The following is a 57671-nucleotide window of genomic DNA, read 5'->3' as shown; positions in this document are numbered from 1 at the left end:
TCGACGAACGCGGCATATGCGACAGGCTGGAATCAATTCACGAACATCATTTACGTGAACCAACTGACGTTTTTCATATTGACCGTCAGTTGCATGGTCGTCGGCATCATGTTGACGTTCATCGCCTCCCCGAAACAAACAAACGAGGATCAGCCAGAGCGCTGATCCTCGTTTTCAATTAGCGGAGCTTCGCTTGATACAAGCGGGCGTAACGATCGGCCGCGATGATGGCGTCCGCCACGTCTTCTGGTGTAACGTCAAAACCGCTATGAATCGTTTCCCCATCGGCGGTTGCGGCTTGTCCGACTTTTAGGATGTCTTCTCGTGAGGCGTCTTTCAATTTCACGTCTTCGAGCGTGACCGGCAAATCAAGCGCCATATATAAGGCGACGTAACGCTCGAACTCTTCTTGGGTCCGTCCTTCGAGCGCGAGTTGCACGAGCGTGCCGAACGCGACTTTCTCACCGTGGGTCAAGTGATGGATGTCCCCATCGAGCGCCGTGAACCCGTTATGGATGGCATGGGCCGCGGCCAGACCGCCGCTCTCGAAACCGAGACCGCTGAGTAAGGTGTTCGCCTCGACGACCGCCTCGAGCGCCGGTGTGACGACTTTTGCCTGCACCGACTCGTACGCAGGGATTCCATAGTCAAACAGCACTTCCTCACAACGTTTCGCAATCGCTTCAGCGGCGATGGTCGGGACGCCGCCTGCCATCGTCTTCCCACCGAAGGCGAGGACGCTGCGCACCTCGACCCATGTCGCGAGGGCATCCGCAATGCCTGAGGCGAGGAAGCGGGCCGGCGCTTCGGCAATCAGCTTCGTGTCAACGAGCACGAGGTCCGGGTTTTTCTTATAGAAGCGATAGCTCTCAAAGTTTCCTTCATCGGTATAGATGACGGATAAAGCACTCGTCGGGGCATCCGTCGAGGCGATGGTCGGAACGATGACAATGCGGGCCTCAAGCTCGTCGGCAACCGCTTTGGCGGTATCGAGCGTCTTCCCGCCACCCATGCCGATTACGAACGAGACATGGTTCTCTTTCGCGGCAGCAACGATTCGCTCAATCTCGTGGCGAGATGCCTCGCCGACAAAATCTGCTTTCTCCGTTTCGACATCGCTTGAGGAAAGAGCGGCGGTCACTCGGTCCCCGATGATGCGCCAAACGATATCGTCGGCAATCAACAGGGCCTTCGAACCGAAATGACTCACATGTTTTCCGAGCTGGTCGATCGTATTCTTACCTTGCACATACTTGGCTGGACTGATGAAAACGCGTTCTGACATAATCAACATCCTTTCGAAGTGAAATGGCGATGGACAACAGTAAAGTTGTTCCCGGTTTCTGGTGTACGGTAAACGGATATTCGCGTGACAGCTCCGTGAACGAGTGTCACAACGGACATAGTGTACTTCCAATGACGATGAGCATCACAATCAAAGCGGCGACGGCGAGAAATCCCCATTCTAGTATCGATTTCGTCACGACAATCCCTCCTGCTGGCTAATGAGACCAGTATACTCGCGCAATGGACAACGTCCGTTTTCAAAAAAAGACCAGGTCAAAAAAAGTTTGTCGTTAAGGTCGGGGGAGCATTAAAGGGTTTGAAGGTGAGAAGAGCGGGAACAACTATGTCGTATGCTCATTTCAGAAGGAGGAATTGATGATGTCAAAACATGTATTGATCGTCTCGACGTCTGCCAATAAACTAGAGAATGGCCATGATACAGGACTTTGGCTCGAAGAGTTCGCGGCGCCGTATCTCCAATTCGAGAAGCAAGGATACAAAGTGACCGTCGCAAGTATCGAAGGCGGAGACGTGCCAATCGATGCGAACAGTCTCGAGGACGGCTTGTCACAAGACGTTCTGAACACACAAGATTTGTTAAAGAACACCGTTCGTCTCGACCAGGTTGCAGACGACACGTATGATGCCGTCTTCCTACCAGGTGGACATGGGACGGTCGTCGACTTCCCGAACAGCGAAACATTACAACGCGTCGTACGCGACGTCTATGAGAAGGGGAACGTTGTGGCAGCGGTTTGTCACGGACCGATCGGACTCGTCAATGTCACGTTGAGCAACGGCGAACCGCTCGTGAAAGATAAACAAGTGACGGGCTTCACGGATGCCGAAGAACGCGAGATGCAGCTCGACTCAGCTGTGCCATTCTTGCTTGAAACGGCGCTTCGCGAGAAAGGCGGCAACTTCGATAGGGCCGACAATTGGACGGTCAACGTCGCTGTTGACGAGCGTCTCGTCACAGGTCAAAATCCGCAATCGTCTGAGCGGGTCGCCGAAGAAATCGTCAAGTTACTCAAATAACGCCATGGACAATCTAGGCATCGTCTAGATTGTCTTTTTTTCGGACATATGTCCTTTTCAAACGATTCATTCTCCCGTACAGTCAGACGAAGAGACAGGGGGAGAAAGAATGGGAATCATCTTTGCGTTGCTCTCGGGCACGTTTATCGCCTTACAAGGCATCTTTAACGCCAAACTCGGCTATGCGATCGGGGCGTGGTTGTCGGTCACTGTCGTCCACCTCGTCGGATTGGTGTTGGCGCTATTCATCTACGCATTCAAGCGTGACGGGGATATCACCGCGTTCCGACGCGTCCCTTGGTATTACAGTCTTGGTGGACTGTTCGGTGTGTTCGTCGTCTTCGGTGAATTGACGGCGATTCAACAGCTCGGCGTGACGTGGGCGATTTGTGTATTGCTCGTCGCACAGTTGATTGGGGCATTTTTAATCGATTCGAACGGCTGGTTCGGTGTCGCAAAGAAACCAGTCACCGGAGGACAGGTCATCGGACTTAGCCTGATGGTGATCGGGATTGGCGTCTATACGTTCACATGAGGAGGACACGAAGATGAAAGTAGAGGCTGCGTTAATACGGCTTGGTTGGCGTCACTTGTTTTCGGAACAGACGCTCGCCCACTCCTCGATTGTGACATATCCATCCGGGGCGATGCTCTGTGCGAACGATCAAGTGATCGATGCGTTGTTCGTTGTCCTGGAGGGGCGTGTCAAAATCTATACGCTCAGTGAGGAAGGAAAGTTGCGCTTGCTCCGCTTGAAAGCTGCCCCGACATTGATCGGAGACATCGAATACGCGAGCGGACGCCACGTGCTCCATACGGTCGAGGCGGTCGGGCCGGTCGTTTGTTTACGAATCCCGTTCGAGGTGTTGCGAGCGCATAACCGGACCATCGAGTTCACGGAACATCTGTTGCGCGGTGTGTCGGAGAAATTGTTCATCGAGGCGAACGCGTCGTCGAATCATTTGATGTCAACGCTTGAAGAGCGTCTCGCCGGCTACCTCGTCTCGCTCAGTGAGTCCGGAAATGATTTGTTTCAGACAGAGATGAGTCAATTAAAACGAAAAGAAGTGGCCGAGTGGCTCGGGACGAGCTATCGTCACTTGAATCGGACGTTGCAGGCGTTCGCGGATGAGGGACTCGTCGAACGGACGCGGAAACAAGTCAAGATTTTAGATATGGAACGATTAAAGCAGCGTGCCAATGGCATGCTCTACGAGTAAGGAGAATCCTCATGATTATCGGAATCATCTGTTCGGCCGTCGCGGGTGCGTTCATCAGCGTCCAAGCGGCCGTTAATGCGAAAATGAACGTCCATCTCGGGGCGTGGGCGACGACGGTGCTCGTATTTGTCGTCGGTCTACTCGGTTCGCTCATCCCGCTCGCTTTGTTTGGCGGGAACATTCGAGGTGTATTTGACATCTCGCCAATTTATGCGCTCGGCGGGCTGCTCGGGGTGGGCGTCGTCTTTTGCGTCATGCGCAGCATCCAGTTGCTCGGTCCGACGTTGTCGGTGTCGGTCATCCTCGTGTCGCAGTTAGTTTGGGCACTCGGCGTCGACTTGTTCGGTGCGTTTGGCATGCCGCAACTCGCGTTGTCACCCGGGCAAGTCATCGGCTTGATGATATTGTTGCTCGGTGTCGTCATCTTCAAACAGTCACAAGCTGTGGCGCTACAACATGAATCCATGAAGGAAGCCGCTTGAAAGAGTGGCTTTTTTCGTGCATAAAACGGGTACAGAGACGTATGATGGATAAAGTGAACTGAAATGACTATAGAGGTGATGAATACGGTGGGCTCTTCCATATGGATTGACTTAATGATCGTCTTGTTTTTGATCGTGTTGAACGGGATTTTCGCGATGACGGAAATCGCGCTCATCTCATCGAAGCCATCGAAGCTCGAAGTCGAGGCGAATCGGGGGAAGCGGAGCGCGCAAATCGCATTGAAGTATTCAAAAGATCCGACCGACCTATTGTCGACCGTTCAAGTCGGGATCACGTTGATCGGTATCATCAACGGGGCCTACGGGGGCGCCAGGTTCTCGACACCGGTTGGGAATGTGTTCGAGCAGCTCGGTATGAGCGCGCAATCGGCGTCGACAGTCGGATATGTGCTCGTCGTCACCGTGATCACGTATCTCTCCCTTATCATCGGCGAGCTCGTCCCGAAGCGAATCGCGCTCGTCGCGCCGGAACGGGTGACGATGGCAATCATCCCGGCGCTCGACCTATTCAGTAAAGTGATGCGGCCGTTCATTTGGATCTTATCGAAGTCGACGCTGTTCTTGTTCAAACTGCTCGGATTGAAGGCAGAGCGAACGGACGGGGAGACGGAACTTGAAATCAAACAACTGCTGTTCGAAGGGGCACAGCAAGGACAGTTTGCCCATGAAGAGGTGCAACAAGTCGAGCGCGTGTTTGCGTTTCACGATCAATTGATTTACGAGTTGATGCAGCCGCGGACGACGCTCGAATGGGTCGATTTAGAAGATTCGATGGAAGACATCGAAGCCGCTGTTTATGAGAGCAAGCATAGTAAACTGCCAGTCGGACGGGGGACGCTCGATGAGTTCGTCGGCTACGTCGATGTTCGTGACGTGTTGATGCTGCCCGAGTTATCAACCCCTTCGGACATCCTCAAAAAAATTAAACAGCCGCTCATCGTGCCAAAACAACGAGAGGCGAGCCAAGTGCTCCAAATGATGCAACAGACCGGGTCACCGATTGCGTTCGTCTTAGACGAGTACGGCGGTTTTCTCGGACTCGTCACGCTATTTGACATCCTTGAAGAGATTGTCGGCGAGGTGATGATTGAAGAAGAACCGCCGGACGTCGTGCGCCGAGAAGACGGTACGTATTTAGCCGATGGGCTGCTCAGCATCGAAGACTTGAAACGGACGCTCGGTATTCGGGACGCCCGATTCGATGAGGGACGGAACGCTTATCATACACTCGCCGGTCTCGTCATCTACACGCTTGGTGACTTCCCGAAACGCGGGGACGTCGTCGAGGCGTATGGCCTACGTTTTGAAGTCGTTGATATGGACGGGAAGCGAGTCGACCAAGTGCTTATTTCTGTGTTACCGGAAGAAACAAAAGAGGCGTGACGCGATTTGCGTCACGCCTCTTTTGTACTTGTCCACGTCTCGACTGCGGCATTCATCAAGATGCGCGCCATGTGGAGCATCGCCCGTTCATCGACGTCAAAGCGAGGGTGATGGTGTGGGAAGATGGCGCCTCGTTCCGGGTTGCCGGCACCGGCAAAGAAGAAGCTACCCGGGACGTGCTGCAAGTAATAGGCGAAATCCTCACCGACCATGAGCGGGGACATCTCGACAATCCCGGCATCTCCGATTACGTTCGCGGCCGAGCGACGCACGTGCTCCGTTTCGATTGGATGATTGATGACCGCGGGATAGCCTTGGATGTAGGTCAAATCATAGTCCGCGCCAGCACCGGCACATGTCGAAGCGATGATGCGCTCCATATCCTCCATGATTCGTGTTTGCGTGTCTGGATTAAACGTCCGGACGGTTCCGGACAAACGGGCTTCGTCTGCGATGACGTTGAACGCCTGTCCCGACTCGAACGTTCCAATCGTCAAGACAGCCGGTTCGAGCGGATCGACGCGGCGACTCAAAATTTGTTGCAGTTGGCTCGCGACGTTCACCCCGACCATGAGCGAATCGATTGTATGGTGCGGGATGGCGCCGTGTCCCCCTTTTCCTTTGATCGTCAGTTCGAAACGGTCAGCTGCCGCCATGATGGGACCGGTTTTCACGCCGATGGTCCCGAACGGAAGCGGTGTCCAAATATGAACGCCATATATATAGTCGACCCCGTCGAGACAGCCATCTTCAATCATCGGTTTGGCGCCACCGGGTGCGAGTTCTTCGGCGAACTGGTGAATCAAGACGACGTCTCCAGGCAAATCGGCCTCGGCGAGCACTTTGGCGAGCACGAGCAGCGACGCCGTATGGGCGTCATGCCCGCACGCATGCATCGCCCCGTTCACTTTCGATCGATACGGGACGTCTTTCAAATCTTGAATCGGCAACGCGTCGAAGTCGGCCCGGAACGCAATCGTCGGCCCGTTCCCGCCTTTGATGCGCCCGACGACACCGTTGCCGCCGACGTCTTCGCGGACATCAAGGCCGAGGTCGCGTAAATAATGCGCGATGAAACGAGGTGTCTCTTGTTCCTCGAACGAGAGTTCAGGATGTTGGTGGAAGTGACGGCGTAGCGTCACCATCTCTTCATATAAATCAGTCAGTCGGGCATCAAGCGTTGTGACAAACATCGAGAACACTCCAATCTTATATATAATGGTCGGTCAAATGTGCTGCCAAACAGCATGGGCGGTCAAATCATCCACGATCCGTGGGTGCAAGCGTTCCTTCGCCTCGAACGGTGTCACCCAAGCAGCATCACTATGTTCGAATGACAAGGCGACTGTCGTCGAAGCAGGACGACACAAGTACGTCAAAATCACCACTTGCCGGCTCGGGTCGGTCAAAAATGTCGTCGCATATAACAGTTGGGTGACAGTGACACGTAACCCGACTTCTTCCTCGACTTCACGTTCAAGCGCTATCTCGAGCCTCTCGCCGAAATCGACTTTGCCGCCGACGAGTTCCCACATGCCGGGATCGATATCGTCTTCGATCGAACGTTTTGCGATCAACAGCTTTCTTTCGTGGACGATGACCGCTTTCACGGCAACGACGATCGTTCCTGGCATATCATCTTTCCTTTCTGATGACGATTTGTTGACATGCTTCAGCCTAGACTGTGTCTTTTCCTTATTTTTGTAAAAGATAAGCTTATCGTATACGATGAAAGGGAATTAGAACAGCAGTGAATTCAAGAAACGAGGTGCAGGAATATGTTATGGATTGGATTAGGCGTCATCATCTTGCTGGCGGTCATCTATTTCTCGGCTTACAACGGTCTAGTGAAGTATCGAAATTGGGTCGATGAGGCGTGGGCCCAAATCGATGTACAGCTGAGACGTCGCTACGACTTGATTCCGAACTTGGTCGAGACGGTGAAAGGGTACGCGAAACATGAAGAAGAGACGCTTGCGAAAGTCGTCGAGCTTCGCAATCAGATGGGAGTAAGATCGACGCGGCAAGAACAGATAGACATAAACGATCAGTTGAGCGGCGCGCTGAAAAATCTGTTCGCGCTTCGCGAGGCGTATCCAGATCTGAAGGCGAACGAGAATTTTAAGATGCTCCAAGAAGAGTTGACGCAAACGGAAAATAAAGTCGCATACTCAAGACAGCTCTATAACAACACAGTCATGAAATATAATACAAAAATCGAATCGGTGCCGACGAACGTCATCGCCTCGCTCCATCATTTTGAGAAGCGTGACATGCTCGAGGCGCGAGAGGAAGAACGCGAGAACGTTCGCGTCTCTTTCTAATGCGAGGTGCCAGCGATGCTCCTTTATGAACAGATTCGTAAAAACAAAGTGAAGACAGTGTTCATTGTCGCCGGCTTCGTCTTGTTCGTCTTGCTCGTCGGGGCGGCGATTTCGTATATCAATTACGGGGACGCGTTGCCAGGTCTCATTTTCACACCGGTCTTTTCGTTGTTTTATGTCGGTATCGTCATCATGTCGAGCACGGGCATCGTTATGCGGATGAACCATGCGAAAGAGATCACCTCGGTCGAGCAGCATCGCTTCTTATGGCATACGGTCGAGAACATGGCGATGGTCGCCCGGGTGCCGATGCCGCGCGTCTTCATCATCAACGACCCGTCCCCGAACGCGTTCGCGACCGGACTCAAGCCGGAGAAGGCGGCCGTCGCGGTCACGACCGGGCTACTGGACCGCCTGACACGTGAAGAAGTCGAGGGGGTCATCGCCCACGAAGTCGCGCACATCAAAAACTATGACGTCCGATTGTCGACGGTCACGCTCGCCCTCGTCTCGGTCATCGCCATCATGAGTGACATCGGGTCGCGGATGCTGTTCTTTCGAAGTGTCGGGGGACGGCGTGACAACAATCAAAATCCGATTTTCTTAATCGTCGGACTCGTCCTGCTCATCCTCGCACCGATTATCGCGACGCTCATCAACTTGGCGATTTCAAGAAATCGTGAATTTTTAGCGGACGCGAGCGGGGCCGAGCTGACGCGTAACCCAGAAGCGCTCGCTTCGGCGCTCGAGAAAATCGCGAACGTCGAGACGCCGGTGAAAGAGGCGTCGAACGCGTCGGCACCGCTCTATTTCTCGGATCCGATGAAGAAAAAGATGAGCGGACTATTGTCCACACACCCGAATCCGGTCGAACGCATCAATCGGCTGCGTCAGATGTGAGGTGCAGGCTAACTTGACTGATTTACAGCGAGAAGATGCATATGCTAAAATGGATAAAAATGGTATGGGTGTGATTTAAAATTCGAATGCTGTTGAATGTGATCCTAATTGCTACAGTTTTGTTTATCGGGTTAATTATCCCTGGATTGCTTGGGTATAACTTCACGTGGTTACTGTTACATGGGTTTACGTGGTTGACGACGTATGTGTTGCCCTGGCTGTTTTTTTATCTTTTTGTACGCTTCTATCAACTATATCGTCAACGACAATGAAAGCCACCTCGCATGCGAGGTGGCTTTCGTCGTTTATCCGGCGCGGTGGCTCCGGAGTTTCTCAATCTCTTCGAGGACGAACTGTACGTTCGTGCCGACGATGACTTGAATGTGGTTCGGGCTGACGACTTTAATTCCTGGGATGCCCGCTTTCTTGATTTGCGTTTGGTCGACCGTGTCCATGTCTTTCACATCGACACGGAGACGTGTGACGCATGACTCGATTCCTGTGACGTTTTGGTCGCCACCGAGTCCGTCGTAAATCATCGCTGCCATGGCCGAGTATTGTCCGCCAGCTGCGACTGGAGCTGTTTTCGTTTCGCCTTCAGGCGCTGTCTCGGTTGCGACGGCATCGACCGCCTCATCCGATTCGCGACCTGGTGTCGCCAAGTTGAGCTTGACGATCATGAAGCGGAAGATTGTGTAATAGATGGCACCGAAGACGAGACCTTGGACGAGCAACATGTACGGTTGATTCGCGAGCGGCAACCGTGAGCTGAGCACGAAGTCGACGAGACCGGCACTGAAACCGAACCCGGCCGTCCATTGGAACGTCGCGGCGACAAAGAGGGAAATCCCTGTCAACACAGCATGCACGAGGTAAAGAACTGGCGCGAGGAACATGAACGAGAACTCGAGCGGTTCTGTGACACCTGTGAAGAATGAAGCGAACGCTGCGGCGAGAAGGAGCGAAGCCGCTTGCTTTTTACGTTTTGTTTTCGCTGTGTGGTACATGGCGAGTGCTGCCGCCGGGAGACCGAACATCATAATTGGGAAGAATCCGGCTTGGTAACGTCCCGTGATTCCTTTCTCCCCTTCACCCGACCAGAAGTTTCCGATGTCATTGATACCGGCCACATCGAACCAGAACACCGAGTTCAAGGCGTGGTGAAGACCGGTCGGAATCAACAGACGGTTAAAGAAGCCGTAAAGACCGGCACCGAACGCGCCCATTTTCGAAATCGTTTCACCGAATCCGACGAGTCCTGTGTAGACGACCGGCCAGATGAAGTAAAGAGCGACCGAGACGAGGATCATCGCGAACGCCGTCATGATCGGTACGAGACGCTTACCGCTGAAGAAGGCGAGGGCGTCAGGCAATTTCACGTGGCTGAAGCGGTTGTACATTTGAGCGGCAACGATACCTGAGAGGATACCGACGAACGCGTTAGCGATTCGTCCGAACGCTGGGTTGACGGCTTCGACGTCGACTCCTTGGAACAAGGCGACCGTTCCCGCAGAAAGAAGTGTCGTGACCGTGAGGAAAGCGACGAGACCACTGAGGGCGGCTGAGCCGTCACGGTTTTTCGCCATCCCGAGGGCGACCCCGACGGCGAATAGAATTGGAATGTTATCGATGATAGCACCACCGGCTTTAATCAAGAAAGCGGCGGCAATGTTCTCAGACCCCCAGCCGACTGGGTCAATCCAGTAACCGATCCCCATGAGGATGGCCGCTGCAGGAAGTACCGCAACCGGCAACATGAGGGAACGTCCGAGACGTTGTAAAAAGTTCATCATTGTGAATGTCCTCCTTTTTGATGGTGTTGATCTTGCAGGCGTTGAATGTGGAGCGTAATATAACCAAGCTCTGACTCGGGCAAGACGATACCGTATAAGTCTTCCATTTCGTTTGCGACATCAGACGCGCATGTGTATGCCGACGAGAATTTTGTTTGGATCATCTGTAACATATCCTCGTCAATCGTATGATGATCATAATGGTTGACCCGATCCATGACGAATCGTAAATGAGTTAATAAGCGTTGATAGGATAAGTCATCTTCTTCAATGGATAGGTCGAGCCGTCTCGAAATCGATTGAATCATGTCTCGTACGATCGTCGTCTGTTTGAGCGTCTTACGCAAATCACCCCCTTTCACTTTAAGTGTATGGATATGGAGCGCGATGAAGGCGGCTTCATCTTTCGGCATCTTCACCCCGAGCGTATTCTCGATATGCTGAATCGCCCATAGCCCGATTTCATATTCATTGCGATATAGAATTTTGATCTCGTTCAACAGTTTGTTCCGGAGCGAGATCCCTTCTTGCTCCCGTTCGATGGCAAACGAGATATGGTCGGTCAAGACGACGTGGATGTGTTCATTGAACGTCGTCTCGAGCCGCTTTTCCGCGTGACTAATGATTTCTTCTGAAATCGTGAAATGTTCGACCGGGATGCGGCTCAAGAGTTGTTGAAACTTGTCGCCTTCGGACATGACGAACAGCTTCTCAATTTTATGCGGATTGACGACGTCATTGCGCGCCTTCTTAAATGCGACGCCCGGCCCGATAGCAATTTTCTCTTCACCATCGTCCGAGACGATGACCGCATTGTTGTTCAAGATCTTTTTGATTTTTAACATGGTTCCTCCTATCGAGGAGTCATTGTTCCGCTTGAGCGACGACCGTCTTGCCGGGGAGAGCCGGGCCACCTGTGTGGAAAGCATATGGCTCTTTCAGCTCGCCACCGTTCGTGACGATCATCGGCGTGACCGTGTCTTTGCCGGCTTGATGGATCTGTTCGAGGTTCGCTGTGAGCAGCGGTTGTCCGGCGTCGACATGATCGCCTACTATGACATGTACCTTGAACGGTGCGCCTGCGAGCTCGACCGTGTCGAGCCCGACATGGATTAAAATTTCGGCGCCGTCCTCGGTGCGAATCCCGATCGCGTGCTTCGTCGGCGCGACTTGGACGATGGTCCCTTTGGCCGGTGCGACGACGGTCCCGTCCGTCGGCATGATGGCAATCCCGTCGCCCATCATCTTCTCGCTGAACACCGGGTCGCTCACTTCCTCAAGTGGAATGATGTCTCCTTCCATGGGTGCATAAAGTGTCAGTGTATGTCTCTTCATCCACTTATTCAATAACATCTTCGATTCATCCTTTCGTTCGAAAAATGATTGTGAAAAAACAAAACAGGCATGGAGTACAGACGGGTGGCGTGAGCCTTTCGTCTTACCCCATGCCTGATCGAATCAGTCACATGTGATCATTATTCGTTTCGTCATCATCAACATAGCACGCCACTGCAGAGAAGACAAGTCCTAATTTGAAAGCGCTCTCTAAAAAATTTACTTCTTCAGGAATCTGTTGTATAGTAAGGGCGAAACTGAATGAGAAAGGTGTTGCATGTTAATGAGTGAGGTCGTATCTGCCTAACGAACTGAAAAATGTTGGATGACACGCGTTTTTGTCATGCCTTCATGTTCTGTTACAGATACCGCCCTTCATAAACTGCCAGACACCGGTCTGTCTTTTTGCGTTGGTCGTCATCGGCCGACGCTTTTTGTTTGCGCGGTATCTCCATCACATTTAAGGAGAGATTCCCATGAACGAACAAACATTAGATAAATTGCAATACAACGAACTCATCCAACGCGTCGAACGCTACTGCATTAGCGGATTCGGGCGAAATCTGTTACGAAACCAACGACCGACGAACCATTTGCAAACAGTGAGAAAACGGCTGCAAGAGACGTCAGAGGCGCGCGCGATTCTCGATGCGACCTCTCACATCCCGTTCATCGGCGTATCCGACATGGAACCGCTCATCGGGAAAATCAGCCGGGGCATTCAACTCGAGGCGAGCGAACTTGAAGCTGTCGCCGAATTTTTCCGCGGTGCCCGGAAGCTGAAACGGTTCATGGCCGAGCAAACATTCTTTGCGCCACTTTTATCGGCGTATGCGGGGGAAATGAGCGAGTGGCGCCACATCGAGGAAGACATCACGGCGGCGATTCGAGCCGGACGTGTGCTCGATGAAGCATCAAAAGAACTAAAACGAATTCGCAAACAAATCGACATTCTCGAAGGTCGGATCGAGGAGCGATTGAACAAGTTTTTAAAAAGTGCCGCCAACCGGGAAGCGATTCAAGACGGATTCGTGACGAAGAAACAAGACCGATTCACCGTCCCGATCAAAGCATCATTTAAACATAAAATCGCCGGAACGATCGTTGATACGTCGAACCGGGGCACGACCGTTTTCATCGAGCCGGAAGCAATCAGTAAACTCAATGCGGAGCTCGTCGTCAAACGGACGGAAGAAGCGGTCGAAGTCTATCAAGTGCTCGCGACGCTCACTGGCATGGTGGCGGAAGCGTTGCCGACGATTGAAGCGACACTCGACGTCATCGCCCAATACGACATGGTGTTCGCGAAAGGGAAGTATAGCCAGGCCATTGACGGCATCGCCCCGCGTGTGAACGCTGTCGGGAAAATCCGTTTGAAACAAGTGCGTCATCCGTTGCTCGAAGGGGCGGTCCCGCTCGACTTCTCGCTCGGCGAGACGTATCGCGGACTCATCATCACCGGGCCGAACGCCGGCGGGAAAACAGTCGTCTTGAAGACGATCGGTCTGCTTAGTTTGATGACGATGAGCGGGCTCCATATCCCGGCCCATCCGGACACGGACATCTCGACGTTTGACGACGTGTTCGTCGACATCGGCGACAATCAAGACATGGGCTCGGCGCTCAGTACGTTCTCGGCCCATATGCACAACGTGGCGAACATCATGCAGAAAGCGGGGAAACGTTCGCTGCTCCTATTTGATGAGATCGGGAGCGGGACCGAGCCGAACGAAGGTGCGGCCCTCGCCATCGCGATTTTAGAAGAGGCGTACAAACGCGGCTGTCTCGTCGTCGCCTCGACCCATTACGGGGAAATCAAAGCGTACTCGGAGACGCATCCGGACTTCATGAATGCGGCGATGCAGTTCGACCCGGACACGCTCGAGCCGAAGTACCGGTTGTTGATCGGTCAGTCCGGCGACAGTAACGCTCTGTTCATCGCGCGGAAAATGAAACTGCCCGCGAGCATTTTGCAGCAGGCGGAACGCTATATGCATGACAAGACGTATGATCAGTCGCTCGTCGATTCGTCACGACTCACACAAGAAGTCATCCGACCGGTCGTCGAACCGGACGAACGCTTCGAGAAAGGCGACCGGGTCCGCCTGCTCGAGACGAATCAAGTCGGCCTCGTGTACGCGATGGATGAATCAAAGCGTCGCGTCACCGTATATGTCGACGGCATGTCCGGCGATTATCCGCTCCGCCGCGTCCGACTTGAGGCGAAGGCGATCGACCTTTACCCGGCAGGTTATGACCTTGAGACGTTATTTATCGACTATCGGGACCGCAAGGAAGCCCATGACTTTGCCCGCGGTTCGAAAAAAGCGCTCCGTCGCGTCGAGAAAGAGATTCGGGCACGGCAACGGGCTGAACGGGGCGAATGAGAGTATTAGACAAGGCACTCGGGTAAGGAACAAGGACCGGGAGTCGTCCAATCGTTCGGCTGACGGGTAAGTGTCGGAGGTGGATGGAATGTTTTGGTTAAGCTTGTTGTTTGCTATCGGATTTGCCTTGATTCATTATTTCTCAGGAAATTTGATTCACGTGCGCGAGACGCCACGCAGTCGTTTTTTGTCTCTCGCTGGCGGTGTCGCTGTGGCGTATGTCTTTTTGCACCTCTTACCAGAGTTGAATGAATATCAAGAACAGTTAGAAGGTCATTTAGGAGACGGACTTTTCGCGTCGATCGAGAATCATATTCTCGTCGTCAGCATGATCGGCTTGGCCGCATTTTACGGTCTCGAGCGATTGGCCACACAGATGAGCCGGCGCGGGAGCAACAACGTGTTCTGGATTCATATGGCGCTGTTCGTTTTCTATAACTTCAGCATCGGCTACGTGCTCGCCGAGAGTACGTTCGATAACGCGTGGACGATGACGCTTTACTTCTTTGCGCTAGGGATTCATTTCATCACAGTCGATCAAGGTCTGAGGCATCACCACAAAGCGATGTACGATCGGGAAGGACGGCTCTTATTGTCCTTTTCGGTGCTCGTCGGGTGGGGCGTCGGCGCGTTCTCGGCGCTCGATGAATTGACGTTGTCTATCATCGTCGCATTTTTGGCCGGGGGTATCATCTTGAACGTCATGAAAGAAGAGCTGCCCGAAGAACGGGACAGCAGTTTTCGAGCTTTTGCCGTCGGGCTCGTCGGTTATTCGCTCTTATTGTTGGCCATATGAAAAGGCAACCGCGCGCGGTTGCCTTTTTGCTTACAGTGAATTCGTGCTTTGGTCGTCTACGTTGTCGTCGCTTGAAGGTGTACCCTCATCTGTGTTCGACCCGCCGAATGGACCACCGTGATGTGGGCCGTGTCCGCCTCTATGACGTCCGCCGCCAAAGCTGCTCATCCCGTCTAGGTCGTCATAACTCGTGACGTCAGCGAACCGTTCCTCGTGATCGGTGAGAATCGCGTCCGCCTCATCTTGCGTCAAATCACCGGACTCGACCGCTGCGTCGAGTTTGGCTTCATGAGACGCGATCATCGCTTCGATGAACTGTTCGATGGTGATTCCTTTTGATTCGGCCAACTCAGGAAGTGACTGTCCTTCTTCGCGTGCTGCTGCCACTTCGTCCTCAGTCAAGCCGAGCGCCTCGAGTAAGGCGGCTTGTCCGGCTGCCCGGTCACCGAACATCTCGCGCTCCCCGCGTTCACCACGCTCACATTGGGTCGTCGTTTCCGTTCCATCAGTCGTTGTCGTATCGTTCGTGGCGGCATAGACGCCTGTGCCTGAGACGGCAAGCAGGCCGGCCAGTGCGATTGCTAATTTATTCATGTCAATCTCCTCCTTTACTACCTCAAGTGTAGGACGCGACCGTTCAAAAGTTGTGAGGGAGTTGCAAGGTTTTTGTAAATTGTCTTTGGGAAACGATGGGGTCTGTTTCCCGATACGATATAATGAAAGTGGAGGCGATAGAGATGAACGTACTCGTGGTCGAAGATGAACCGAAATTGGCGGACGGACTCGCCCGCTTTCTGACGTATGCTGGGTTTCACGTTCGTGTGGCCGGTACGCTCGCCGAGGCGAAGCGACAGCTTGAGCAACCGTTCGATGCGGTCCTTCTCGACGTGCGCCTGCCCGACGGGGAAGGGTGGACGCTCATCCCGAAACTGAAGGCGTTGAAGCCTGCTCCTGTCATCATCTTGGCGACGGCACGAGGAGAGGCGGATGACCGCGTGTTCGGACTCGAACTCGGAGCTGACGATTATTTGGTCAAACCGATCGTATTGAAAGAGCTCGAAATCCGCCTGAAGCGTCTCGTCAAACAGACGGACGAAATCTCGTTCGGCGACATGACGGTGGACGCTCGCTCCCGGACAGTGACCGATGACGGGCGTGCGATTCGCATGACGAATAAAGAGTACGAGTTGTTGCTCTACTTCTTGAATCATAGCGGAGAAGCGCTTGACCGGAATCGTCTGCTCGATGACGTGTGGGACTACACGTTCGCAGGGGACACGCGGACGGTCGACACACACGTCAAACAGTTGCGCGACAAGTTGCCGACGATGAAACGGCAATTAAAGACGGTGCACCGCGTCGGCTATCGATTGGAGGATATCCGATGAATCGATTGATGAAGAAGTTACTCGTCATGGCGATTTTGCCGCTTACGGTCATGGCCGTGCTCACGTTCGGGCTAACGTCGCTGCTGATTGGTCGCTTTGCCGAGACCGAAAGCTATACTCAACTCGGGCGGGAAGCTGATATTGTCTACGATGCGCTCATGGAAGGTCGGGGCATCCCTGGACAGTTCGATGTCGTCGTGTTTCGAGACGGGGAGCCGATCAACCTTGAGCGCGGAGGTAGGATGCGCCGACAGATGACGCCGATTTTGAACCCGGACGTATTAAGTGAACGAGACCAAATTCGTATGAACGGAACAAGCCTGCTCACGTTCAAACTTGAGGAAGGTGATTTGCAAATTGTGACGTATACGACCGCACCGCTGGCAAATCCGCAGTTTCGCCAAATTTACGTCATTCTTGGGAGCGGTTTTTTGTTCGCGCTTCTCGTTGCCATCGGCATGACGTATTGGATGAGCAAGCGTTTGACGATCCCGCTCGTCAAATTGAAACAAGCGACCGCCTCCATCATGTCGGGCCGGCACGATCTCACGCTACCGCCGGTGACCGACGACGAGATTGGTGATTTGACGGAAGCGGTCCGGCAGATGAACATGTCGCTCGAAGAAAAAGAGCGGCTACAGAACACGTTCATCTCCGGGGTCACCCACGATGTCCGCACCCCGCTCGCCATCGTGCGAAACGAGGCGGAGATGCTTGAACTCGGAGTCGTCAAACAAGAAGACGTGGCCGCGACTGGAAAAAGCATGACCGAGGAGGTCGACCGCATCGACCGGCTCGTCACCGAGATGCTCGAGTATTCAAAATTATCCGCGAACAAGTTGACGCTTACGATCGAGTCTATTTATATGGACGAATTGATGGAAGAGACCGTTTCACGGATGAAAGAATGGTTCAGTGAAAAGCAAGTGACGGTCGCGCTCGACCTTGAAAGGGTGGCTGTTCAAGTTGACCGAGTGGCGATGGAGCGGATTTTGTCGAACTTTCTTCAGAACGCCTATCACGCCAGCCCGGTCGGCGGCGTGATCACAGTCCGGCTCACAGAGCGACGGCTCGAAATCGAGGACGAGGGGCCGGGCATTCCAGAATCGATGCGCGAAAACATATGGGATATGTATGTGAAAGGTGACCTCTCGAATGGGCATGGGCTCGGTCTTGCTATCAACAAGCTGTTGCTCGAGACGCAAGGGTTGTCGTACGGGGTTGAATCGGGAGAGGGGGCGATGTTTTGGATCGAATGGAATTGAATCTGTTTTTACGAGGCGTAAGATTAGAACGGGACCGAGTCGAGTCCCCGGGCTATCCGTTCTCACTGCCGATCTTTCAAAGGTTCAACGAGTTGACGCTGACCCAGCCGGTCACGTTTCTCGTCGGAGAGAACGGGAGCGGAAAATCGACGTTGATTGAAGGGATAGCCATCGCCGCCGGGTTCAACCCGGAAGGCGGAGCGACCTCGTTTCGGTTTGAGACCGATTCGACACATAGTTCGTTGTTTGAAGCGCTTCGGCCAATCCGGGGCGCGTATCGGCCGGAAGACGGCTTTTTTCTTCGTGCCGAGACGGCGTATCAATTGTCGAGCTACGTCGATGAGATTGCGCGCTCGAGTCCGGACCCGGAACGGTTTTACGCATCGTACGGTGGTCGGTCGCTCCATGAACAGTCACATGGGGAAGCGTTCCTTTCGCTCATGTTGCATCGCTTCCGGGGGCGTGGTCTCTATATTTTAGATGAGCCCGAGGCCGCGCTGTCGCCGATGCGACAATTGACGATGCTCGCCCGGATGCATGAACTTGTGCAGTCGGGGAGCCAGTTCATCATCGCCACCCATTCGCCGATCCTCATGTCTTATCCTGACGCTGACATCCTTCAAGTCGAGACGGGACTCGAACCGACGTCGTTCGATGAGCTCGAACACGTTCGGGTCATGCGAGACTTTTTGGCGGCCCCGGAACGGATGCAACGTATCTTATTCGAATGAAAACGGTCATGGTGTAAGCGTTTTATTTTTCTGTTGACGTCAAGATATCAACGGAGTATGCTAAGGACGAGAAGAAGAAAATCCACTTTGGGATTGTTACTGGTCATGCAGGCAAAACCTAAATTGATGCCGATCATCCAAATTTGGGGACCGGTGTGAATTTAGGTTTTTTTCTTTTCAATCGACCCTGAGCGGAGGTGAATTGATTCCATGCACATTTCAAAAGTGTTCAACAACAACGTCGTGGCTATTCAAGCGAACGGTCAAGAACAAGTCGTCATGGGACGAGGGATTGCGTTTCAAAAGCGGCCAGGTGACGCGATCGATCAAGCACGAATCGAAAAAATCTTTACGCTCGAGAGTAAAGAGAGCCACGAACGGTTCGTCCATTTTTTAAATGAGATGCCGGCTACAGAGATGGATACGGTCAAAGAAATCGTCAAGCTGGCCGAGACGAGACTCGAAAAGACGGTGCACGACTCGCTTTACGTGACGCTCGCCGACCATATTCATTTCGCCCTCAGTCGTTATCGCGATGGAATCGTCATCCGAAACCCGCTCGTTTGGGAAGTGAAACGGTTTTATGGACCTGAATTTTCAATCGGGAAAGAAGCGGTCGCGCTCATCAACGAGCGGCACGACGTCGTCCTCGATGAAGATGAGGCCGTCGCCGTCGCCTTGCACCTCGTCAATGCGACGATGTCTGGCGCGAAGGGAGAGAACTTACACCTCGTCACCGAGATGACGAAAGCGACCCAAGCGATCCTTACAATCATCACGTATCATTTTCAAATCGACTTGGATGAAGAGTCACACGCGTACTCTCGGTTCTTGACCCATCTCAAATATTTCGTTCAACGGCTCGCCTCGAAAGAGACGTTTAAGACCGGAGGCGATGAGACACTGTTTGAGATGGTGAAACTGCGCTATCCGGACGCCTATGAATGTGTCGAGAAGATTGCGGGATTGATCGCCTCGAAATACAACTATGAGGTGTCGACCGACGAACGGCTCTACATGATGATCCACATCGAAAACTTGATGAAAGAACGACGATCCTAAGGATGGTTACTGATGATTCAGGCCAAACCTAAATGACGCTACGCGATGTAGACGTTCATTTAGGTTTTTCTTTTTACCTCAAACTGAAGGAGTGAGCAAGATGAGCCAATACAAGGCCCTCGCCGACGATATCATTCGTCACGTCGGCGGGAAAGACAACGTCAAGAGCGTGTTCCACTGTGCGACACGGTTACGTTTCAAATTGAAAGATGAAAAAAAGGCCGATCCAGAGACACTGAAACAACACGATGGCGTCATCACGGTCGTTCAAAGCGGCGGCCAGTTCCAAGTCGTCATCGGCAACAACGTGCCGTACGTCTATCAAGATGTCGTCGCAGCCGGAGGTTTTCAAACGTCTTCGAATGAGGAAGAAGAGAAGACGGGCGTGTTCAATCGCTTGATCGATGTCATCGCCGGCATCTTCACCCCGATTCTCGGCCCGATGGCCGGGAGCGGGTTGTTGAAAGGGTTGCTCGCCATTCTCGTCGCCCTCGGTCTCCTCACGCAAGACATGGGCACGTACATCGTCTTGAACGCAGCGGCCGACGCGCTCTTCTACTTCTTACCGGTCATCCTCGGACACTCGGCCGCGAAGAAGTTCGGTGGGAATCCATATATCGGGATGATCATCGGGGGCGCGCTCGTCTATCCGGCTATCGTCGCGATGCAAGGTGCCGGCGAGACGCTCACGTTCCTCAACTTGCCGGTCGTGTTGATGAGCTATGCGTCTTCGGTCATTCCGATTATCTTGGCGACGTACGTCTCGTCAAAAGTGGAGACGTTCTTCAACAAACGGACCCATGAAGCGGTCCGGAACTTCACGACGCCGATGATGGCGCTCTTAATCGTCGTCCCGCTCACGTTCCTCGCCATCGGACCGGTCGCGACATATGCGAGTCAAGGACTCGCGAACGGTTACTCGTTCCTTTACGGATTAAGTCCGATCGTCGCCATCGCGTTCATCGGCGCGTTCTGGCAAGTGCTCGTCATGTTCGGGCTCCATTGGGGACTCGTGCCGATCATCATCAACAACTTGGCGGTCGTCGGGATGGATACGATCGTCGTCGGTGTGCTCATGGCGACGTTCGGTCAAGTCGGGGCGACGCTCGCCATCACGCTGAAAGCCCGTGACCCGAAAACGAAAGGGCTCGGCACATCCTCTTCCATCGCGGGTGTGTTCGGAATCACGGAACCGGCGATTTACGGCTTGACGCTCCCACGGAAAAAGCCGTTCGTCTTCGGGATGATCGGTGGGGCGGCCGGCGGTGTCGTCGGCGGGATGCTCGGTACGGCAGCGTACGCGATGGGTGGACTCGGTGTCTTCAGCGTCCCGGTCATGATCCCAGCGACAGGTCTTGATATGACGTTCTATGGCGCTTTGATTGGTATGGTCGTCGCGACGGTCGTCTCGTTCGGCTTGACGTACGTGTTGCATAAAGAAGTGGCACCGACAGAAACGCCGCGCGTCGAATCGGCACCTGTCTTGACCGACCACATCGGCACGCCTGTCTCCTCACCGGTGAAAGGGGAGGTCGTCGCCCTCGACACGGTTCGGGATGAAGTGTTCTCGAGCGGGGCGATGGGCAAAGGGGTCGCCATCATGCCGAGTGAGGGCGTCGTCTACGCACCGTTTGATGGAGAAGTCATCACGATTTTCCAGTCGAAACATGCGATCGGCCTCCGCTCGGACAGCGGAGTGGAAGTACTCGTTCACGTGGGGCTCGACACCGTTCAGCTTGAAGGACAACATTTTGAGGCGCACGTCGAGAACGGGAAACGGGTGAAAGCGGGGGACGTGCTCGTCACGTTTGACTTAGAGGCAATCACGAAAGCCGGTTATGACACGATCACGCCGGTCATCGTCACGAACACAGGGAACTACTTGGACGTCTTACCGACACATGTCGGCGTGGTCGAACCGAATCATGACGTCTTGCGCGTCTTAGCCTAAAAGGAGGAAATGAACATGAAACAAGTAGCGAAGAACTTTTTATGGGGCGGCGCCACAGCGGCCAACCAATTCGAAGGCGGATATGAAGAAGGTGGCAAGGGGCTATCGATTGCGGATGTGATGCCAGGCGGGAAAGACCGGATGCGAATCATTCACGATCCGTCGTTCGATTTTGCTCTCCACGAAGACTATACTTACCCGAACCATGAGGGAATCGACTTTTATCATCGCTATAAAGAGGACATCTCCTTGTTCAAGGAGATGGGGTTCAAGACGTTCCGGATGTCGATCGCCTGGTCGCGCATCTTCCCGAACGGAGACGAGCTCGAGCCGAACGAGGAAGGTCTCCAATTTTACGATCGGGTCATCGATGAGCTCGTCGCACAAGGAATCGAACCGCTCGTCACCATCTCACACTATGAGATGCCGCTCCACTTGGCGACAGCATACGGAGGTTGGCGTGACCGTCGCCTCGTGACGTTCTTCGAGCGCTATAGCCGTGTCTTGTTCGAACGTTATCAAGGCAAGGTCAAGTATTGGCTCACGTTCAACGAAATCAACGGCGCCCAGTTCATGCCGATGCTCAGCCTAGGGATGGCGATCCGTGAAGGGGACGACCAGTTGCAGTTGACGTACCAAGGACTTCACCATCAGCTCGTGGCGAGCGCACTCGCGACGAAGGCGGCCCGCGAGATTGATCCCGCGGCGCAAGTCGGCTGCATGCTCATCGCGGCGCCGGTCTATCCGTACAGCTCGAACCCGGAAGACGTCTGGTACGCGCATGACGCCGAACGGATGATGAACTTCTTCTGTGGCGACGTGCACGTGCGCGGTGAATATCCGTCGTTCGCGAAACGCTTCTTCCGTGAGAACGGGATTGAGCTCGTCATCGAAGACGGGGACCTCGATATTTTAAAAGCGAACACGGTCGACTTCTTCTCGCTCAGCTACTATATGTCACGGACGGAGAAGGCGGAGAAGACGGAAGACGAGGCAGCCGGGAACATCATGAGCGGCGTCAAAAATCCGTATCTTCAAGCGAGCGACTGGGGTTGGGAAATCGATCCGATGGGACTTCGCGTCATCTTGAACAAACTGTATGAGCGCTATGAGCTCCCGCTCTTCATCGTCGAGAACGGTCTCGGGGCGTACGACAACGTCGAAGCGGACGGTTCGGTCCATGACGATTATCGCATCGAGTACTTGCGTGACCATTTGAAGGCGATGGTCGAGGCGATTGAGGACGGGGTCGACGTCATCGGCTACACGAGCTGGGGCTGTATCGATCTCGTCAGTGCATCGACGGGTGAATACAGCAAACGGTACGGATTCATCTACGTCGACAAGCATGACGACGGGTCGGGGACGCTCGAGCGTTCACGGAAAGATTCGTTCTTCTGGTATCAAGACGTCATTCGGACGAACGGGGCAAGCCTGTTCGAAGATGAGACGGTAAAATAAAAAGGAGCGGCCACGGCCGCTCTTTTGTTATGACTTGGTTATTTTGCGCAAGAAGATAATGGCGAGGCTGATGCCAAACGCAATCAACATGTACGTAGCGATTTCCGTCCATACATCCATCACACGTCCTCCTCGACGAAGACGGCGAGCTCGCCTTGTGGCATGGCGACGAGCAAGTATTGGTCTCCCCCGAGCGGGCGGGCGTCCCCAGCCTGCCAACTCTCGAACTGTTCATGGAAACCGTTGATGAATAATGTGTTGCCAGACTCGAACGTCAATTCGAGATGTGGGTGCTCATCGCCTAGGTGGACGTGATGGACGCGTTCGCGTCGCAACTGGATCAGACGCTCCAATTGTAAGCCTTCATCGAAAGGGGCATCGGCAGTGTGAACGTGCCACGGTCCTTCAATGGACAGCCATGCCTCGTGATTACTTCGTTTGAAGTAGAGTAGGTGGTGATTCGGGCCGGAGCCGAAGTCGATACCAACGAAAGATGCGGTATTGAACAGGTGCATTAATATCTTTGATGCTTCTTCATATTCGGTGCGGGTCACGCTTCCACCTCACTTAGTTGGGTTAGGTGTTTCTATCATTTCACGTTAGTGCGCTAAAGTATAGGGAAAGATTATGTAAAATATCGGAGTAGGTTTGTTGGAAAATCCTTCAAGGAACTTAAAAGTTTGGTCAGTGATTGGGCAAACATTGTCCCGGTCACATCAAATCGCACTATAATATAAGCAGAGATGATTTTAATGAAATGAGGGGGAGCGATGGTATACGGTATATGGATTGGTGGCATCGTCGTGATCACATTCGTCATCAATTTACTTCGGTTGATGACGACACCGTCGTTGAATCGTTGGCTGCTTGTCGGGGCAAGCAGTCTCGTCGTCATTTGGCACGGGATGTTGTTCGATTTCTACGATTTTCATTGGTCGGTGCTCCTCCTCATCGTGACGGGGCTTGTTTGCTTTCAAGTAAAAGGGATGTTGACGGCAATTGTTGTCAGTTGGCTTCTCGTGTACAGTCAATCCGGGACGCTGTCGTTCCCGTTACTGCTCAGTTATGTCTTTTTCGGTCTCGGAGCTGCGCTTTTATTCGGTTACATCCAGCAGTTAAAGCGAGAACGATCAGAACGGTTGCGTATGTTGACGGCGAGCTCACGGCAGTTGAACGTCTTCCGGGAAGTCAGCTTTACGATGCAGGACACGCTCGACTTGGACCGCTTGTTACAAACGATATTGACGTCGGTGACGGCCGGGCACGGGCTCGGTTTCAACCGCTCTATCATTTTCTTTGCCGATCCTGAAAAAGATAGTATTTACGGCGTCATGGGCACCGGACCGATGAATCCGGAAGAAGGATATCAAATTTGGGAAGAAATTACCCGCCAACATTATGACCTGCAAGATTTGATTGATGAAAAAGAGACGGATGCGACGCACGACGAGCAATTGAATGAACGGGTTCGAAAGATGACGATTCCGTTTAACGACGAGCACGCGTTCAGACGAACGCTCGATTCGGGACGGCCGCTCCACGTCTATGCGAGCATTACCGACGACCCGGTGCTTAGATTGCTACATATGGAATTACAGATGGACGAATGCACGATTTTCCCGCTCCATCATCAAGGCATCCCGTACGGTCTGCTCGTCATCGATAACGTCGTCAACAAGAAACCGATCACACCGCAAAAAATCGACGGGGTACGGCCGATTGCGGAGCAGGCTTCGTTGGCGTTACACCAGACGACGCTCTACCAACGGATTGAAACGCTCGCCCTTCGTGACGGTTTGACCCGTTTGAAAAATCACCGTTCGTTCGAGCAAGACTTGGACGTGTTGTTCCGTGAGTGCGAGGACGAGGAGTTATCGCTCATCGTCATGGATATCGACCATTTCAAACAGTACAACGATACGAACGGACACTTGGCAGGAAACGAGCTATTGACGCGGCTCGCGAGTGTCATCCGGCGCAGCGTACCGGACGAGCAAATGGCGTATCGGTTCGGGGGCGAGGAGTTCGTCGTCCTGTTGCCGCGCTTTGACGAAGTCGAGGCGTCGCATGTGGCCGAGAGGATTCGGACCGCCGTTCTGCAGACCCGTTTCACACATGGGGAGACACAACCGGGCGGGCAGTTGACGCTCAGTTTCGGTGTCGCCTCGAAACATACGCTCTTGCATCAAACCGGTGAACAGCTGATTGAATGCGCTGACCAAGCGCTTTATGCGGCCAAGTCACGCGGGAAAAATCAAGTGTGCCGCTGGGAAGGGGTACCGTTATGAGTGAGTTCAGTGTCATGATCATGGTTGTCGTCTTCGTCGGGACGTTGTTGTTCACGAGCCGTCCGTGTTACCGGCTGATTTTGCGTTCGATTGCCAAACGGGAGGCCGCGCGTTTGAACGTCTCGTTACAGGACGTGTCGTTCTCGTTCGATCAAATGGTTTACTTTATCGCCTTGCCGACGACAGTCCCGGAGGCTCGTGACGCCTCGAGAGACGAGCTCGTCATCGAGCCGTACTATGAATCGTATTTCTTTCCGGAAGTGAACGGGGTCCAAGTGTCTGTGAAGTCAGGGCAAGACACGATTGCGATCGCCTATTTGCCGCTAGGAGACTTCAGTTTGCCGATCCTTGATCGATATGTGGAGACGGGAGTGATCGACGAGCGGACGAACCGAATCATCCGGGCCCATATGATCATCCATGAACGGACGTCTCGTGCCATCCGCGACGAGGTGTATCATCAGCTTCACGAAGACCGAATGGCACAATAAAAGGGCTTTGTTCACTCGAGGTGAACGAAGCCCTTTTCATGCATTCAACATATGGAATCGGGCCGCCCCGATCAAATTCGCCTCGTTGAAATGCTGACACGTCTCGACATCGATTCGGAACGTTCCGAACGCGTCGCACAGTTCATCGAGATGGCGCTTGATCCCGTCCCGTACTTCAGGACGACGGCTAATGCCGCCGCCGATCAAAATACGTTCCGGGTCCAAGCTGAACTGGATGTTGTAAATACCGATCGCGTTCCAACGATAAAATCGCTCCAACTCCTCTTGAACGACCGGGTCGGTTTGGAGTTTGAAGATGTCTTTTCCAGTCAACGGCCGGCCGAGACGGTCGCTGCACCGCTTGACGAGGACGGCGGTGGCGCCGACTTTACTCCACGTGCCGTCCGGATGGGAAAGTGACGGGTCGAGAATCCAATAACCGAACTCGCCGCCATGGAAGTGGGAGCCGATCATCACCTCATTTTTGTCGATGAACGCTCCGCCGACACCCGTTCCGATGACGACGGTCGCATAGCGCGCTGTAGAAGCGGCTCCCCCGGTCCAGCCTTCGGCGAGTGCCGCCGCATTGGCGTCATTCAAGACGGTGACGGGCAAGCTGTAACGGTTTTTGAACGCCTGTAAGAACGGACGGTCGTGAATATAAGGCAACGCGCTGATTCCATGAATCACGCCGCTCGCCGAATCGACGGCTCCTGGTGCGCTGATGGCGATGCCGGCAATCGACGCTTCAGCAGGTGTCTCGTTAAATATCAAATCGACTTGTTCAAGCAAGCCGTCCCACGTCGCAGGGGTGGGGACGTGTTTGTTCGACAGCAAGGTTCCGTCGGATTGGACGATTCCGTATTTGATGCTCGTTCCGCCGATGTCGATGGTCAAGTAATGTTGCATATGGCTCTACTCCTTTATTCTTGGGGTGACAAGCGTTATTATGCCACATTTTTGAGAAGTGATATGATAGATACAGAAAAATACACAGAATCTCACGATATTGGGAGGAGTTCGATGGACGTTCATATACAGCGTGCCGGCTATGAGTCCGGAGAAGCCGTGATTGAAGAAATCGAGTTCGAGGTTCATCCTGGAGAGATCGTCGGGATGATCGGGTCGAACGGGGCCGGTAAGAGCACGACCATCGCCTGTCTCACCGGGACGATCCCGTGGATGCGCGGAACGGTGGATAGCAGACGTTACGCCTACATTCCTGAGCAACCGATTTACTATGACTATTTGACGCTCGCTGAACATATCGCGCTCGTCACGGAACTGACGGAAATCGAGACATCGACACGGACGAACAGGTTACTCCAATTGTTTCGGTTGGATTCGGTGCAGCACGACTACATCGCCTCGTTTTCGAAAGGGATGAAACAAAAAGCGATGATCCTCTTGGCGCTCATTCAAGAGGCGGAGTTTCTTCTCGTCGATGAGCCGTTCGTCGGCCTCGACGCGACGACGACGATCCAGTTGCTCCGCCTGCTCGAAGAAGAGCGGCGCCAAGGCACAGGCGTCCTCCTCGTCACCCATGTGCTCGATACGGCAGATAGGTTATGTGACCGTTTCGTCTGGATCGATAACGGGCGCATGCTCGCGAGCGGGACGAAACAAGAAATCCGGACCAGCCTACAAACTGCCGGTGAGTCGCTGTTCGATATGATGGAAGACGTGGCCATGCGATGACGGTCCGAGACGTATGGGTTCGACGTGTCCGGACACATCTCATAAATCAATGGAAGACGTGGCGGCTTGTTTTCGATTGGACGATCGTCCTGTATGGGGTCATCCCGTTCGCGCTCTTTCTCGGCTATCAATACGTATTGATTTGGCAAGGCGCGTACGCATGGCTTCTGGACGTCCCGATGCTCGCGTGGGCAGCCATCCTCCTCTTGATTCAGTTGCAAGACAACTTCTTCGCATGGGTCGAGCGAGCGGACGTCACGATTGTCGCGAATCGTGACTTGGTCTCGGCTTTGAAACGCTATTCGATCGGGTATCACCTTGTCGGCATGGGAATGAAGTACATGCTCGTCCTCGGACTGTTGGCACCGGTACTCAAGCTTCACGGATGGCCGATCGTCTCGCTCTTCGCATTCGGTTTCGCGCTCTTGCTCGTGGCGTGGCTTCACATGTGGTTGCGCTATCTTCTAGATATGAGCCGGACCCATTGGTCACTCCGGCTCCTCGTACCTGTCGTCGCGTTCTTCTTCACGTATGCGCTGCTCACGGATTTGCCGCTACTCGCGGTCGTCCTCGGCAGCGGAAGTGTTGCCTTTGCGCTTCTTGCGGGGGAGGGCTGGCTTTCGCGCCACCCGTATATTGGCCGCGAAGTCGAACATGCCGCCAACGTCCGCACGTCGTTTGACCGTTCACTGTTATCGACGTCAGGCGTGTTTGAAAAACCGAACTTGCGAAAGCGTCCCTATTATCGACCCGAAGCGAACCGGTTTGGCTCGGTTGAGCGTACGCTTGCGATCTTGCTGTACATGCGGACGCCGAGCCATCGCAACTTGTGGTTGCGGCTCATCCCGCTCGCGGTCACAGGGTTTCTACTCGTGCCGAGCTGGTTCAAGCTCGTGATCCCGTTGTATATCGGATATGTGATCTGGCAAGAGCGGAGCGCGTTTCTGACAGAGATGAAACGGCATCCGTTCTTTCGTACCATCGAAGGAAGGAAGAAATGATGAGATGACTGAACAACAATATGAACGACTGCTTCAAATCGAGACGGCGAAACCGCAACAAGGTTTTCCGGCCTCGGTCGAATATCATCGGTACGAGCCGACGCCGTATGAGGCGCTCGATTTACTGCGGGACGCATATCCGCTCGCTTCAACCGACACGGTCGTCGATTTCGGTTCCGGAAAAGGGCGTCTCCCGTTTTACCTTGCCTACACGTTCCGCGTCCGGGCGATCGGCGTCGAAATGGATGGCGGCTACCATGAGGCCGCACTTGAAAACTGGATGAATTATGCGAAAAAGCATCGGACGCGCGGGAGCGTTCAACTCGTCCGCGAGTACGCCGAACGATTTCTGATTCCGCCCGAGGCGAACCGATTTTATTTCTTCAATCCGTTCTCGGTGAACGTGTTCCGCGAGGTCGTCGGCAATATCATTGATTCGGTGGAACTTTCGCCACGTCCGGTCGACATCATCTTGTACTATCCAGCTGACGAATACTTGCACTTTCTAAACGACGAGACGCCGTTCCGCTACGTGCAGGACGTGCGATTGCCGCTCAAGAATCTTCATGAGCGGTTTCTAATTTATCGTTTTGATATGATGGAATCATCTTGGTGAATGAGGAGTGAAGTGGATGAAAAAGAAAGACATTTTGGAAGCGTACCGTTGGCGTCAAGCGACGAAAGAGTTCGATGCGGATCGCAAGATCGATGAGGACGATTTTGAATTCATCTTGGAGACGGGCCGATTGTCACCAAGCTCGTTCGGATTCGAGCCGTGGCAGTTCGTCGTCGTCCGTCGTGAAGATTTGCTCCACAAGATCAAACAGCAGGCTTGGGGGGCCCAAGGACAAGCGCTGACGGCGAGTCATTTCGTCTTGATTTTAGCGCGCACCCCTGAGGCGATGCGCTACGACTCGGACTATATCCGCCACATCGTCACGGACGTCCAAGGACGAACCGAGGAGGAATATGCGCAACGAATCAAGCGTGTGCAGGCGTTCCAAGAAACCGATTATCGTCTCCTTGACGATGAGCGTGCGTTCCAAGAGTGGATCAAGCGCCAAACATATATCCCGCTTGGTAACATGATGACGGCCGCAGCCCAAATCGGGATCGACTCGTGCCCGATCGAAGGGTTCAATCAAGCCGAAATCGACGAGTTGCTGATTTCAGAAGGGGTCATGGAACGAGGGGCGTGGTCCCTTTCGGTCATGGTCGCATTCGGGCATCGGGCCCGCGATTTCGCACCGAAGACGCGGCGTGACTTCAACGAGGTCGTCAAATATATCGGATGAAAAAAGGCTCAATCGCCTCGAAGCGATTGAGCCTTTGCTTATTTCCAGTCTGTGATGCGGTCGATTGGGAAACGGACCGATGGGTAACCTTCTTCTGCGGCCTTCCCGATTGAGAGGAGCATGACCGGGAGGTAGCGCTCTTTTTCAAGACCGAACGCCTCGGCGATGTTCTTCTTGTCGTAGCCACCGATCGGGTTCGTATCGTAGCCGTGGGCACGGGCGACGAGCATGAGCTGCATCGCAACGAGACCAGAATCGAGCAAGATGCTGTCCTTGATCGCTTCGTTCGGTGCGTCCTTAAAGATGCCTTTGATCATATCGACTTGACGGTCACGGACTTCTGGCGGCATGAGGCCACGCTCGACGGCCGTATCAAAGATCTCTTCCGTGTAATCGGCCATTTGATAGTCAGCGAAGATGGCGATGACGGCTGCAGACGTCTCGACTTGGCGCTTGTTGAAGCTCGCAAGCGGGAGAAGTGTTTCTTTCCCTTCGGCGCTGTCGATGACGACGAAGCGCCATGGCTGCAAATTGAGCGAGGACGGAGCGGTCGTCGCTTCCTCGAGGATTTGTGTCATCTCATCTTTTGAGATTTTGACGCTCTCATCGTAGACGCGGATTGAGCGGCGTCCTTTCACAATCTCCATAAAGTCTTTCTGTGTCGTCGTATTCATATTAAAGTCTTCCTTTCATGTTGAATGTTGTGTTGTAACGTGTTTAACAGGTCGAGCAATTGCTGTTGCTCCTCTACCTTCATGTTTACAAAAAGTCGGTCCGATAAGCACTTCTTTTGCTCGGTCCAATGTGCGATCTTGTCTCGACCGAGGTCGGTCAAGTCGACATAGATGACGCGATTGTCTTGGGGACAACGTTCACGAGCGATCAGCCCTTGTGCTTCAAGTTGTTTCAAGTGGCGTGTGATAGCGGCATGATCGACATCGACCCGTTGTTGCAGCTCGCGTTGACGAAGCGGACCGATATGATTCAAGTTGTTCAAAATGTCATATCGGCTCAGGCTCAGGCCATCCATTTCTGAATCGAACAGTTGACTGAGTTCTTTTTGTACAGTGATGATGTTGTAGAGAATTTGGTCGCTAGGCGAACAAGAGTCGCGCATCGATAATCCCCCTTAACTGATTGATAACTCAATCATTGATAGCTCATGTAACTCATCCTAACGTCTTTGTCGCCAGGTCGCAAATAAAAAGTTTTAAAAACGTGTTGCCAAACTGTTATATAATAGTCTATATTAAAGTCAACTGATATATAACAATGAATACGAGAGGATGTGAAGGCTTGGAACAGTATAAGCAAATAGGAACTTATCGCGTACATCGGCAGCTACTCGACTTCGTTTCAGCTCGTGTATTGCCGGAAGCAGCAGAACACCATCCATTTTGGCAAGGGGTCGAACGCATACTCGACGAGTTCATTCCTCGAAATGAGACGTTGCTCCAAGAACGTGAGTCGTTTGAGCGACTGTTACAGGAATGGTACAGCGACCACAAACACAATGTTGAAGTGAACGAGTACGAACGTTTCCTTCGATCGATCGGTTACATCGAGCCGGTCGTCCAGGACTTCCAAATCGACGTCTCGAACGTCGACTCGGAGATCGCACAACAAGCCGGACCGCAACTCGTCGTCCCGCTCGACAATGCGCGCTACGCCTTGAACGCGGCCAACGCGAGGTGGGGAAGTCTCTACGATGCCTTATACGGCACTGACGTGATCGATGAGTCGGACGGTGAAAAGACGAAAGGTTATAACCCGACCCGAGGTGCGGCCGTCATCGCCTACGCCAAACAGTTTCTCGACGACACGTTCCCGCTCCGTGAAGGGACGCATCGCGAGGCAGAAGGATACAGCATCGAGGGCGATGCCGCTTATGCCGTCCTAGACGGGAAACGTGTTCCGTTCCAACAGCACTGTTTCGTCGGCTACGCAGGTTCTCCTGAATCGCCTGACCGTCTGCTGCTCGTCCATAACGGCCTTCATGCCGAGCTGAAATTCGATCGTCATCATCCGGTCGGGAAGAGCGATTCGGCAGGGCTCGTCGACATTGAGCTCGAATCGGCATTATCGGCGATCGTCGACTGCGAGGACTCGGTCGCGGCCGTCCGGGCTGAAGACAAAGTTCACCTTTACGAAAACTGGCTCGGATTGATGGACGGCACGCTCGAGGCCACGTTCAAAAAAGGGGATCAGTCGCTCACGCGGACGTTGAATCCCGACCGTCATTACATCGGGACGGGAGGACGTGAAGTCGTGTTGCCGGGACGAGCCTTGCTCTTCATCCGAAACGTCGGTCATTTGATGACGACAGATTTGATTCTGGACGGGGAAGGGCGTGAAGTGCCCGAGGGGATCGTGGACGGCATATTCACCGCCTTGATCGCAAGCCGTCACTTGGATGCGAACCGAAATTCTCGTGAACGCTCCATCTATATCGTCAAACCGAAGATGCACGGTTCAAAAGAAGTCGCCTTCACGAACGATTTGTTCGACACCATCGAGGACTTGATCGACGTGCCGCGCCATACGATCAAGGTCGGGGTGATGGATGAAGAGCGGCGGACGTCGCTCAACTTGAAGAATTGCATCCATCAGGTGAAAGGGCGTGTCGTCTTCATCAACACTGGCTTCCTCGATCGAACCGGGGACGAGATTCACACGTCGCTCACGCTTGGGCCGATGCGCCGAAAGGGCGAGATGAAGACGTCAGAGTGGCTTGACGCCTACGAACGTTTGAACGTTCGCGTCGGACTCGGGGCAGGTTTTCATCGCCGCGGCCAAATCGGCAAAGGGATGTGGGCGATGCCGGACCGGATGAATGACATGATGCGGGACAAGGTCAATCACGTCCGATCAGGTGCCACGACAGCATGGGTGCCATCACCGACAGCGGCGACACTCCATGCGCTGCATTACCATCAAGTCGACGCATCCGGTGTCCAACGTGAGCTATTGGACGAACCGTTCGACACAGAGCGCGAACAGCGACGTCTCCTCGAGATCCCGTTGGCGACGAACGAGTATACGGCAGAAGAAGTGAACGAGGAGCTCGAGAACAACTTGCAAGGGTTGCTCGGTTACGTCGTCCGCTGGGTCGAGCAAGGGGTCGGCTGCTCCAAAGTGCCGGACATTCACCACATCGGGTTGATGGAAGACCGGGCGACGCTCCGCATCTCGAGCCAACACGTGGCCAATTGGCTGTACCACGGTGTCTGTACGAAAGAACAAGTGGAAGCGACGCTCCGGCGTATGGCCGAGGTCGTCGACGCGCAAAACGCGGGAGATCCGCATTATCGGCCGATGACGCCTGACGTGGAACGCTCGCTTGCCTATCAAGCTGCGAGAGACTTGGTGTTCCAAGGAACGGATTCGCCGAGCGGGTATACGGAACCGATCTTACATCGGCGCCGTCGTGAATTCATCGAACAGTCGACACGGGAAAATGTAAAAGGAGGAGCATCATCATGACAACGAAAAAACTTGAAAGTGAACAATTGATTGAACGCTGGGTCGTCCGCCGCATCGTTTCGGGAGAATCGACAGCGACGCTCGCCAACACGGCGTTCGTCTACGGGAACGACTTGATGCGTCTCGTCCTCGATCGGACAGACGGTTCACTTCAAATCACGAGAGAACCGGTCGAAGAAGTCGTCGTCTTCCGCAAGCCGGAAGAGCGCGATGAAGAGAACGTCTGCCGCTGTTGCGGGATGGAGCACTCGACGTTCAAGTCGGCGCTTGAGTGCTGTGCTTACTTGGACTAAGTGTGCATCATCTGTTATATAACAAAAGTTAATGAAAATCACTAATATAATACAGGAGGAATGGAAATGAACGAACAGCGCAAACAACTTGAGGAAATACTTCAATCAGAACGGTTTGACGGGGTCGAGCGTCCGTATGGGATCGACGACGTGATGAAACTTCGCGGATCAATTTTGATCGAACACACGCTCGCGGTGAGAGGGGCGGAACGGCTATGGGAACTGCTCCATGAGCGCGATTACGTGCATGCCCTCGGTGCCCTCACGGGGAACCAAGCGATCCAACAAGTGAAAGCGGGGTTAGAGGCCATTTACTTAAGCGGCTGGCAAGTCGCTGCCGATGCGAACCTTTCCGGGCATATGTATCCGGATCAAAGCCTGTATCCGGCCAACTCCGTGCCGAGTGTCGTGAAACGGATCAATCAGGCGCTACAACGGGCCGACCAAATTCAGACGGCGGAAGGGAAAGGCGACACGCATTGGTTCGCCCCGATCGTCGCTGATATGGAAGCCGGGTTCGGCGGAGTGTTGAACGTCTTTGAACTGACGAAAGCGATGATTGAAGCGGGAGCGGCCGGTGTCCACCTCGAAGACCAACTGTCTTCGGAGAAGAAGTGCGGACACCTGGGCGGAAAAGTGTTGCTGCCGACACAGACGGCCGTGAAGAACTTGATTGCGGCCCGCCTCGCGGCGGACGTCATGGGCGTGTCGACGATCATTGTCGCCCGGACGGACGCGCATGCGGCGAACTTGATCACGAGCGATATCGATCCGGTCGACCACCCGTTCATCGTCGGTGACCGGACGCCGGAAGGGTTTTACCGGACCGAAGCGGGCATCGAACAAGCTATCGCCCGCGGTCTCGCCTACGCCCCGTACGCCGACCTCGTCTGGTGCGAGACGTCGGAGCCAGATTTGGACGAAGCGCGCCAATTCGCGGACGCGATTCACGCCAAGTATCCGGGAAAACTGCTCGCCTACAACTGCTCGCCTTCGTTCAACTGGAAGAAGAAGCTGTCGGATGACGAGATCGCCACGTTCCAACAAGAAATCGGGGCGATGGGCTACAAGTTCCAGTTCGTCACGCTCGCCGGTTTCCACTCGCTCAACTTCGGCATGTTCGAGCTCGCGCGCGGATATAAGGACCGCGGTATGGCTGCCTACTCCGAGTTGCAACAAGCCGAGTTCAGTGCTGAACAGCATGGCTACACGGCGACACGTCACCAACGGGAAGTCGGGACCGGGTACTTCGATGAGGTGTCGCTCGTCATCTCCGGAGGTCAGTCGTCAACGACGGCACTTGCCGGATCGACCGAGGCAGAGCAGTTTGAAGTAAAATGACATCAAAAAAGATGGTGCCGCGACGGGCGCCATCTTTTTGATTGCTTTAAAGTTGTGACTCCAAGAGATATACGCGCTGTGCCAAGCGAAGTTATGCAGCTGTTTTTGAATGCCGATTTTTTCGAAGGGAACGATACGTCTCAGCCAACGCGATACAAGTACCCGTGATTACCATTCCAATCCAAGTCATGTTTTCGTTGTTCGCAAGTTCATTCCCATTCTGCACGCTAAAGATTTCAATCGTTAGAAATGTGATCGGATCTCCTGTCGTTTGCGCATCGGAATAACCTAACCAAATCAACATAAAGAACAAAAAGGTAGATATGCCGATTCCGATTCCCGTTTCGATTCCAAGACGTAGCATCATGCGTCCCATTTCAAATCCCCCTTCAGTTAATGGATAAATCTTTCTTCATTTCCATTTACGAGGAGTTCACTGAAAAGTTTCATACATGACACGTGTTCAGCGTGGAATCGTGAGCATTTGACCGACGCTGATCAAATTCACGTTCGTGATATTGTTGGCGGCAGCAATTTTGGCGACGGTCGTATTATATGCCGTCGCAATCTTATAGAGGGTGTCGCCCGACTTGACCGTGTATTTGACGGTCGTCGCAGGCGGCGGTGTGACGGTCGTGCCCGGGATGATCAACACTTGTCCGACGTAAATCGAGTTGACGTTCGTAATATTGTTGGCGGCGGCAATTTTCGCGACGGTCGTCTTATACAGCGTCGCGATCTTATAGAGGGTGTCGCCTGACTTGACCGTGTATTTGACGGTCGTCGTAGGCGGCGGTGTGACGGTCGTACCTGGAATGACGAGCACTTGTCCGACGGAAATCAAGTTGTAGTTGGTGATTTTGTTCGCGGCAGCGAGGGCGGCGACGGTGACGTTGTAAGCACGGGCGATGCTGTAGAGCGTATCCCCTGATTTGACAGTGTACGTTTTACCGGTCGGTGCTTGTTGATACGCGAGCAGTTGTGAGACGGTGACGAACTTGTACCCTTTCGCTTTTAGTTGTGAAATCATCGTAGGCAAGGCGAGCGGTGTGCCCGGTGCGCCTGCACCTGTGTGCATCAAGACGATTGAGCCAGGTTTGATGTTCGATTGGACTTTCGTATTGATTTGACTGGCGGTAAGCCCTTTCCAGTCGATTGTGTCGATGTTCCATTGAATCGTGTAACCGTAGCCGGCCGCACCGACTCCGTTCAAGACGGCACTATTCACAGCGCCGAACGGTGCCCGGAAAATCGGTTTTGTCGTCTTGCCTGTTAGTGACTTGACGATCGCTTCCGTCCGATCGAGCTCTGTTTTCATTTGAGTGGCGGTTAATTTGGTAAAGTCTGGATGGCTGAAGGAGTGGTTACCGAGTTGGTGACCTTTGGCTGCGATGTTTTTAATGTATTGGGGGTGATGGTTGGCGCCCGATCCAGTTAAAAAGAAAGTGGCTTTGACGTTGTTTTTCGCGAGTATGTCCAAAATCTTATTCGTATTCGCACCATCCGCCCCATCATCGAACGTCAATGCCACGACTTTACTGGTCGTGTTCACGCTCGTTATGAATTTTGAAGCGGCGGCATCGGCTGATTTTGGATAAGTGACTAACGGTGCCAACATGATCAACAAGGCCATTAATACACGTACGAACCTGCTCTTCATTTTCCATTCGCCTCCATTCATGGTGTATGTATCTTGATGTTAAGGCTTTCCAAATATTGAGCTGTATATATATTTTATATACCCCATTTCAGATGATCTCATCAAAAAACCTAAAATTAGACAAAGGAATTTTTGGCGAACGTCTCTCAAATTATGTGTGCAATTTATGAGCGAGGGGCGTGGTAAATATCACACAATCCTCACACATTTCCTGAAAAAGGATGGTATCATGAACAAAGTGTGAAACATGTAAGCGATTAAATAGGGGGATGTATGATGAAACGAACAATGATGAATTTGGGAATGGCGACAAGTCTCGCTAGCGTACTGGTGCTTGGGGCTTGTGGATCCGAACAAACAGACAATGCGGCTCAAACCGTCCAATCGATGGAACCCGTCGAAGCCGAATTGAACGTGCCGGCGACAGCGGACAAAGGGGAAACCGTCACGCTCTCGGTACGTGTCACGCAAGAAGACAAGCCGGTCGACGATGCCGACGAAATCAAGTTCGAAGTATGGAAGAACGGGGCAAAAGAAGACAGCGAGATGATGAAGGCGTCACTGACTGAAGACGGGGTATATGAAGTCGACACGACGTTCGCCGATGAAGCGGTTTATACGGTGCAAGTCCATGTGACGGCTCGATCGATGCACACGATGCCGACGACGAACGTCACGGTCGGTCATCCGGAAACGGCGGCTGAGGCGGAAGAAGCGAGCGACCATCATCACCACGCCGGTGCTGACATTGTGCTTGAACCGAAACAAGCGACGGTGAACGAACCGCAACCGTTCAAGGTGAACGTGGAAATCGACCACGAGACGCTCACTGGGGCTGACGTCCAACTCGAAGTGTTCAAAGACGGGGCTGAAAAACATGAGTGGGTGAAACTTGAAGAGACGGACGGTGTGTACACAGGGGAGCACACGTTTACCGAGGCGGGACCATATAACGTTCAAGTCCATGTGACGAAAGGGCACGACATCCATGAACACGTCATGGAGACGGTCGAAGTCCAATAAAAAAATCGATCGGCCGCGGCCGATCGATTTTTCTTATGCGTTCTGATAGAGTGATTCGACTTGTTGTTGAAGCGATTCGTTCTCGAGGAACTCATCGTACGTCGCTTCTTTGTCGACGATACCGTTCGGCGTCACTTCGATGATGCGCGTGGCGATCGTCGAGATGAGCTGATGGTCATGCGAGCTGAAGAGGAGGACGCCTTTGAACGTCTCGAGACCGTTGTTGAGCGCTGTGATCGACTCGAGGTCCAAGTGGTTCGTTGGATCGTCGAGGACGAGGACGTTCGAGTTCGAGAGCATCATTTTCGAGAGCATGCAACGGACTTTCTCTCCCCCTGAGAGGACAGATGCTTTCTTCATGACTTCTTCGCCTGAGAAGAGCATGCGTCCGAGGAAGCCGCGGAGGAACGTGTCCGACTCGTCTGCTGGCGAGAACTGGCGTAACCAGTCCAAAATGCTCTTGTCCGAGCCTTCGAAGTATTCCGAGTTGTCCTTCGGGAAGTACGACTGTGTCGTCGTCACGCCCCATTTGACCGTACCCGTATCCGGTTCCATTTCGCCCATGATGATTTTGAAGAGCGTCGTGATGGCGACGTCTGAACGGCCGACGAATGCGACTTTGTCCGTCTTGTTCAGTGAGAACGTGACGTTGTCGAGCACTTTCACGCCATCAATCGTCTTCGAGACGTTGTCGACGTAAAGGACGTCGTTCCCGATTTCACGTTCCATCGAGAATCCGACGAACGGGTAACGGCGTGATGACGGACGAATGTCATCGAGTGTGATCTTATCGAGCAACTTCTTACGTGATGTCGCTTGACGCGCCTTCGAGGCGTTCGAGCTGAAACGGGCGATGAAGTTTTGGAGTTCTTTGATTTTCTCTTCTTTTTTCTTGTTCTGGTCGTTGGCCATACGCGAGGCGAGTTGGCTCGACTCGTACCAGAAGTCGTAGTTCCCGACGTACAATTGGATTTTCCCGAAGTCGAGGTCGGCCATGTGCGTACAAACTTTGTTCAAGAAGTGACGGTCGTGGGATACGACGATGACGGTGTTCTCGAAGTTGATCAAGAACTCTTCGAGCCATTGGATCGCCTTGAGGTCAAGTCCGTTCGTCGGCTCATCAAGAAGCAGGATGTCCGGCTTGCCGAATAGCGCCTGTGCGAGGAGGACTTTAACTTTCTCGCCGCCTGTGAGCTCGCTCATGAGTTTATGGTGCGAAGCGTCCGTGATGCCGAGTCCTTGAAGGACCATTGCGGCTTCCGATTCAGCTTCCCAACCGTTCATCTCGGCGAATTCGCCTTCGAGTTCCGCGGCACGCATGCCGTCCTCGTCAGAGAAGTCTTCTTTCATATAAATAGCGTCTTTTTCTTTCATGACTTGATACAAGCGTTCGTGACCCATGATGACGGTCTCGAGAACAGCTTGGTCTTCATACGCGTAATGGTCCTGTTTGAGGACGGCGAGGCGTTCGCCTGGTGAGAAGCTGACGTCACCTGTCGTCGTATCTTGCTCGCCGGCAAGAATTTTTAAGAATGTTGATTTTCCGGCACCGTTCGCGCCGATCAATCCGTAACAGTTGCCTGGTGTGAACTTGATGTTCACGTCTTCGAACAACTTGCGTCCACCGAATTGGAGACTTACGTTATTTACTGTAATCATGTATAGGATCCCTCGTTTTTCTGATTAGTTTACGACGTGTATTGTATCATGTTTTTTGAAAACGCGCAGTGATGGGTAAATATGAAACAAAAGTTGACAAGCTTCGTAGAAGGAAATTAGGGGGGGAAGACTATGAAAACATCATTATCGCTTCGTGAAGCGTGGAGCAACTATTATCGAAAAGACTTCTTTCGACTGCTCGTCATTTTCATCGTGACGAGCATTGCGTCTTATTTCATCTTTCGTTCATTCGTCACGAGTGAGCAAATCGAAGAAATCTTGACTCAGATTGGCGATATGTTCGAGTCGCGTGGACTGACGTTCGATACGAGTGCGTTTGATACGATGATCGCCCTCTTCGTGAACAACACGCGCGTCGCACTACTCGCCTTTTTACTTGGGATGATCCCATTGTTCATCCCGTATGTGTTCATCGTCGTCAACGCGGCCATCATCGGCCTCGTCGCCATGATCGTCGACTTTGCCGGCGAATCGGTCATGAAAGTGATCGCGCTCGGCATCTTGCCGCACGGCATCACGGAGATTTCGGCCATCCTGCTCGGTGCGGCGATGGGGTTGTCGCTCAACCGACATATTTGGCACAGGATGCGGGGGAAAGAGACGGACGTCACGTTAAAAGCGCTCTTTTTCGTCGGGTTGAAGATGTTTCTTTTCATCGTCGTCCCGCTACTCGCCATCTCGGCTGTCATCGAAGCGTACGTCACGCCGCTCTTATTACAGTGAAACAGCCATCGTGTGATGGCTGTTTTTATTGTGACGCCGTCGTCTCGAAACAGCGGAGCAGCGTGATGCCATCAGGAGAGACGCGACCGTTCACCTGCCACACTTCAAGCCCATTCCTAATCGCCTCACGTATCAACTGGCGAATCAAGGCATCGTGTCTCCGGTTCGGATTTCCCGTGAAGACGGGCGCGTCGTACAAGAAGACATAGAGCAAGACGGCCCGACCGGCTTCCGGTAACGTTGCGATCAGCGCCTCGAGATGACGAATCAACCGTTCGGTCTCGACCGGTCTCGTCACCGCACGTCGTTCAAAGCGGGGGAGCGGTGTCACGAATAGTTCGGTGAGCGGCATCTTTACTTCCATATAGAGACCGTCAACTTTGAAATCGAGTCGCGACCGTGCGACGAGGGGTTCTCGTTCGATGCGTTCCGAAGATGAAAAGACCGGTAAGGCGTTGAGGCTCAACAAGTGAGCGACCCAGTCGTTGACGCGACCTTGATGAATGCCGATCCATTGCGTATCGTCGATCGAGATGGCCTCGACCGTGAAGCGGGTCGCGCGGTTCGTCCCGTCTGCCGGTGAGACGAGGCAAGGTACCCCATGAAAGACGAGGTCGCCGATGCGTCCTGTGACCGGACAGTGACAGGCGACGACCTCATCATCGAGCAACACGTCCATGACGAACCGATTGCGTCGCTTGACGATTGTCCCTTCGCGTAACGGTTGTTCGAATTGGGACATCAGTCGACGCGCGTGATCGTCGTGTCGAGCTCGAACGCGACGTTGCCGGCCAAGGCGCGTGAAATCATGCAACCGTCTTTCGCTTTCTTGGCGATGCGTTCGACGAGCGAGATGTCGCGGTCTGTCGCGGTCTGTGGCATCAGGACGCGCGTCGCGTACCGAATCGTCTCATACGTGAACACGCCGTTCGTCACGTCGACGATGCCTTCGGCGTCAATCGTGATCCCTTGATGCGTCAAGTCGCTCCGACCGAGCATGGCCGCGAGGGTGATGATATAACACGTCGCCGCCGCCCCGAGAAGCATCTCATCCGGATTCGTCCCGATGCCAGGTCCGTCCATTTCTGGGGGGATGGAAATCTTTGTCTTTAATCGTTCCGCCTCGATCGTCCCGACGTCGTTGCGTCCGCCGGTCCAGTCGAGGTTCATGTGAAAGGTGTGCTTCATAAAAAAATCGCCTCCAATATCTCTAGTGTAGAAGAGAATGAGTGGAGGCGCATAAATTATGCTCGAGCCCGTTCGGCGAACGTGCGAAGCGTCTGGATGATGACGTGTGTCGCTTTTTCCATGTTGTTGACGGAGATATATTCGAACTTTCCATGATAGTTCTCGCCGCCGGTAAAGATGTTCGGCGTCGGAAGGCCCATGTAAGACAGTTGCGAACCGTCCGTTCCGCCGCGAATCGGTTCGATTTTCGGTTCAATGCCAAGGTCACGCATGACGTCCGCGACCGTGTCGACGATGTGTTTCACCGGGACGATCTTTTCGGCCATGTTGTAATATTGATCGTCCATCTTCAAGTCGATGCGCGCTTCACCGTATTTCTGCTTCCATTCCGCGACGAGCTTCTCAAGCAACACTTTGCGTGCCTCGAATTTCGCTTTGTCGTGGTCGCGGATGATGTACTGGAGCGTCGTCGTCTCGACATCGCCCGAGAAACCGTTCAAGTGGAAGAAGCCTTCATACTCGCTCGTGTGCTCCGGTGCTTCGTCGGCCGGGAGGCGGTTATGGAATGCCATCGCCAGCTTCATCGAGTTGACCATCTTGTTCTTCGCGCTGCCTGGGTGGACGTTCGTTCCGTGGAACGTCACGGTCGCACCGGCTGCGTTGAAACTCTCATACTGCAGTTCGCCGAGTGGACCGCCGTCCATCGTGTAGGCGAAGTCCGCATTGAAGTGCTCGACGTCGAATTTGTGTGGTCCGCGTCCGATTTCTTCATCCGGTGTGAAGGCGATCCGGACCGGTCCGTGTTCGATCTCCGGATGGGCGAGCAAGTACTCGACCGCGGTGACGATCTCGGCGATGCCCGCTTTGTCATCGGCCCCGAGGAGCGTCGTTCCGTCCGTCGTCATGAGTGTGTGACCGACGTATCCGTCAAGCTCAGGGAAGTCTTTCGGTGACATGATGACACCGAGTGCCTCGTTCAAGACGATATCGCCGCCCTCGTAATGTTCGACGAGTTGCGGATTGACGTTCGTCCCGGTGAAATCGGTCGCCGTGTCAACGTGAGCGAGGAGCCCGATCGTCGGCACATCAAAGTCAACGTTGCTTGGAAGTGTCGCGAACAAGTAGCCATACGCATCCGTCTCGACGTCTTCGAGACCGAGCGCTTTCAACTCGGTTTCGAGATGACGAATCAAATCCCATTGTTTTGCCGTCGACGGCGTCGTCTCACTCGTGAAGTCAGATTGCGTGTCAATCTTGGCGTACGTCATTAACCGTTCAATCAATTTTGATTGCATAAAAAATACCTCCCCAAATCGTTTCTCATCCGTTTTAGTGTAGCACGGGAACCGTTTGGAGAAGTATCAAAATTGTTTGAAAACTGGACGGGTGTCATTAAATGAGGAATGGCAGCAAATAAGGAAGCAAAAACGACGTGAAAATGGCTGAGAGTCCCATCGCAGCCCCACCTGTTGCACCCGATAGCGGATGTTCCGTCGCGGCTTGGGCCGTCCCGATGCCGTGACTGATTGTCCCGAGCGCGAGACCGCGCGTGAACGGATCACTCACGTTAAAGAGTGTTAAAATCATGGGTCCGATCATGGCACCGAGTATGCCGCAGGCGACCGTGATCGAAGCGGCAAGCGACGCATCTCCTTGAAGCTGTCTCGCGAGTTCGAGGGCGATTGGAGCCGTGACCGATTTGACCGAGAGTCCGATGAGTACTTTGTCTGTCAATGTAAGTGTTGTGCCAACTATGACGGCGACAAGTATGGTCGAGACGGTACCGGCAAGTATCGCGCCAAGGGCGCGTTTCGCCCGCGCGAGCAGTGTCGGCAAGTTGCGATAAAGCGGCAAGCCTAACGCGACCGTCGCCGGACCGAGCAGGATGGTGATGATGTCTTTCGCCGGTTCATATACGTCATACGATTGACCAGATAAAAGAAGCGTCACAATCAAAAACGTGGTGCTCAAGAAGACGACGTTCGTGAACGGGGACGCCCATTTAAAAGACAACTTCCGACTGATAAGATAGACGGCAATCGTGACGAGTACCCAAAAGATCGTCATGATGCTTCACCCCGTCTACCTGAGATGACTGCGGTCACGACAAGCCCGACAAGCAAACTAATAAGTAAGGAGACAAAGAGCGGGATGCCCTCTGCTTTTAACAGGTCGCTATAGGACATGAGACCGACCGCAATCGGAATAAAGAAAAAAGCGAGGTGTTTCGTCAAAAACCCGGCACTATCCTCAATCCACTCGACACGGATCACTTTCGTCATGAGCAAGGTCAACAGTAACACCATCCCTATGACGTTGCCTGGAACGTTCCAGGCGAGCGTCGCGACAATCCAATTGCCGAGCGCGCTTAACCCGAATAAGAGCGAAAGGCCGATTATCCATTTGATTAGAAGTTGCATGAGAGACATCCTTTCGCGTATAAGTTCAAAACGTATGCATTTTCTCAAGTTTTCACATCGTGGTCAAGATAAAGGCTAGTCAAAAAAAGATAATGGGTACATACGTTCGGTGTGTTACACTACTTTCATCATATACAAATGGGGTGCGAAAATGGAACCACAATCGGTAAAGCGGTTGATCGAATCACGTGAACTTGAGCATGGAGAAGAGATTGTGGCGGCGTTCAAGAAACGCGTCAATGTGAAGCTCGTCCCGCGCGCAACGCGAGAGGAAGTAGCGATCGGGTACTCCAAATTTGGCGGGTATCCTGATTTGGTAAGTGTAGCCGACCATCCAGGGGAGAATTTGACGTTTTTGGCTCAGTTCCGGTTGAGCGATTTCGCTAGATGCGAATCGGTCGAGGCGCTACCTAAGGAAGGTCTGTTATCATTCTTTTACGATTTGGATGAACAGCCGTGGGGGGATGCGGACGAACGGCATTTGTGGCGTGTCGTCTACACGAATGAAACGACACTCGAGCGCGTTCGAATCGGCGAGGCGCTCAACGAACGTGATGTTGCGTTCGAGGAAAGCTATGCCCCGATTGTCGATTCGTTGCTCGAACACATGACGGAGGATGATTTCACGGCGATGGAAGAACTGTTCGATGAAGGCGAAGTGCATGCGATCGGCGGACATCCGGATGCGGTCCAAAACGATGTGTTCGAAGAGATTGAAGACACGCATGGCGAACGCTTCTCCAATCCGTTCCTACTCTTTCAAATGGACTCGACGGAAGAGCTCGACGTCATGTTCGGGGATGCCGGCATCCTTTACTTCCTCATCCCGACCGAAGCGCTCCAAGCCAAACGTTTCGAAGAAGCGGAAATCATCATGCAATGTTATTGAACGCCAAAAGAGAGTCGACCGCAGATGGTCAACTCTCTTTTTGATTACGCTTGTTTCTGTTTACGGAACCGTGCGAAGAACTCATACACGATCGGAACGATGAGGAGCGTCAATAGCGTCGAACTTGTCAGTCCGCCGATGACGGTCACACCGAGTCCTTTCGAGATGAGGGCGCCGCCTTCAAGGCCGAGGGCGAGCGGTGACAAGGCACCGATCGTCGCGAGCGCCGTCATGAGGATCGGACGGAGTCGCGTACCGGCCGCTTCAAGTAGCGCCTCGCGTGTCGATAATCCTGCTGCTTCTTTATGGATGACGCGGTCGATCAAGACGATCGCGTTCGTGACGACGATCCCGATCAACATGAGCGCCCCGATGAGTGCCGAGACGGAAATCGTCTCACCCGTGATGAGAAGGGCGACGAGTCCCCCGATAATCGCATAAGGAAGCGAGAACAAGACGACGAACGGGGTGATGGCGCCGCCGAACGTAATGACGAGCACCAAGTAGACGATGGCAACGGCCGCTAGCATGGCGAGACCGAGTTGCGTGAACGACTCTTGAATCTGTTCTGTCACGCCGCCGATATCGTAGGACACACCGCTAGGCAGGTCGATCGCTGCCACGCGTTCTTCAATCGCGGCCGACGCTTCGGTCGCTTTGTCCGTGCTGAGCTCGACGTTGACACGGGCGAGGAGCTTGCCGTCGCGCTGTACGAGCGTGTCCGGTGTCGTCCCTTCCTCGACTTCAATGAAGTCCGAGATTGGACGTGGGCCGAACGGGGTCGTGATTTCTTGCGCTTGCAAGTCTTCGATGCTGTCATATGTGACTTGTTCGGTCGGGATGATGACATCGAGTTGTTTGTCATCGACCGTCACACTGGCGAGCGGGCTTTCCTGTGCCTGGAACTGGCCGATCGTTTGAGCGATTTGGAACGCCGAGACACCGGCTTCAGCTGCCGCTTGTTGGTCGACGTTGAACGTGTATTGCACGTACGACTCACGCAAGTCAGACGTGGCTTGACGGACGTAATCGGTCTCTTGTTCGATCGTCTCGACGAACGTCGGAACAATCGCCTCGAGATCCTCAAGCGAGTTGGCATAGACGTTGTACGTCACGCCGCTCGTTGCACCTCCACCCGTGAAATCTTGCTCTTTCCACTCACCGGCAGGGGCGAGTTCGTTCAAACGTTCGATATCTGAAAGTTTGACGTCGGCGAAATCATTCGTGGCCGGGTCGTATTGAACGATGAAGATTCCTTGCTTGTTGTTGCCCGGATTGAGCGGGTTTTCGCCGCCGACCGTGAACTGGACGTCGGTCGCGTTCGGCTGTTCGTCCATGAAATACGTTTCCGCGACTTCAGCCGCTGCGATCGAATCGTCGAGCGTCTGGCCTGGTTCTGGGTCGAACGTGACGAACAACGTCTTCTCAGAGTCTTGGTTCAAGAAGTTGACACCGATGGCCGGGACGAGCGCGAAGCTACCAACCAAGAGGAGCGTCGCGAGCCCGAAGACGACGAGCTTATGGTTGAGTGACCAGTCGAGGACACCACGGTACCATTCGGCGAGTTTGCCTGGACCTTCTTCTGGTTTCAACTTGTCGCGGTTCTTGAAGAACGAGTCGGCCATCATCGGCACGACCGTAATAGCGACAAGGAGCGAGGCGAGCAAGGCGAAGACGACGGTCAATGCGAACGGTAAGAACAACTCGCCGACAAAGCCGGTCACAAAGCCGAGCGGTAAGAAGACGGCGATTGTCACGATCGTCGAAGAAGCGATTGGAATGAACACTTCTTTCGTCGAGGCGATGATGAGTTCTTTGCCGCGCAGCGGTTCGTTCGGACGCGTGAGACGGCGATAGATGTTTTCGATGACGACGATGGAGTCATCGACGACACGACCGATGGCGACCGTCATCGCACCGAGCGTCATGATGTTGAGCGTAATGTCGAGTTGCTTCAAGACGATGAGCGCCATTAAGAGCGAAAGCGGGATCGAGATGACGGCGATAATCGTCGAGCGGACGTTACGAAGGAACACGAGAATGATCAAGATGGCGAATAACCCGCCGAGTAGCGCTTTCGATACCATCGTCTCGACCGATTCTTCAATCGGTTGTCCTTGGTCAAGCGTGATGGAGACGTTGGCCGTCTCATAGTCCGCTTCAAAATCATCAAGGATGTCTTTGACCGCGTTGACGACGTCGACCGTGTTCGCGTCTTGCGTCTTCGTCACTTGAATGCCGATTGACCGTTCCCCGTTCGAACGTGAAATCGACTCTTCGATACCACGGTCTTCGATGGTCGCGAGTTCGCTCAAGGCGACCGTCGGGACGGACGTCGGCACGTTGGCCGGGATATCACTCGGAATGTCTGTCGGCAGGTCGGTTGGCAGTTGCGGTGTCTCTCCGGTCGGGAGTTCACTCGGCACACCTGGCGCCTGTGGCGATTCGGCTGGTGAGTATGGGATTTGCAGGTCGCGGAACGCTTCAAGCGTCTCAGACTTGCCGTCGATGACGACCGCTTGCTCCGAGTCCCCGAGTTCATATAGGCCGAGGGCGATGCGGGCATCGTTCGCTTGAATCAACTGCTTGACCGTCTCTTCCGTCAAATTGTATTCGGCGAGGGCGGCGGCGTCGAACTCAAGTTCAACGCGACGGATCTCTTGTCCGGCGATTTGGACGAGCTGCGCCCCTTCCACTCCTTCGAGGGCGGGTTGCAACTCTTCCTCGACGAGCTTCGTCAATTCAGCCAAGTCGAGGCTCTCATCTGAGACCGCTGCCCCGATGACCGGGAACGCGTCAAAGCTGAGGCGCGACACTTGCGGGTCCTGGACGGCTTCTGGCAAGTCGACGTTACTGAGTGCGTCTTTCACTTGCTGCTCGGCCGATTCCATGTCGGTGCTGAAATCATAGTCGATTTGAATGTTCGACGCGTTTTGGAATGAGCTCGAGCGGACTTGTTCGACTCCGTTCAAGCTTTTCAGCCGGTCTTCGAGCACGGTGCTCACTTCGTCGAGCACTTGCTCAGGTGATGCTCCTGGGTAAATCGTTGTCACCGAAACGGTCGGTGTCGTGATGTCAGGAAGTGTTTCAAGTTTCATCGTGAGACCGGCGAAGATTCCGGCGGCCGTCAAGATGATCGTCATCAACCAGACTGCGAACTTGTTGTTGACGGAAAAGGACGTGATTTTTTGCATGGGGTTCCATTCTCCTCTGCGTGCGAATTAGTTTTCCGTATCGATACGGCGGGCTCGCTCGATTAACCGAGCGATGATTTGTTGCTTCAATTCTGTCGGAGGGACGCCGACGTGGAAATGTTCGGACATCATCATCCCTTCGAGCGCATAACGGATAATCATCGTCTCAACGGGATCGCTCGTCTGTTGAAACTGCGCGAAGAACGTGTCGATTTCGTGCTTCCATCGCTCGGCATAGTCTTGATCGACAGCGAACAATGTTAAAAAAGCGATCATCTTCTCGGCATCGATATGGAGTGAAGAACGTTCTGGGTACAACTTCGTCTCGTCGAACAGTCGCACGAACGCCTCGATCGGACCGTAGCCCTCTAGTTGAAGCGATTCGTACATGTCGTTTTGTTCGGTTTGCAACCGCTCGACGATGGCGGTCAATAACGCCTCTTTTGATGGATAGTGGTAGAGCAATCCACCTTTTGACACGCCAGCCGTCTTAGCGACTTCATCTAACGTGAGTTGATGGACTCCGTGCTCCATAATGATGTCGCTTGCCGCATCTAACAATTTTTGTTTCGTCACATTCGATCGGTTCGTCATCGTACCCCTCTTTTCTATACCGACCAGACGGTTTTTTCTTTCTCATCATAAATGTCAAATCATTTTGAAGTCAAGAAATGATGCCCTCAAAACTGTTAAGTTATAAATTTATAACTACTGTAAACGATTTCAAAAAAAGGTTGACGTGAGAATGATTATCAGTGATGATAGTAATTGAGAGTAATTATCATTACCAATAAACAGACTAAAACGTGGGGGACTTACACATGAACAAAAAGTATATGGCACTAGGACTTTCGGCAGCACTTACGACATCTTTGCTTGCCGCTTGCGCGAGCACAGAAGAGACAACGTCAACAGGAGACAATGAGACGGCGGAAGAGTCAAAAGTCGTCAACGTCTACTCAAGCCGTCATTACGACGTCGACAAAGAGCTTTACAAGCAGTTCGAAGAAGAGACGGGTGTGAAAGTCAACGTTGTCGAAGGGAAGGGCGACGAGCTACTCGAGCGTCTCAATACAGAAGGGTCGAACACAGAAGCAGATCTCTTCATCACGGCGGACGCCGGAAACTTGCACCAAGCGAAAGAATCAGGTCATCTTCAAGCGGTCGATAGCGACGTGCTTGAGTCGAACATCCCAGAAAAATACCGTGATACGGACAATGAGTGGTTCGGTCTCACAAAGCGTGCTCGTGTCATCGTCTATGCGAAAGACCGTGTGAATCCTGAAGACTTGTCGACGTATGAAGCACTCACAGAAGAACAGTGGAACGGGAAAGTGCTCGTTCGTCCATCTGAAAACATGTACAACATCTCGCTTCTCGCATCGTTCATTGAAGTGAACGGTGTCGACAAGGCGAAAGAATGGGCAGAAGGACTCGTGAACAACTTCGCGCGTGACCCGCAAGGAAACGACCGTGACCAAGCGAAAGCCGTTGTGGCCGGAGAAGGCGATGTCGCCATCATGAACACGTACTACATGGGTCTCATGTTGAACTCAGAAGACGCGGAAGAAAAGAAAGTCGCGGAACAAGTCGGTGTGTTCTTCCCGAACCAAGACACGACTGGCACGCACGTCAACATCTCTGGGATCGCGATGACGAAAGCGTCGAAAAACTCAGAGAATGCGAAGAAGCTCATGGAGTTCATGTCTAACCCGTCAGCCCAAGAGCAGTTCGCAAGTGCAAACTTCGAATACCCGGTCAATGAATCAGTCGAACCGAACGAGCTCCTCAAATCATGGGGTGAGTTCAAAGAGCAAGACATCAACTTGTCTGTGCTCGGTGAGAATCAGCAAGAAGCTATCCGTGTGTTGAACGAATCTGGTTGGAAATAAGACGACTTCGGCTTGAACAAACGTTCAGGCCGAAGATTTTTCGGTTTCTCGACAGTCTGACGGTACAACGTGAGGGCGGAAACTGATATGATGGGACAGGAAGTGATCGAAAGAAAGAATGGGAGCTGTACGGCATGAACTGGTATGCGATGAAACGACAACTGAATGGATGGGCCATCCTTAGCTTTATCGCGTTGTTGTTCATCGTCTTGCCCGGGATCATCGTTTTGATTGAATTGTTCGCACCGGTGAACGACAACTGGCAACATATCCGTGAGTATTTGTTGCCGCGTTACGTGAGGAACACGCTCGTGATCATGCTCGCGACCGGTGTCTTGACGACGATTATCGGGACAAGCCTTGCTTGGTTTATCACCGTGTATGATTTCCCGTTCCGTCGATTTTTCAAATGGGCGCTCATCTTACCGCTCGCCATCCCGCCGTATATCGGGGCGTATACGTACCATGGGATCTTGAATTACACAGGCGTCATCCAGACGACGCTCCGGAACGATTTTGGGATTTCCGTGAATCAGTCGTATTTCAACATCATGACGATTCAAGGAACGATCTTCATCTTCACGCTCTTTTTATATCCGTACATTTATACGATCACAAGGGCCTTTCTCCACAACCAGTCTTCCTCGATGATCGAGAACGCCCGCATCCTTGGGCGCGGGTCATGGGACATCTTCTTTACGGTCGTCATCCCGATTTCTCGCGTCGCCATCATCGGCGGCGTCAGCCTCGTCTTGATGGAAGTGTTAAACGACTATGGGGTCGTGAAGTATTTCGGGATTCAGACGTTCAGTACGGCTATCTTCAGCACATGGTTCGGGATGAAGGACACGTCTTCTGCGCTTAAACTCGCCGGGACGCTCATGATTCTCGTCATCGCGATTTTGACGATGGAACGGCTCGTCCGGGGGAGAAAGCAGTTCAGCTATGCGACGACGAAAGTGAAGCCGCTGAAGCCGAGACCGCTGAACGGATGGCATCGTTACGCGGTCCTCGGTTACGTGTCGACGGTGTTCGGGATTGCCTTCGTCATCCCGTTCGTCCAGCTCATCGCCTGGACGGTGCTGACGTTCGAGCAAGTGTTCACAGCGGAATTCTTCCGACTCGTCTGGAACACGGTGAGCGTCGCCTTCATCGCCACGGTGATCATTCTCGTGTTCGCCCTCATCATCGCCAACTATACGCGATTGTTCCCATCGAACATGACGCGTGTCATCTCGAAAGTGACGACGCTCGGCTATTCGATTCCGGGAGCGGCCATCGCCATCGCTGTCATCACATTGTTCTTACTATTAGATGAATGGGTGTTGAAAGTGGCGCTCGCGTTAGATTTAGGGCAGACGTTCGTATTCCGGACGACGCTCATCATGCTCATCTTCGCCTACGTCATTCGTTTCCTCGCCATCGGGTACAACTCGATCGAGAGCGGGTTCGAGAAAGTCGGAAAGTCGTTCACAGAGGCGTCGCGTATGCTCGGGTGGGGGACCGTGCAGACGTTCTTCCGGGTTGATATCCCGATGATCAAAGGGGCGATCATGAGTGCGTTCATCCTCGTCTTTATCGACATCATGAAAGAGTTGCCGCTGACGCTGTTTTTACAACCGTTCAACTTCTCAACGCTTGCGACGCAAGCGTTCAAATATGTCAGTGACGAGAAGATTCATGAGGCCGCGCTCGCCTCGATCGTCATCGTGCTCATGAGCGGATTGTTGATCTTTGTTTTCCATAAGGTGCTTGATAAGGAGGCCGACTAATGTTTGTTCAAATCAACGACTTACACTTCAGCTATAAAGGTGCGCATGAAGAGACGATCAAAGGGTTCTCGCTCTCGATCACAAAAGGTGAGATTGTCTCGCTTCTTGGTGACAGCGGCTCGGGGAAAAGTACGATTTTACGCCTCATCGCCGGTCTCGAGATGCCGAATCAAGGCGTCGTCGTCGTCAACGATTGCGTCTGTTGTGACGACTGCCAATTCATGCCGCCGGAACAACGCGGTGTTGGCATGGTGTTCCAAGACTATGCACTCTTCCCGCACATGACCGTTGAGAAGAACATCCGTTTTGGCCTTCATAAACTTGGACGGAAAGAACGGAACGAACGGGTCGAGGAGATGCTTGCGCTCGTGAACTTGTCGGAGTTCCGTCACCGGTTCCCGTACGAATTGAGCGGCGGTCAACAGCAACGTGTCGCGCTCGCGCGTGCGCTCGCACCGAAGCCGTCCCTCCTCATCTTGGATGAGCCGTTCAGTAACTTGGACACGTCACTCCAGCACCGGATCCGCGACGACTTGCGCCGTCTCTTGAAACAGACGGGTACGACGACGATCTTCGTCACCCACGACGAAGAGGACGCGGAAGCGCTCGCTGACCGCATCGTCTACCTCGGAGAAGGCAAAATTAAGAAGCAAATCATGACGGAGAACAACAAGACGTTCAACCCGCAGATTCCATGTTTCGTATAAGTACGGCGCACTCATTCATCAAAAATGGGTGCGTCTTTTTTGTGAAATTCATTACTCAAAGAAACGATTGTCTAAAGCAGACAGATGCTCTTGCCAATCCGACCAATGGGATTGAAGTGATGTGATCAATCCAGTCCCACCGAAGCTAATTGTACTTTCATGGGATGCATAAATAATCCAGTTCATTTTTTGGTCAAACCAATAACGTTCTAAATACCGACCGTCATAACAAGGATCTAATGAAGCGGTGTCGATTTGCCATAGCGTACGGTCCTCATGCAGTTCAAATATTTGTTCCGTCCCTTGGTCCCGTATCCATTGCTGGATTTCTTCGATTTTTTGATCGACATCTTCAATGTAATCGCTATCGAATGCAATCACATCGAATCGACGAGAGGTGGAGAGAGGGTACCAATAATATGTGTCGTTCACACCCCAAATGGTGCGAATTCTTCTCGTTAACTGATTTGCAAAAGGTTTTGAAAGTTGAATCCTCATGATTTGAAACTCCTTATCTTAACTCGATGTATTTTTTGCTACATTCACTATATATGGAAAATAGACAAAAGGCCCTTAGATTTTGTAGATGGCACTGAAATACTTCAACATCCGAGTGCTTCCGTCCGGCACGCCGCTATACATGTCCGACTTGCCGAATATGCTGCTGCAAACTAGTCGCGGTCAACCTGAAGCGAATCATCACCCTTCGAGATAAGACCAAAGGAAAAGGGGACTGTCCCGACGTGAGTCGGTTCAGTCCCCTTTTCAGTTCACGCTCAGATAACGCGAAGGTCTTTCAGTGCCCTAAAAGATGCGTGTTTCGAGTGTTATTTCGTTTGTTCGGAAGGACTCGATTCATTGCCGAGCCGGTCGATTGCCGTGACGTAATAGGTGGCCCCTTCGTCCGGCACTTCAATACTTTTTCGGGCATGGGACGGAACGCTCTCAAGATGCACGTTCTCCCCGTCAATGACTTGGTAAATCCGATATCCAATCACAGTGTCATTACGGACGGCATGCCACGTGAGGAACGTACCGCGAAGTTCGACGTTCGTCGGGACATCGAGCGCGATGTCATCAGCGAGAGGCACTTCCGCATCGACGAGTTCGGTATAGACGACGAATCGCTCGTCATAACCGGCACTGCCGAACGTTCCGGAACACGTGATCAAGTTTAAGTTCCGTTTATCCGTTGCGCCGAAGATTTCTTTAATGGGCGCACTTGCTGTCTCATACCGCTCGGTCTTCGTAACCTCGAACCGGAGCGTGTTCCCAGCCTCGTCAACGATGACGATTTCATCACCTTCAACGAGTTGGTCGAGCTCGTAGAAGACGGCGGGCCCCGTCTTACTGTCGACATGTCCGGCGATGACGGCATTGCCTTTACTGCCGGGCTTGACACCGGGCTCGAACCAGCCGACTTGATCCTCATCAGCTGGCACGCCCATCTGTCCGTTTTCGAGCACGCCGACTTGTTCGATGGCGGTGTCGACGTTGATTTTTGGGATTTGAAGTTGGACGGGTGTAGCGGCCTTGGCACTTTCCTCTTCCTCGGCTAATCGGAGCTTCTTCACCTCTTCCTGTAGAAGTGAGAATTCAGCCGATAAATCTGGACTCTCCTCTATTTGTTTTTCTTCTACAGGTGGTGACGACGATTCTTGGGCGCTCGTCCACGTCCAGAAGCCAAAACAAAAGAGAGAGAGCGCCAGAAACAAATGGCGCTTGTTCATGGGCTCCCTCCTTATTTCTTATTGTTCAGATACTTTACGGTTGCGAAGTGTGACAAAGGCGAGTAAGATTCCGCCAAGTACAGCAAGGCCAGCGTAGAGTGTGTTCATCGATTGTGTTTGTGCACCACCGAGACCTGTTTCAGGCATTTCTTCAGGCATCGTTGTTTCAGCAAACTTGTCAGGCATTTGCGTCACAATCGCGTTACCGAGTGTCTCACCAACACCGAACATGAACGCGTATCCTTCACGGAATGACATCCAAGCCGCTTCTGCATCACCGGCTACATATTGATCGAACGTTTGAAGCACGAGTGCTTCGTGTTGTTTGATTGCTTCTTCACCGGCAGCTTGTGGCAAGTTGCCTTCTGTCGCCGCGTCGAGGAATGTGCTGAAGTCGACAGCGAACTGGTCGAGCTTCATGCGGGCTTCTTCGATTTTCGCTTCGTCGCCTTCGAGTGTAGCGGCAACGATGTCACCTTGGGCTGTGATGTGGTTGCCGTTCCATACTTTCTCGAACTGGGCCGCACCTTCATCACCGTAGACTGAACCGATGGCTGCTTTGAAATCGAGTGTGTTCTGATCTTCAGCCCAGCTCACGTAGTCGAAGTCTTCTGCTTGGTCGTACCCTTTTTGCATGCCGATTGCGGCGAGGGCGAAGTGTTCACCAGCAAGGCTGTTCAATGTCGAGCGAAGCTCGACGGCCGGTGTGTCGGCTGGTGAATCGAACTTGTCAGGCATTTGTGTGACGATTGCACCTGAGAGGGCTTTACTGATGTCGAACATGAGCTTGTATCCTTCACGATACGTCATATATGCCGACTCATAGTCACCTGCGACATAGTTGTCGAATACTGAGAGAACTTGGTCTTCGTGAAGTTCAAGGACGTCAGCTGCAGCGTCTTTTGGAAGGTTTCCTTCTGTCGCTGCGTCGAGGAACGTTGAGAATTCTTCAACGAATTCATCTACTTCTGCTTCTGCTTCAGCGCGGAGTGCTTGATCCTCTGACTTGGCTGCTTCGACGAAGTCTGCCGAGTAGTCGTTATGGCCGGCGAAGATTTCTTCGAATTGCGCCGCGCCTTCGTCACCGTAGATTGATGCGATAGCCGGTGTCATATCGAGTGCGTTCTGGTCGAGCGCTTTCATCGCGACTTCAGCGTCAGGTGCTCCGTCATATGCTTTCATCATCGATGTGACCGCTAAGACGTAATGCTCAGACAGCAACTGGTCGAGGGTCGCACGAAGGTCACCAGCCGGTGTACTCGCTGTCGGTGCGTGATCTGCCGCCTGGGCGTTGATTGGGACGAGTAAGCCTAACGCTAACGCTGGTGCTACAATCTTGTTCATTGTTTTCTTCTTCATGTGAATCGCTCCTTTTTTTGTGAGTGTTGTCGTTGTTTACACCCATCTAACGGAGCGGTTCAAAAAATGGATCACTCTTTTTTTATTTTTTTTCGTTTTTTTGTTGAAGTGTGCGATACACCCCTGGTGCGACGCCATATTTCCGTTTGAAGATGCGATGGAAATATGGGTATGTTCGAAAACCGGATAGCTCGGCGATTCGTTCGAGCGAGTGTTGTGTATACCGCATTTGCTCTTCGGCGAGCTGTAACCGGATCGACTGGGCGTACTCGATAATCGTCATGCCAGTCACTTCTTTAAAGAGGTGCACGGTCCGCGACACGCTCAAGTCGACCGCGTCGGCGACATCGACGATTTTAAAGTCTGCTGTGACGTTTCTTTCTATATAACGCATCATGCGAGACACGACAGGGGGACGGATATTGGTCCGGCCGTCCACCATCGATCGGTCGAGCATGAGTAAAAGCGCCTCGACCAACTTTTCGATCAACGCGGTGCTCTGTTCATCCACTGGTCGTCGCGCTTCTTCGGTGATATGTTGCCAAAGCGAGAGAAGGCGTGGGTCGATCGAGATCGACGTGATCCTGGAGCGAGTTCCCGTCGCCCACCATGCATCGAGCGTCGGGCCAGCACAAAACAAATGATAGTCGCCACTCGCGGGAGTATCGATGTTCAACTCATAGTAATCCCCTGGTGTGACGAGCAATAAATCACCAGGACGTGTGACGTACGTCTCCCCATTGACAAGAACACGGGCCGCTCCTTCTGTCTGCAAGCGGATCAAGTACGTGCCCAATCGGTTAGCGAACGGAAAAGTATATGTGGAGGTATGGTATGAATAGCCACAAAAGCCGATTTCCATTGAATCACTCCTTTATAATAGCAAGATTGTGCATATATTGATCATATCATGAATAGGCATGAACGTCGGGACGGGTTACGATGATGACGTCAGATTGAACCGATGATGAGGAGGAAACAACTATGAAACAATGGTGGAAAGAAGCAGTCGTGTATCAAATTTATCCCCGCAGCTTTAACGATTCGAATGGGGACGGGATTGGGGACATCCCAGGGATCACGGAGAAGATGTCGTATTTGGCTGAACTCGGGATTGACGTCATCTGGCTGTCGCCAGTGTATGATTCACCGAACGACGACAACGGTTACGACATTCGCGACTATCGTGCCATCATGGATGAGTTCGGAACGATTGACGACTTTGACGCGATGCTTGAAGAGGCACACCGTCACGGCATTAAAATCATGATGGACCTCGTTGTCAATCACTCGTCAGACGAGCACCACTGGTTCATGGAATCTCGTTCTTCAAAAGATAGCCCGTTCCGAGACTACTACATTTGGAAAAAGGGCAAGGATGGTCAACCGCCGACAAACTGGGGCGCTTTCTTTGGTGGCAGTGCGTGGGCATACGATGAGGCGAGCGATGAATACTACTTGCATCTGTTCAGTAAGAAACAGCCTGACTTGAACTGGGAGTCGGAGACGTTGCGCCGGGAAGTATACGATTTGATGACGTATTGGCTCGATAAAGGCGTCGACGGTTTCCGGATGGACGTCATCAACATGATTTCAAAAGATCAGAGCTATCCGGACGGGGAGACGCGCGGCACCGGGTACGGAGACGGGACACCATTCTTCTTCAATGGCCCCCGCATCCACGAGTTCATGCAAGAGATGAACCGGGAAGTGTTATCGAAGTACGACACGATCACGGTCGGCGAGATGCCGGGCGTCAGCGTCGAGGAAGCGAAGCTTTATACGGGAGAAGACCGGAACGAGTTGAACATGGTGTTCCATTTCGAACACGTCGACGTCGGCAACGGCAGTTTCGGGAAGTGGAACCCGACCGACTGGAACTTGACGGACTTGAAGACGATCTTCTCTCGTTGGCAAGAAGGGCTTGACGAAGAAGGGTGGAACAGCCTTTATTGGAGTAACCATGACCAACCGCGGGCGATTTCACGTTTCGGTAACGATTCAGACGAGTACCGGGTCGTCTCCGGCAAGATGCTCGCGACACTTTTGCACATGTTGAAAGGGACGCCTTATATTTATCAAGGGGAAGAGTTCGGGATGACAAACGTCGCGTTCGACTCGATCGAGAAGTATCGTGACATCGAGACGCTCAATGCGTACCGCGATTACACATCGAACGGCTTGTTGACGCACGAGGAAATCTTCCGTGGCATCCACGCCCGTGGACGTGATAATTCGCGGACACCGGTCCAATGGTCGGCTGAGGCGCAAGGCGGGTTCACGACGGGTACGCCATGGATCGACGTTAACCCGAACTACATTGAGGTGAACGCGGAAGCGGCACGAAACGATCCAGACTCGCTCTTCCATTACTATCGTCAGCTGATCACGTTGCGGAAACAGAATCCGGTCGTCGTCTACGGGAAGTATGAGTTATTGCTTCCGGAAGACGAAGCCATCTATGCGTTCACACGCACGCTCGACGGGGAGACGTGGCTCGTCTTATGTAACTTCTCAGCCGAGACGCAAACAAGAACGCTTCCGTATGAAGTGAAAGAACGTGTCATCGGCAACATGGAGCCAATTGAACCGTTCACGCTTCGCCCATATGAGGCACAAGTGTACAAACTATGACAAAAAACTCGCCCGAGCGGCGAGTTTTTTTCTGGCCTATATATTCTCTCCAGTAATCGGGAATAAGAAAAATAGACTCTGACTTT

At 53.0% G+C, this 57671-nt stretch carries 57 protein-coding genes (1 of these 57 running past the window's edge); 32 read left to right on the top strand and 25 right to left on the bottom strand.

Annotated elements, in window-relative coordinates:
• Positions 1-165 carry the final stretch of a hypothetical protein gene (locus L971_RS00845; RefSeq protein WP_024370974.1) on the top strand. Its footprint begins 312 nt before the window's first position, so 165 of the gene's 477 nt are visible here — the last part of the coding sequence; its start codon lies beyond the left edge, outside the window; the stop codon is at positions 163-165.
• 13 nt (positions 166-178) lie between these two features.
• On the opposite strand, the gene L971_RS00840 is transcribed toward L971_RS00845, so the two are convergent.
• The gene (locus tag L971_RS00840; RefSeq protein WP_024370973.1) at positions 179-1285 is read right to left on the bottom strand and encodes a glycerol dehydrogenase; all 1107 of its coding nucleotides are present in this window, start codon (positions 1283-1285) and stop codon (positions 179-181) included.
• A gap of 380 nt (positions 1286-1665) precedes the next feature.
• Here L971_RS00840 and L971_RS00835 point away from each other — a divergent pair, with 380 nt between their 5' ends.
• From L971_RS00835 to L971_RS00815, 5 genes are all read left to right on the top strand, one after another.
• On the top strand, positions 1666-2325 hold the full coding sequence (locus L971_RS00835) for a type 1 glutamine amidotransferase domain-containing protein (protein ID WP_081977028.1): 660 nt from the start codon (positions 1666-1668) through the stop codon (positions 2323-2325).
• A gap of 109 nt (positions 2326-2434) precedes the next feature.
• Complete coding sequence (locus L971_RS00830) at positions 2435-2860, top strand: DMT family transporter (protein ID WP_047373858.1); 426 nt, start codon at positions 2435-2437, stop codon at positions 2858-2860.
• Between the two features lie 13 nt (positions 2861-2873).
• Complete coding sequence (locus tag L971_RS00825) at positions 2874-3545, top strand: Crp/Fnr family transcriptional regulator (RefSeq protein ID WP_024370970.1); 672 nt, start codon at positions 2874-2876, stop codon at positions 3543-3545.
• Positions 3546-3556: 11 nt separating this feature from the next.
• Positions 3557-4027, top strand: a complete 471-nt coding sequence (locus L971_RS00820) for a DMT family transporter (protein ID WP_024370969.1) — start codon at positions 3557-3559, stop codon at positions 4025-4027.
• A 78-nt stretch (positions 4028-4105) separates the two neighbouring features.
• Positions 4106-5431 carry a hemolysin family protein gene (locus L971_RS00815; protein WP_029693719.1) on the top strand — a complete coding sequence of 442 codons (1326 nt, stop codon included), beginning with the start codon at positions 4106-4108 and terminating at the stop codon, positions 5429-5431.
• Positions 5432-5442: 11 nt separating this feature from the next.
• Here the strand turns inward: L971_RS00815 and L971_RS00810 are convergent, their stop codons facing one another.
• Positions 5443-6624, bottom strand: a complete 1182-nt coding sequence (locus tag L971_RS00810; RefSeq protein WP_024370967.1) for a M20 family metallopeptidase — start codon at positions 6622-6624, stop codon at positions 5443-5445.
• A gap of 33 nt (positions 6625-6657) precedes the next feature.
• Entirely contained in the window at positions 6658-7065 is a 408-nt protein-coding gene (locus tag L971_RS00805) for an NUDIX domain-containing protein (protein ID WP_024370966.1), read from the bottom strand.
• 144 nt (positions 7066-7209) lie between these two features.
• On the opposite strand from L971_RS00805, the gene L971_RS00800 reads away from it, so the two are divergent.
• Both L971_RS00800 and htpX read left to right on the top strand, forming a co-directional pair.
• Positions 7210-7755 carry a LemA family protein gene (locus tag L971_RS00800; RefSeq protein WP_024370965.1) on the top strand — a complete coding sequence of 182 codons (546 nt, stop codon included), beginning with the start codon at positions 7210-7212 and terminating at the stop codon, positions 7753-7755.
• Between the two features lie 15 nt (positions 7756-7770).
• On the top strand, positions 7771-8655 hold the full coding sequence (htpX, locus tag L971_RS00795; protein ID WP_047373856.1) for a zinc metalloprotease HtpX: 885 nt from the start codon (positions 7771-7773) through the stop codon (positions 8653-8655).
• Between the two features lie 305 nt (positions 8656-8960).
• Here the strand turns inward: htpX and nagE are convergent, their stop codons facing one another.
• The 3 genes from nagE to L971_RS00780 are packed head-to-tail and all read right to left on the bottom strand — an operon-like array spanning position 8961 to position 11801.
• Positions 8961-10448 (bottom strand): N-acetylglucosamine-specific PTS transporter subunit IIBC, encoded by a 1488-nt coding sequence (gene nagE / locus L971_RS00790; RefSeq protein WP_047373854.1) that lies wholly within the window; start codon positions 10446-10448, stop codon positions 8961-8963.
• Positions 10445-11293 (bottom strand): PRD domain-containing protein, encoded by an 849-nt coding sequence (locus L971_RS00785; RefSeq protein ID WP_024370962.1) that lies wholly within the window; start codon positions 11291-11293, stop codon positions 10445-10447. Before L971_RS00785 ends, nagE begins: the two co-directional genes overlap by 4 nt.
• Positions 11294-11312: 19 nt before the next feature.
• Entirely contained in the window at positions 11313-11801 is a 489-nt protein-coding gene (locus tag L971_RS00780) for a PTS glucose transporter subunit IIA (protein ID WP_024370961.1), read from the bottom strand.
• A gap of 458 nt (positions 11802-12259) precedes the next feature.
• Here L971_RS00780 and L971_RS00775 point away from each other — a divergent pair, with 458 nt between their 5' ends.
• The gene (locus L971_RS00775; RefSeq protein WP_047373852.1) at positions 12260-14170 is read left to right on the top strand and encodes an endonuclease MutS2; all 1911 of its coding nucleotides are present in this window, start codon (positions 12260-12262) and stop codon (positions 14168-14170) included.
• A gap of 88 nt (positions 14171-14258) precedes the next feature.
• The gene (locus L971_RS00770) at positions 14259-14966 is read left to right on the top strand and encodes a membrane protein (RefSeq protein WP_024370959.1); all 708 of its coding nucleotides are present in this window, start codon (positions 14259-14261) and stop codon (positions 14964-14966) included.
• Between the two features lie 30 nt (positions 14967-14996).
• Here the strand turns inward: L971_RS00770 and L971_RS00765 are convergent, their stop codons facing one another.
• Positions 14997-15560 carry a hypothetical protein gene (locus L971_RS00765; RefSeq protein WP_047373851.1) on the bottom strand — a complete coding sequence of 188 codons (564 nt, stop codon included), beginning with the start codon at positions 15558-15560 and terminating at the stop codon, positions 14997-14999.
• A gap of 143 nt (positions 15561-15703) precedes the next feature.
• Between L971_RS00765 and L971_RS00760 the strand changes: the two genes are divergently transcribed.
• The 6 genes from L971_RS00760 (at position 15704) to L971_RS00735 (ending at position 22824) form a co-directional block, all read left to right on the top strand.
• Positions 15704-16354 (top strand): response regulator transcription factor, encoded by a 651-nt coding sequence (locus L971_RS00760; protein WP_024370957.1) that lies wholly within the window; start codon positions 15704-15706, stop codon positions 16352-16354.
• Entirely contained in the window at positions 16351-17619 is a 1269-nt protein-coding gene (locus L971_RS00755; protein WP_047373849.1) for a HAMP domain-containing sensor histidine kinase, read from the top strand. The genes L971_RS00760 and L971_RS00755 overlap by 4 nt, the downstream gene beginning before the upstream one ends.
• Complete coding sequence (locus L971_RS00750) at positions 17610-18350, top strand: AAA family ATPase (protein ID WP_029333892.1); 741 nt, start codon at positions 17610-17612, stop codon at positions 18348-18350. Before L971_RS00755 ends, L971_RS00750 begins: the two co-directional genes overlap by 10 nt.
• 210 nt (positions 18351-18560) lie before the next feature.
• Positions 18561-19412: a BglG family transcription antiterminator LicT gene (licT, locus tag L971_RS00745; protein ID WP_024370954.1), complete on the top strand. Its 852-nt coding sequence runs from the start codon at positions 18561-18563 to the stop codon at positions 19410-19412.
• Between the two features lie 100 nt (positions 19413-19512).
• On the top strand, positions 19513-21363 hold the full coding sequence (locus tag L971_RS00740; protein WP_047373846.1) for a beta-glucoside-specific PTS transporter subunit IIABC: 1851 nt from the start codon (positions 19513-19515) through the stop codon (positions 21361-21363).
• 9 nt (positions 21364-21372) lie between these two features.
• Positions 21373-22824 (top strand): 6-phospho-beta-glucosidase, encoded by a 1452-nt coding sequence (locus tag L971_RS00735; protein WP_047373844.1) that lies wholly within the window; start codon positions 21373-21375, stop codon positions 22822-22824.
• A 119-nt stretch (positions 22825-22943) separates the two neighbouring features.
• On the opposite strand, the gene L971_RS15010 is transcribed toward L971_RS00735, so the two are convergent.
• On the bottom strand, positions 22944-23378 hold the full coding sequence (locus L971_RS15010) for a DUF6188 family protein (protein WP_156111477.1): 435 nt from the start codon (positions 23376-23378) through the stop codon (positions 22944-22946).
• Between the two features lie 216 nt (positions 23379-23594).
• On the opposite strand from L971_RS15010, the gene L971_RS14760 reads away from it, so the two are divergent.
• On the top strand, positions 23595-25112 hold the full coding sequence (locus L971_RS14760; protein WP_052200205.1) for a sensor domain-containing diguanylate cyclase: 1518 nt from the start codon (positions 23595-23597) through the stop codon (positions 25110-25112).
• Positions 25109-25603 (top strand): hypothetical protein, encoded by a 495-nt coding sequence (locus tag L971_RS00720; RefSeq protein WP_047373842.1) that lies wholly within the window; start codon positions 25109-25111, stop codon positions 25601-25603. Before L971_RS14760 ends, L971_RS00720 begins: the two co-directional genes overlap by 4 nt.
• Positions 25604-25639: 36 nt before the next feature.
• Here L971_RS00720 and L971_RS00715 read toward each other — a convergent pair whose 3' ends face one another.
• Complete coding sequence (locus L971_RS00715) at positions 25640-26512, bottom strand: ROK family protein (RefSeq protein WP_047373840.1); 873 nt, start codon at positions 26510-26512, stop codon at positions 25640-25642.
• A 114-nt stretch (positions 26513-26626) separates the two neighbouring features.
• Here L971_RS00715 and L971_RS00710 point away from each other — a divergent pair, with 114 nt between their 5' ends.
• From L971_RS00710 to L971_RS00695, 4 genes are read left to right on the top strand one after another with little or no spacing between them, the layout of a single operon-like run.
• Positions 26627-27301, top strand: a complete 675-nt coding sequence (locus L971_RS00710; RefSeq protein WP_024370947.1) for an ATP-binding cassette domain-containing protein — start codon at positions 26627-26629, stop codon at positions 27299-27301.
• Positions 27298-28302, top strand: coding sequence for an ABC transporter permease (locus L971_RS00705; protein WP_047373839.1), 1005 nt, complete (start codon positions 27298-27300; stop codon positions 28300-28302). Before L971_RS00710 ends, L971_RS00705 begins: the two co-directional genes overlap by 4 nt.
• A gap of 4 nt (positions 28303-28306) precedes the next feature.
• The gene (locus tag L971_RS00700) at positions 28307-28918 is read left to right on the top strand and encodes an SAM-dependent methyltransferase (protein WP_047373837.1); all 612 of its coding nucleotides are present in this window, start codon (positions 28307-28309) and stop codon (positions 28916-28918) included.
• Between the two features lie 16 nt (positions 28919-28934).
• Positions 28935-29597: an NAD(P)H-dependent oxidoreductase gene (locus L971_RS00695; RefSeq protein ID WP_047373834.1), complete on the top strand. Its 663-nt coding sequence runs from the start codon at positions 28935-28937 to the stop codon at positions 29595-29597.
• A 38-nt stretch (positions 29598-29635) separates the two neighbouring features.
• On the opposite strand, the gene L971_RS00690 is transcribed toward L971_RS00695, so the two are convergent.
• Both L971_RS00690 and L971_RS00685 read right to left on the bottom strand, forming a co-directional pair.
• Entirely contained in the window at positions 29636-30271 is a 636-nt protein-coding gene (locus tag L971_RS00690; RefSeq protein WP_029333881.1) for a nitroreductase family protein, read from the bottom strand.
• Complete coding sequence (locus tag L971_RS00685; RefSeq protein WP_024370942.1) at positions 30268-30714, bottom strand: MarR family winged helix-turn-helix transcriptional regulator; 447 nt, start codon at positions 30712-30714, stop codon at positions 30268-30270. The genes L971_RS00690 and L971_RS00685 overlap by 4 nt, the downstream gene beginning before the upstream one ends.
• 179 nt (positions 30715-30893) lie before the next feature.
• Here L971_RS00685 and L971_RS00680 point away from each other — a divergent pair, with 179 nt between their 5' ends.
• From L971_RS00680 to aceA, 3 genes are all read left to right on the top strand, one after another.
• Entirely contained in the window at positions 30894-33080 is a 2187-nt protein-coding gene (locus L971_RS00680) for a malate synthase G (RefSeq protein ID WP_047373833.1), read from the top strand.
• The gene (locus L971_RS00675) at positions 33077-33373 is read left to right on the top strand and encodes a hypothetical protein (RefSeq protein ID WP_024370940.1); all 297 of its coding nucleotides are present in this window, start codon (positions 33077-33079) and stop codon (positions 33371-33373) included. Before L971_RS00680 ends, L971_RS00675 begins: the two co-directional genes overlap by 4 nt.
• A 66-nt stretch (positions 33374-33439) precedes the next feature.
• A complete protein-coding gene (gene aceA / locus L971_RS00670; RefSeq protein WP_047373831.1) occupies positions 33440-34714 on the top strand; it encodes an isocitrate lyase in 1275 nt (424 codons plus the stop codon).
• A gap of 91 nt (positions 34715-34805) precedes the next feature.
• On the opposite strand, the gene L971_RS00665 is transcribed toward aceA, so the two are convergent.
• Both L971_RS00665 and L971_RS00660 read right to left on the bottom strand, forming a co-directional pair.
• Entirely contained in the window at positions 34806-35090 is a 285-nt protein-coding gene (locus L971_RS00665; protein ID WP_047373829.1) for an LlsX family protein, read from the bottom strand.
• 87 nt (positions 35091-35177) lie between these two features.
• A complete protein-coding gene (locus L971_RS00660; RefSeq protein WP_047373826.1) occupies positions 35178-36374 on the bottom strand; it encodes a LysM peptidoglycan-binding domain-containing protein in 1197 nt (398 codons plus the stop codon).
• A 276-nt stretch (positions 36375-36650) separates the two neighbouring features.
• Here L971_RS00660 and L971_RS00655 point away from each other — a divergent pair, with 276 nt between their 5' ends.
• Positions 36651-37397: a FixH family protein gene (locus L971_RS00655; protein WP_047373824.1), complete on the top strand. Its 747-nt coding sequence runs from the start codon at positions 36651-36653 to the stop codon at positions 37395-37397.
• A 33-nt stretch (positions 37398-37430) separates the two neighbouring features.
• Here the strand turns inward: L971_RS00655 and L971_RS00650 are convergent, their stop codons facing one another.
• Positions 37431-39056 (bottom strand): ABC-F family ATP-binding cassette domain-containing protein, encoded by a 1626-nt coding sequence (locus L971_RS00650; RefSeq protein WP_024370935.1) that lies wholly within the window; start codon positions 39054-39056, stop codon positions 37431-37433.
• Positions 39057-39188: 132 nt separating this feature from the next.
• Here L971_RS00650 and L971_RS00645 point away from each other — a divergent pair, with 132 nt between their 5' ends.
• A complete protein-coding gene (locus L971_RS00645; protein WP_024370934.1) occupies positions 39189-39800 on the top strand; it encodes a stage II sporulation protein M in 612 nt (203 codons plus the stop codon).
• Positions 39801-39825: 25 nt separating this feature from the next.
• Here the strand turns inward: L971_RS00645 and L971_RS00640 are convergent, their stop codons facing one another.
• The 5 genes from L971_RS00640 to L971_RS00620 all read right to left on the bottom strand — a co-directional run bounded on the left by L971_RS00640 (position 39826) and on the right by L971_RS00620 (position 43408).
• Positions 39826-40542, bottom strand: coding sequence for a DNA/RNA nuclease SfsA (locus L971_RS00640; RefSeq protein ID WP_047373822.1), 717 nt, complete (start codon positions 40540-40542; stop codon positions 39826-39828).
• A complete protein-coding gene (locus L971_RS00635; protein WP_024370932.1) occupies positions 40542-40988 on the bottom strand; it encodes an OsmC family protein in 447 nt (148 codons plus the stop codon). The genes L971_RS00640 and L971_RS00635 overlap by 1 nt, the downstream gene beginning before the upstream one ends.
• 56 nt (positions 40989-41044) lie before the next feature.
• Positions 41045-42283, bottom strand: a complete 1239-nt coding sequence (gene pepT / locus L971_RS00630) for a peptidase T (protein WP_047373820.1) — start codon at positions 42281-42283, stop codon at positions 41045-41047.
• Positions 42284-42380: 97 nt separating this feature from the next.
• The gene (locus L971_RS00625) at positions 42381-43055 is read right to left on the bottom strand and encodes an LrgB family protein (protein ID WP_029333851.1); all 675 of its coding nucleotides are present in this window, start codon (positions 43053-43055) and stop codon (positions 42381-42383) included.
• Positions 43052-43408: a CidA/LrgA family protein gene (locus L971_RS00620; RefSeq protein WP_024370928.1), complete on the bottom strand. Its 357-nt coding sequence runs from the start codon at positions 43406-43408 to the stop codon at positions 43052-43054. Before L971_RS00620 ends, L971_RS00625 begins: the two co-directional genes overlap by 4 nt.
• A 151-nt stretch (positions 43409-43559) precedes the next feature.
• On the opposite strand from L971_RS00620, the gene L971_RS00615 reads away from it, so the two are divergent.
• Positions 43560-44297 (top strand): YwqG family protein, encoded by a 738-nt coding sequence (locus L971_RS00615; protein WP_047373819.1) that lies wholly within the window; start codon positions 43560-43562, stop codon positions 44295-44297.
• A gap of 44 nt (positions 44298-44341) precedes the next feature.
• Here the strand turns inward: L971_RS00615 and L971_RS00610 are convergent, their stop codons facing one another.
• Positions 44342-47491: an efflux RND transporter permease subunit gene (locus L971_RS00610; protein ID WP_047373817.1), complete on the bottom strand. Its 3150-nt coding sequence runs from the start codon at positions 47489-47491 to the stop codon at positions 44342-44344.
• A gap of 27 nt (positions 47492-47518) precedes the next feature.
• Positions 47519-48085: a TetR/AcrR family transcriptional regulator gene (locus L971_RS00605; RefSeq protein WP_024370925.1), complete on the bottom strand. Its 567-nt coding sequence runs from the start codon at positions 48083-48085 to the stop codon at positions 47519-47521.
• A 227-nt stretch (positions 48086-48312) separates the two neighbouring features.
• Between L971_RS00605 and L971_RS00600 the strand changes: the two genes are divergently transcribed.
• The 3 genes from L971_RS00600 to L971_RS00590 all read left to right on the top strand — a co-directional run bounded on the left by L971_RS00600 (position 48313) and on the right by L971_RS00590 (position 51862).
• Positions 48313-49383: a Fe(3+) ABC transporter substrate-binding protein gene (locus L971_RS00600; protein WP_024370924.1), complete on the top strand. Its 1071-nt coding sequence runs from the start codon at positions 48313-48315 to the stop codon at positions 49381-49383.
• Between the two features lie 134 nt (positions 49384-49517).
• Positions 49518-51155, top strand: coding sequence for an iron ABC transporter permease (locus L971_RS00595; protein ID WP_034798780.1), 1638 nt, complete (start codon positions 49518-49520; stop codon positions 51153-51155).
• Positions 51155-51862, top strand: a complete 708-nt coding sequence (locus tag L971_RS00590; protein ID WP_047373812.1) for an ABC transporter ATP-binding protein — start codon at positions 51155-51157, stop codon at positions 51860-51862. The genes L971_RS00595 and L971_RS00590 overlap by 1 nt, the downstream gene beginning before the upstream one ends.
• A gap of 51 nt (positions 51863-51913) precedes the next feature.
• On the opposite strand, the gene L971_RS00585 is transcribed toward L971_RS00590, so the two are convergent.
• From L971_RS00585 to L971_RS00570, 4 genes are all read right to left on the bottom strand, one after another.
• Entirely contained in the window at positions 51914-52360 is a 447-nt protein-coding gene (locus L971_RS00585) for a hypothetical protein (protein WP_047373810.1), read from the bottom strand.
• 329 nt (positions 52361-52689) lie between these two features.
• Positions 52690-53592: a class F sortase gene (locus L971_RS00580; RefSeq protein ID WP_047373808.1), complete on the bottom strand. Its 903-nt coding sequence runs from the start codon at positions 53590-53592 to the stop codon at positions 52690-52692.
• A gap of 18 nt (positions 53593-53610) precedes the next feature.
• The gene (locus L971_RS00575; protein WP_024370919.1) at positions 53611-54951 is read right to left on the bottom strand and encodes a hypothetical protein; all 1341 of its coding nucleotides are present in this window, start codon (positions 54949-54951) and stop codon (positions 53611-53613) included.
• An 82-nt stretch (positions 54952-55033) separates the two neighbouring features.
• Complete coding sequence (locus L971_RS00570; protein ID WP_047373804.1) at positions 55034-55813, bottom strand: helix-turn-helix domain-containing protein; 780 nt, start codon at positions 55811-55813, stop codon at positions 55034-55036.
• A gap of 122 nt (positions 55814-55935) precedes the next feature.
• Here L971_RS00570 and L971_RS00565 point away from each other — a divergent pair, with 122 nt between their 5' ends.
• Positions 55936-57585, top strand: coding sequence for an alpha-glucosidase (locus L971_RS00565; protein ID WP_047373802.1), 1650 nt, complete (start codon positions 55936-55938; stop codon positions 57583-57585).
• Positions 57586-57671 lie beyond the last annotated feature (86 nt).

Source organism: Exiguobacterium sp. ZOR0005, from assembly GCF_000798975.1.
Taxonomy (GTDB): domain Bacteria; phylum Bacillota; class Bacilli; order Exiguobacteriales; family Exiguobacteriaceae; genus Exiguobacterium; species Exiguobacterium aurantiacum.
This window is presented reverse-complemented; position numbering and strand designations above follow the sequence as displayed.

Coding starts and splice junctions, on each gene's coding strand:
- L971_RS00785 (WP_024370962.1), bottom strand. CDS start 11,293: ATGTTAAAAATCAAAAAGATCTTGAACAACAATGCGGTCATCGTCTCG.
- L971_RS00675 (WP_024370940.1), top strand. CDS start 33,077: ATGACAACGAAAAAACTTGAAAGTGAACAATTGATTGAACGCTGGGTC.
- L971_RS00685 (WP_024370942.1), bottom strand. CDS start 30,714: ATGCGCGACTCTTGTTCGCCTAGCGACCAAATTCTCTACAACATCATC.
- L971_RS00840 (WP_024370973.1), bottom strand. CDS start 1,285: ATGTCAGAACGCGTTTTCATCAGTCCAGCCAAGTATGTGCAAGGTAAG.
- L971_RS00750 (WP_029333892.1), top strand. CDS start 17,610: ATGGAATTGAATCTGTTTTTACGAGGCGTAAGATTAGAACGGGACCGA.
- L971_RS00805 (WP_024370966.1), bottom strand. CDS start 7,065: ATGCCAGGAACGATCGTCGTTGCCGTGAAAGCGGTCATCGTCCACGAA.
- L971_RS00700 (WP_047373837.1), top strand. CDS start 28,307: ATGACTGAACAACAATATGAACGACTGCTTCAAATCGAGACGGCGAAA.
- L971_RS00665 (WP_047373829.1), bottom strand. CDS start 35,090: ATGGGACGCATGATGCTACGTCTTGGAATCGAAACGGGAATCGGAATC.
- L971_RS00695 (WP_047373834.1), top strand. CDS start 28,935: ATGAAAAAGAAAGACATTTTGGAAGCGTACCGTTGGCGTCAAGCGACG.
- pepT (WP_047373820.1), bottom strand. CDS start 42,283: ATGCAATCAAAATTGATTGAACGGTTAATGACGTACGCCAAGATTGAC.
- L971_RS00780 (WP_024370961.1), bottom strand. CDS start 11,801: ATGTTATTGAATAAGTGGATGAAGAGACATACACTGACACTTTATGCA.
- L971_RS00690 (WP_029333881.1), bottom strand. CDS start 30,271: ATGAATACGACGACACAGAAAGACTTTATGGAGATTGTGAAAGGACGC.
- L971_RS00740 (WP_047373846.1), top strand. CDS start 19,513: ATGAGCCAATACAAGGCCCTCGCCGACGATATCATTCGTCACGTCGGC.
- L971_RS00620 (WP_024370928.1), bottom strand. CDS start 43,408: ATGCAACTTCTAATCAAATGGATAATCGGCCTTTCGCTCTTATTCGGG.
- L971_RS00815 (WP_029693719.1), top strand. CDS start 4,106: ATGAATACGGTGGGCTCTTCCATATGGATTGACTTAATGATCGTCTTG.
- licT (WP_024370954.1), top strand. CDS start 18,561: ATGCACATTTCAAAAGTGTTCAACAACAACGTCGTGGCTATTCAAGCG.
- nagE (WP_047373854.1), bottom strand. CDS start 10,448: ATGATGAACTTTTTACAACGTCTCGGACGTTCCCTCATGTTGCCGGTT.
- L971_RS00775 (WP_047373852.1), top strand. CDS start 12,260: ATGAACGAACAAACATTAGATAAATTGCAATACAACGAACTCATCCAA.
- L971_RS00825 (WP_024370970.1), top strand. CDS start 2,874: ATGAAAGTAGAGGCTGCGTTAATACGGCTTGGTTGGCGTCACTTGTTT.
- L971_RS00580 (WP_047373808.1), bottom strand. CDS start 53,592: ATGAACAAGCGCCATTTGTTTCTGGCGCTCTCTCTCTTTTGTTTTGGC.
- htpX (WP_047373856.1), top strand. CDS start 7,771: ATGCTCCTTTATGAACAGATTCGTAAAAACAAAGTGAAGACAGTGTTC.
- L971_RS00645 (WP_024370934.1), top strand. CDS start 39,189: ATGAAAACATCATTATCGCTTCGTGAAGCGTGGAGCAACTATTATCGA.
- aceA (WP_047373831.1), top strand. CDS start 33,440: ATGAACGAACAGCGCAAACAACTTGAGGAAATACTTCAATCAGAACGG.
- L971_RS00660 (WP_047373826.1), bottom strand. CDS start 36,374: ATGAAGAGCAGGTTCGTACGTGTATTAATGGCCTTGTTGATCATGTTG.
- L971_RS00760 (WP_024370957.1), top strand. CDS start 15,704: ATGAACGTACTCGTGGTCGAAGATGAACCGAAATTGGCGGACGGACTC.
- L971_RS00770 (WP_024370959.1), top strand. CDS start 14,259: ATGTTTTGGTTAAGCTTGTTGTTTGCTATCGGATTTGCCTTGATTCAT.
- L971_RS00835 (WP_081977028.1), top strand. CDS start 1,666: ATGTCAAAACATGTATTGATCGTCTCGACGTCTGCCAATAAACTAGAG.
- L971_RS00640 (WP_047373822.1), bottom strand. CDS start 40,542: ATGTCCCAATTCGAACAACCGTTACGCGAAGGGACAATCGTCAAGCGA.
- L971_RS00585 (WP_047373810.1), bottom strand. CDS start 52,360: ATGAGGATTCAACTTTCAAAACCTTTTGCAAATCAGTTAACGAGAAGA.
- L971_RS00565 (WP_047373802.1), top strand. CDS start 55,936: ATGAAACAATGGTGGAAAGAAGCAGTCGTGTATCAAATTTATCCCCGC.
- L971_RS00720 (WP_047373842.1), top strand. CDS start 25,109: ATGAGTGAGTTCAGTGTCATGATCATGGTTGTCGTCTTCGTCGGGACG.
- L971_RS00635 (WP_024370932.1), bottom strand. CDS start 40,988: ATGAAGCACACCTTTCACATGAACCTCGACTGGACCGGCGGACGCAAC.
- L971_RS00570 (WP_047373804.1), bottom strand. CDS start 55,813: ATGGAAATCGGCTTTTGTGGCTATTCATACCATACCTCCACATATACT.
- L971_RS00735 (WP_047373844.1), top strand. CDS start 21,373: ATGAACATGAAACAAGTAGCGAAGAACTTTTTATGGGGCGGCGCCACA.
- L971_RS00830 (WP_047373858.1), top strand. CDS start 2,435: ATGGGAATCATCTTTGCGTTGCTCTCGGGCACGTTTATCGCCTTACAA.
- L971_RS00755 (WP_047373849.1), top strand. CDS start 16,351: ATGAATCGATTGATGAAGAAGTTACTCGTCATGGCGATTTTGCCGCTT.
- L971_RS00765 (WP_047373851.1), bottom strand. CDS start 15,560: ATGAATAAATTAGCAATCGCACTGGCCGGCCTGCTTGCCGTCTCAGGC.
- L971_RS00810 (WP_024370967.1), bottom strand. CDS start 6,624: ATGTTTGTCACAACGCTTGATGCCCGACTGACTGATTTATATGAAGAG.
- L971_RS00625 (WP_029333851.1), bottom strand. CDS start 43,055: ATGACGATCTTTTGGGTACTCGTCACGATTGCCGTCTATCTTATCAGT.
- L971_RS00650 (WP_024370935.1), bottom strand. CDS start 39,056: ATGATTACAGTAAATAACGTAAGTCTCCAATTCGGTGGACGCAAGTTG.
- L971_RS14760 (WP_052200205.1), top strand. CDS start 23,595: ATGGTATACGGTATATGGATTGGTGGCATCGTCGTGATCACATTCGTC.
- L971_RS00575 (WP_024370919.1), bottom strand. CDS start 54,951: ATGAAGAAGAAAACAATGAACAAGATTGTAGCACCAGCGTTAGCGTTA.
- L971_RS00600 (WP_024370924.1), top strand. CDS start 48,313: ATGAACAAAAAGTATATGGCACTAGGACTTTCGGCAGCACTTACGACA.
- L971_RS00800 (WP_024370965.1), top strand. CDS start 7,210: ATGTTATGGATTGGATTAGGCGTCATCATCTTGCTGGCGGTCATCTAT.
- L971_RS00610 (WP_047373817.1), bottom strand. CDS start 47,491: ATGCAAAAAATCACGTCCTTTTCCGTCAACAACAAGTTCGCAGTCTGG.
- L971_RS00715 (WP_047373840.1), bottom strand. CDS start 26,512: ATGCAACATTACTTGACCATCGACATCGGCGGAACGAGCATCAAATAC.
- L971_RS00705 (WP_047373839.1), top strand. CDS start 27,298: ATGACGGTCCGAGACGTATGGGTTCGACGTGTCCGGACACATCTCATA.
- L971_RS00595 (WP_034798780.1), top strand. CDS start 49,518: ATGAACTGGTATGCGATGAAACGACAACTGAATGGATGGGCCATCCTT.
- L971_RS00820 (WP_024370969.1), top strand. CDS start 3,557: ATGATTATCGGAATCATCTGTTCGGCCGTCGCGGGTGCGTTCATCAGC.
- L971_RS00655 (WP_047373824.1), top strand. CDS start 36,651: ATGAAACGAACAATGATGAATTTGGGAATGGCGACAAGTCTCGCTAGC.
- L971_RS00615 (WP_047373819.1), top strand. CDS start 43,560: ATGGAACCACAATCGGTAAAGCGGTTGATCGAATCACGTGAACTTGAG.
- L971_RS00710 (WP_024370947.1), top strand. CDS start 26,627: ATGGACGTTCATATACAGCGTGCCGGCTATGAGTCCGGAGAAGCCGTG.
- L971_RS00590 (WP_047373812.1), top strand. CDS start 51,155: ATGTTTGTTCAAATCAACGACTTACACTTCAGCTATAAAGGTGCGCAT.
- L971_RS00605 (WP_024370925.1), bottom strand. CDS start 48,085: ATGACGAACCGATCGAATGTGACGAAACAAAAATTGTTAGATGCGGCA.